Raw genomic sequence first — 53,224 nt, 5'->3', positions numbered from 1 at the left:
TGCCGACGAGCTTCCGATCTGGCTGCACCAATACAACTGGCATCGGCCTCACGGCGGTATAAAATCTCAAACGCCGATCAGCAGACTCGGTCTCACCGAGGACAACCTCTTGAGGCTCCACATCTAGAGCGTGATGACTTTTCTTCGAATCGTCATCCCACTCTAGCTCTTTGTTTGAGCATGATCTTTTTCGGAAAACCGGTCTCCACTTTTCCGGATCATGCTCTAGTGGCGTCCAGCGGCGGTGGCCTTGCGCGGCGTTGCGGGCTTGCCGTGTGGGTTGTGATTGGGGCCGTGCCGGCCGTTCGCCGCCGTCGGCAACTCGACAGGCGTGTGGCGCTGCTCCTTGGCGTCGAACACGGTTACATGAAGCTTCGGATGTCGCTTCTTGATCTCGATCGCGGCTTTCTCGGCGGCCTCGTAGCTTTCGTGCTCGGACTTCAATTGCCGATCGACGGCGACATGAAAAGGCTTCGTGAGCGATGGCTTGACTGACTTTCGAGCCGAACCCGCGACGTTATTGGCCATCGACGTTCTTACCGGCCCGATTCGGGTCGAGAAACCTGCTTTCCGTGAGGGACCGCGTTGCTTGCTCCTGGGCATTGGTCGACCCTTCTCAAGAACATGCCGGCATCTACGGACGGACACCTTCGTTCAGCCCATTTTCCGCTGCCGGAGCGTTGAGCTTGGTCAATAACAACGCAAATCAGCTTCGGCGGTGCCTATCGGTCTGTCGGCATCAGGCGGACGGAACGTTTCGTTCCAGATCCTCCAACCATGCCGCAGCGCTGGCGTCGGAGGGAGCGCGCCAATCGCCGCGGGGCGACAGGGACCCTCCCGACGAAACCTTGGGGCCGTTTGGCATCGCGGAACGCTTGAACTGGCTGAACGCGAAAAACCGCCGCAGGAAGACCTCGAGCCAGCGCCTGATATCGGCAAGCTGATAGGCCTTGCGCCGGTCGGTTGGAAACGCAGCCGGCCATTCGCCCTTGGCGACGTCGTTCCAGGCATGCCAGGCGAGGAACGCGATCTTCGACGGCCGGAAGCCGAATCGAAGCGTATAGAACAGATTGAAGTCCTGTAGCTCATAGGGTCCGACGGCCGCTTCCGTGCTCTGCGGGGTCTCGCCGGCCTGAACAGGCACCAGTTCAGGCGAAATCTCTGAGGCCAGAATGGCGCGCAACGTCTTTGCGACTTCATCGTCGAATTGTCCTGTCGCGATGACCCAGCGGATCAAATGCTGGATCAACGTCTTCGGCACGCCGGCGTTGACGTTATAGTGCGCCATCTGGTCGCCGACGCCATAGGTGCACCATCCGAGCGCCAGTTCGGAGAGGTCGCCCGTGCCGATGACGATCCCTCCGCGATAATTGGCGAGGCGGAAGAGATAGTCGGTCCGGAGCCCCGCCTGCACATTCTCGAAGGTGATGTCATAGACCGGCTCGCCGCGCCCCGCGGGATGATCGATGTCGCGGAGCATCTGCGTGGCAGCCGGGCGGATATCGAGCTCGCCGGCGCTCACCTGCAGCGCCTGCATCAAGGCCAGGGCATTGGCCTTGCTTTCGCTGCCGGTCGCAAAGCCCGGCAGCGTGTAGGCGAGAATGTTCGATCGCGGCAATCCGAGAAGATCGATCGCCTTGGCGGCAACGATCAAAGCGTGCGTGGAATCGAGCCCGCCCGACACGCCGATTACCACGCGCTTCGTGCCGATGGCCCGCAGCCGCTGCACCAGGCCCGCGACCTGAATGTTGTAGGCCTCGTAGCAATCCTGATTCAGGCGGCTCTGGTCGCTGGGCACGAATGGGAAGCGTTCGACCTTCCTCGCAAATCCGATGTCCGTCATCGGAGGCCGTAGCGAGTAGCCGATCTTCCGATAGGCGCCGGCACTCTTCTGCCTTCGATTGTCGTCGAAGGTGCTCATCAGGGAGCGTTCCTGACGCAGCAGGTCCAGATCGATGTCGGCGATCGTGATCTGTCCGTCCTGGCGGAAGCGCTCACCCTCCGCCAAAAGCACGCCGTTCTCGAAAATGGAGGTCTGGCCATCCCAGGCCAGATCGGTGGTCGATTCCCCGATTCCCGCCGCAGCATAGACATAGGCGGCAAGGCAGCGCGCGGAGCAGGATCGCGACAGAAGATCACGCGACAGCGCCCGGCCGATCGTGATCGGACTGCCCGAGAGATTTGCAAGCACGGTCGCCCCGGCCAACGCGAGTTCCGATCCCGGCGTCACCGGGATCCACATGTCCTCGCAGATCTCCACGCCGATGGTCAGTCCCGGAACATCGTCCGCCGCAAAGAGCAGGTCGACGCCGAAGGGTGCGCGAACGTCGCCAATCGTGATCTCCAACCCGGTCAGTCCCGCGCCGGAGGCAAAGTGACGGGTTTCGTAAAACTCCCGGTAGGTCGGCAGGTACGTCTTGGGAACGACGCCGAGAATGCGGCCACGATGAATGACAACAGCGCAATTGTAGATCCGTGCCCCATGACGCAGCGGCGCGCCGACGATCAGGACCGTCATCAGCTCGGTCGATGCGGCCCGAATCCGCTCCAGCCCCCGCTCCACCGCATCCAGGAGCGGATCCTGCATGACCAGATCTTCGATCGCATAGCCGCACAGACACAGTTCGGGAAATACCGCTGTTGCCACCGACTGCCTGTGGCAGGCGTCGGCGGCCTCGATGATCGCGGTCGCGTTGGCAGCCGGATCGGCCACGCGGGACACCGTGACGCAGGCGGCGGCCCGGGCGAAGCCGTGGCGGTAGATCGAATGGAAACTCATGTGGCTCGGCTCCGTCCAGCAAGATCCGGTTGCAAGACAACTCCCCGGTCGATGCCGCGCCGTCAAGTCATCTCAATTGGGTCCAGTCTATTCGAACACGGGGCGGTGCCAAGCAGGTCTACCGATCGCCGCGAAACGTCGATTTGCCGTTTGGGTCAAGCCTCTCGGTAATCGAGCAGGATCAGCCCGACGAGGATGAATGCCACGGGCCAGATCCAGGAGGCGATCCGGCTTGCCCTGCCGTCGAGCCGCAGCTCCAGCCAGCGGGCCCATCCGGCGGCGATGCCGCACAGCGCCAGCGGCGTGTGGCTCATCTCGATCAGGAGCTGGTCCTTGATGTTGGCAATGGCGTGAGAATGGGTGAGCAGCAGTGCGCCGCCGATCGCGGTGGTCAGCGGAAACACCAGCGCCGCTTTGCTCTTCCTGAGCCCGCCGACCTGCACGCGCCACTCGAACAGACCAAACACGACGATCAGCAGCACGAAGATGCGATGCTGTGCGATCTCCGGATCGCGCAGCGATTCGAAAAAGCCGAACTGTCCGAGCGGCCACGCCGCTTCGTCGGCACGGAAGAACAGAAACATGGCCATGGCAAGAAACAGCAGCGGCCAGTGCCTCGCCCACCGGCCCCAGCGAAAATGCTGGATCAGGGCGAGAAGGCCGATGAGGATGACGAAGATCCCCGCCCAATGGTGGTTGAATTCCGACCAGGCGACATCCGCCGCGTTGCGGGGCAGGATCGTGCCCTCGCCTGGGACATAGGCCAGCGGTGCCGTTGTCCGCTGCGCATCGGCCGCAGCAATTTTTCTCTGCAATTCCGCGACGGTGAGCTTGTCATAATCAGGGCTTGATAGGCGGATCGGGAATTGCGGCGTGAACCGCTCGACGATTTCGGACCAGCTCACCCGGTCCTGGGCCAGATCGACGCCCGGCGGCAGCGACGTCAGCGAGGCGGCGGCAAAGATCACAGCCGCGCCGATCCCGATCTCCACTTCGGCGAACCGCTTCAGCCGGATGATCGGCGTTGAAGCGTCGCGGCGCAACCGGTCGACGGTAAAGAAGTTCAAGGCGCCCAGGGCGAGCAGCATCAGCAGCAGGCAGACCTTCGCGCTTGTCATGACGCCATAGGCAGTGCCGTAGATCGCTTCGAAGGAGCCGATATAGCCGATCGACATCACGATGCCGCCAACGAGGATGACGCCCACCGAAGCCATCGACATCAGAGAATAGCGCCGCCCGATCAGCTTCCAGTCAACCGGATCTTGACAGAGGTTGAGCGCAATCAGGAAGCACGGCAGGCCTCCGATCCAGACCGCGGCACCGAGCATGTGCAGCCCCCCTGAGACGAGGTAGGGCCATCGCAGGTCGAGACGACTGGCTGCGTGAGTGACCGAAAGCTGCGCGATCAAGATCACGGCGGCGAGGCCGACAAGAAAGAGAAGCCGTGATGTTTTCCACGACGCTCTTGCGAGAAGAGCAATGAGGAAGGCGCAAGCGGCGATCACGAGGTCCGCTCGTACGAAACCGGCCCCGGCGGCCTCCGCCCACGAAAGCTCGAGCGTGCCGACAAGCGCGAGCGCGTTAAGTACGAGCGAGCAAAGCGTGAAGATGCCCAAGAGGAACGAGCTGATAAGAAGAAATGTCCGGCAACGGCTGCCAGTCTTGGCGCTCTCGACGGAAAGCCAGGGCTCGAGCGGTTGCAGCAGCACAAGCAGGAACGCAAGCGTGCCGAGCGTGAAAGTCTGGCTCGTGAGAATCAGCCCCCGCAGAACGACGGACAGGAAGCCGAAAATGTCGAGAAAGAGCGACACGGCTATCGCACGGTGAACGGAATATCGCCGCGCGTGATGTGCCCGTCGACGCTCAGCACCTGCCAGCGCAGACGCCAAGCACCAGGGCTGAGACCTTTTGCCTCGGCATCCAGGGCATCGGGCGGCGAGTCGGCCGCCGGTGTGAGCCGCTGCTCTGTCCCACCAGCGCCGATCAGCGTCACTTTTGAACGATCGTGATCGATCCGACTGTTGAACTGCAGATGGATCGGCACGTTGCCGGCAGGCATGACTGCGTCAGCCGCGGGCGACGACTTGATCACGATGGCGTGCGCCGTAGCCTCTTGGAAAGAAAGCAAGAGAAGGAGCAGTGCCGAAAACGGTAATGGAATTCTGGGTCTCATGCGCGGCGGACTATTCGTGTGGAGAAGGCATGTAGTCTTTTCGGCGGTTCTCATGACCAAGCTTACTGACGTGGCTGTACGAACCAGTCCCATATCGCGATTGACATGCGTTCGTTGAATTCGGCGTCAACTATCCACTGGATATCGGGTAAAGACCGCGTGAACTCAGCGAAGGAGCGCCGAGCCGATTGGGCGGGAAACTCCGCTCACCGCATCGAAATGCGAAAAAATGATACGACATCGTTTTGTTAAGTCAAGCGCATTCCAACCGCCGCGGCCTTGAAGCAGCTAGCGTGACGCTGCCGGCACACAGGATATATGGCGCACCGTTTGACGGCTCAAACAACGGTACGCCAAACCACACTTCGGTTACGGATGTAGCCGCTCAGTCCGCGCGCGTCATGATCCGGTAGCAGAGCTAGCCAACATTTGACAGCACAGGGATCGACGAGCGGCGCACCGCAAAGCTGACGGAGCGCCTCATGAAGAGCTCTATCTGAGATCGGACGAAAGCCGGGTGCACGGATGATGTTTTCGGATCTAGCGTACTACCTGTTCACGGTCTTCAACGCTCTGCGGGTCATTTCCTATCTGCCGCAGATCTACAGGATCGCGCACGATACCAATGGTGCCTCAGCCATTTCCTATTCGACCTGGTTTCTCTGGACTGCCGCGAACGGATCAACGGCCGTCTACTCCTTCTCCAATCTCGGCGACATCACGCTGGGCTTGACCAACGGGTTCAACGCGCTGTGCTGTGTGATCGTCGTCGCGCTGACAGCGTTCAAGCACCGCCAGTTTCAATCGCAGGTCAGGTAGGACTGCGAGAGTCGACCACACTTGGCGTCCGCGAGTCCCAATGCGCGGTTCGATGTCGGACAGCTTGAGCGCCGAGCGGCAATCCATTCCGACAAGCGAGCCATTCAACCTGCATCACTCCGATCGCGTTTGTCTTTGTCGGGAGCTGGTTCCGTCGACCGCTGCAGCTAGCGAGGCAACAGACCCTATGGCGCGCCACGACGAAAGCATTCGGTACATATTTTCTTTGAATCTCATCTCCTGACGTTACCATCCGTAAGTTGTGCAGCCCGATTGTCCGCGCGACTACCCGAAAGGGTAGTGGTATTGAATCAGCGATGATCTAAAGTTGTTCGCTGAATAGCGCCAACCGAAGCACTCAAGCGCAAAGACCTTACAAAGTTTTCCGGCTACCGGCGACGCAAGTCGCCGAACAGAAGGATTGTGCCGATGGCCTTCCGGTTTCTCGCAAGTGGCGTCACGGCGTCGGAGGCACTCGCGGCGGCGGCGTTTCCTTAAACTGCAACAGATACGTCGCCTCAGCGTCTGAGGCTGGCACGCGACTGGAAAACTGCGATGCAGAACGCGAACGGAATCAGCGCAATAGTCGATCGCCTCTTTTCACCTCTTGTCGCACCTCTCGGGATCCCCGAGCCGAAGAAGTCCGTCGGAATCCTGGTCGGCGCGACGGTCGCCGGCCAGCGCTATTATTTCCGGTTCGGACAAGTCGACCTGCATGAGGGCGGCACCGGTTCGATTGAGGACACCGTGGTCTTCATCGGCTCGAACACCAAGGTGTTCACGGCAACGCTTCTGGCGCTCGCGGCGTCGCAGACCTCGGCGACGCAGGACACCCGCGTCACCGATCTGCTGCCGTCCGACATCATCCTGAAACAGCCCCACGGCGACATCCTGCTCTGGCACCTCGCCACCCACAGCGCCGGATTCCCGACTCCAGTATGCGGGCAGCGGCCGGCGTTCGGCGACTATCCGCTCTCGTCGCTGGGCGCATTCCTGAACGACTTCACGCCGCCTTATGCGCCCGGCAGACACTGGGTCTACAGCAATCCGGGCTTCGCGCTTCTCGGCGTGCTGCTGTCGCATGCCTATGCTGGCGGCAATAGCGCGTTCAACTGGGACGCGACGTACCAGAACTGGCCGGCGATTGTGGTCGACCGCGTGACGGCGCCGCTCGGGATGACGTCGACGCAAGTCAATTACAGCGCCGTGAAGGCGAAGGTCGCGCAAGGCTACAATTACGTCCCGCCCACGAGCCTGCCGCCGTCCTACAAGACGGTCGAGCCGCCGGACTGGGTGCTGACTTCAGCGGGGCTCGGCGCCGGCGCGCTGTCGTCGACGCTCGCCGACATGCTGACGTTCCTGGAGGCCGAAATCAGTCCGCCGGAGGGACATCTTGGCCTGGCGATGAGACAGACCCAGAAGGTCCACCCGCCGTCCAACGTGCTGTCCATGGGGCTCGGCTGGCAACTGTCCAACGACTACTTCGACAAGAACGGCGGCTTTGACGGCTACGAGACCTACATGGCCTTCGATGCCACGCACAAGGTCGGCGTACTCGTGTTCGGCAACACCAGCGGCGGCGCGGGCGACACGATCACGACCAGCGGGCGCATCCTGCTCGGCGAGCTGCGCAGCATCCCGGCGATGCCGTCGACATTTCCGACTCCGCACACAGTCCCGCAATGCCCGTGAGGCCGGAGATCGCACCATCGCGATCCCGACACGGTTTCTCATCGAAACGGAGCCTGACACCATGACGGATCATCGAGACCAATCGCTTCTTCAAGACAGCGCGTTGCCGAAGCATCTGCTGCAGGCCCGCGAAGCTGCAGCCGATCCCAATCAGGTGCAGCGCGCCACGCTGCGGCTCGTGCCGCGCTGCGGCGACGAGGCTCTACTGGCGCGAGCGAGCGCGGCGACGAGCCAAAGCCGGTCCCGGCGCAAGACAGCGGAAGCCGTATCACCATGACCGGTTCGCCGGCTGCAAGACCCCGCCGGGCGGCATGACCGCCCGGTCTCGTCCCGATCATTCCACATCACACAACGGAGGCTCTCATGTCGACGCAGGAAGCTGCTCTCAACGTCATCTTCAATCCAGGGTACGATCCGACAACCGCCGAGACCGGGCGCTCGATCCGGCCAGTGTTCGCCGGAGCGCTCCCCACATCTGCGACCGTCAATCCCGACTATCTGCCGCCACCGCAGGCGCAGGGCACGGCGCAGCACCAGGGCAGTCCGGGCAGTTGCGCCGCGTGGGCCTCGACCTATGGTCTTGCCACCTTCACCGCCGCTGCCGTGTCGAAGCAATCGCCGTCGACCGCGTCGCTGCAGGCGAGCCCGGCCCACATTTATATCCAAGTCATGAAGAGCTACGGCGTCAGCACCTGCAACGGCTCGCGGCTAGACTCCTATCTCGACCTTCTGACCCAGGCAGGAACGCCAAACTGGGCAACGGCGCCGTATTATCCGAGCTGCCCCGAGCTCTGGTCGAGCTATGATGCGAACGCGACCGTCGACGCGAGTTTCCAGATTCCCGGCTGGGCGATGGTGGACACGTCGGATCTCGATTCGATCAAGGCGGTGATCGCCAATGGCGGCGCGCTCTGCTACGGCACCGCGCTGAACGAGGGCTTCGGGAGCTACAACAGCACCTCGCCGAGTCCGATGACCGGCCCTTTCAACAAGGACAAGAGTCCGGACGGCAAGCTCGTCGGCCACTGCATGCTCATCATCGGCTACGACGACGACCAGCAAGCCATCCTGATCCAGAACAGCTTCGGCCCGGATTGGGGTCACCAGTGGAACGGCAGCGACGGCTATATCTGGATGAGCTACAAGCTCTTCCAGTATCTGGCGCAAGGGAAGGCAATGTACGTCACGCCCTGATCGCCGGACGGGCGCTGGATCGCGACGGAGGAAGTGCTGGCACAGTGCCCGCCGGGCCTCCAAGCAGTAGCTCGACGCGGCCGTAGCCGCAGCGAAGGCCGCCTACCCGGCTTGGGCGGCCAACGGCGCGCACGCCCCCGCGTTCTATCCACGAACATCAAGGTACAACGGTGTCCTTCGCAGGCCTTGACGTATTGGAAATCCTCCTCGCACACAAGCTGCGCCATCGCTTGCGCGATTGGAAGCAGCAAGGCATCAGGCGATCGCCAGCGGCGCTGACGGCTCCATGCCAACCCCGAAACTGGCGCTTGATCCCCATCTCCCTTCGTCGGCCTCTTCCGAACGGTCTCACGAGCAACGATCCGGCCAAATTCCTCGTCCCTGATGAGTACGCGGTTTAGCGGCTCCAGTTCCTGGAGAACTCTCGGCTTGAGAGGCTTGCCCTTATACGCCTTGACGAATCCGCGAAACCACTCGCGCAGTTTGCGCGCTTGAGCCGCAACTGCATCAAACTCCCCCGCTACCGCCCTTCTGCGCAGATCAGCGACGACCTCGGGCGGCACCAAATCGGCTTGCAGAAGCCATAAAATCAGGCCCTCGCCCGATCCGAGCCACTCAACCTCAATATCCAAAGGAGTTGCGAGCGTGTTCAGAAAATCCAAACCCACGGAATCCGCAACGAAGATCGGAGCAGGACGTTGATCAGCCATGAGAGTCACCCTTGGACCGCAACCAACAGAGTAACCATCGAAGTCGGTGTCGACAAGTTACCAATATGACTGGCTGTCCAGACGAGTGGCAGCTTCCAGGAATCGAAAGGGTGGCCGATGTGCAAGCCTCAAAGGGGCTAGCGGACACAGCCAGATCTGCGGCCTAGTGCCCGCAGCCGATTAGCAAGAACCAGCCTGCCGAGCCGCCGTCGATGATCACACCGTCAAAATGCAGTTCGTCGATCGCTAGACAGTGCCGCAGTTCTGATAGATGTGCTTGATCTCAAGGAAGTCGATCAGCGCATCGTAACCGTGCAGCCGGCCCAGTCCGCTGCGGCGGTATCCACCGGTTTCCGCTTCGGCGAACAGCCTGTTATGGTCGTTAATCCACACCGTGCCATTGCGCAAAGCGCGTGCGACGCGCATCGCGCGCGCGCCATCGTGGGTCCAGACGCTGGCAGAGAGGCCGTACTCGCTGTGATTGGCGCGGACAACCGCCTCCTGCTCGTCATCAAATTTCTCGATAACGACGAAGGGACCGAATATTTCTTCCTGCACGAAGAACGCCGACGTGTCGCGGTGAGCGACCAGCGTCGGAGCCAGAAAGAATCCTTTGGCCAAATCGCCGTTCGGCCGTGCGCCGCGCAGCACAACCTCGTCGGCTGCAGCCGTCGCATCGGCTATGCTACGCGAAACCGCGGCAAGTGCGCCGGCATCGATCAAGGGACCCATGTTCGTTTCCGCCGCCAGGCCGGAGCCCAGCTTCAGCCTCGCGAGCGCGGATCCCAACGCCGCTTTCATCGCGTCATATCGCGACGCGTGAACGAGAATACGTCGCGCCGCCGTGCATTGCTGTCCGGCAATAATGGTTGCAGCGGCAGCGAGCTTTGGGGCGACTGCTTCGACGTCTGCATCTTCGAAGACGAGGCAGGCCGACTTCCCGCCCAGTTCGAGCGACAGCTTTTTCATGGTGGGCGCAGCCGCAGCCATGATGCGCTGCCCAGTCGCATTCGAGCCGGTAAAGCTGAGCACGTCGACCTCGGGCGAAGTGACGAGATATTCCGCCACGTCGTGACCCTGCTCGTTGACGAGATTAACGACGCCGGCAGGAAGCTGCTCGACTTCGCTAAGGCACTTGATGATCTCGGCAGTAACGAGAGCTGTCTGCGGCGCTGGCTTGATCACCGCCGTGCACCCGGCGGCAAGGGCCGGCGTCAACGCGCGGATAAGCAACACCGCGGGCGCGTTCCACGGAATGATCAGGCCGGCGACGCCTGCGGGCTCTCTCAGCATCGTCGAGAACGTCCCCGGCTCGACCTCGAGAACGTGGCCGGGGATGTGACGTGTCAATCCCGCGTAGTAACGAATCTCAGAGACGCTGCCCTCGATCTCGCCGCGGGATTGCGCGAGTGGCTTCCCGTTCTCCAGCGTGAGAAGGCGCGCCAGTTCGGCACCGCGCCGCTCCATCCGGTCCGCCCATCTCAGCATGACCAGCTGGCGAAGCCGCGGATTCTGCGACCAATCCGCGCGCCCGAAAGCGCGGCGTGCGGCCGATACCGCCGCTTCCGCATCTTGCTTTCCGCCGGCCTCGACGCGGCCGATCACGGCCTGATTGGAGGGATCGATGCTCGGCATCGTTTCACCGGAGGATGCCGGTTGCCAGACGCCGTCGATCAGATTGAGAGCATGAAAAGACATGATATCCGAACCTAACTTTCGATCGTGGCGGCGCGGCCCGACCGCGCGGCCACTAGTCCTCACTTGAAGTCGCCCTTGGTCTCTGGGATCACGATTGCTCCGATCAGGTAGATCGCGAACACCGCAACCGAGAAGATGGCGAGCGATGTCGGAATCTGCGCGGTGCCGGCACTCACCAGCGAAACGAAGGTCGGCATCATACCGCCGAGCGCAAAGCCAATGTTCCAGGACAGCCCTGTACCGCTTGCACGCACCGCCGTCGGAAAGCGCTCGTTCAGGAAGATCAGCACCGGTGCATAGCCGGCATTGCCGATGAAGGCGATCGCAAGCGCATAGAGCGTGATCTGCGTGATGTCCTTCGTCGCAGCAAGGCCCAGATAGCACAGCGGAAGCAGCACGATGGCACCTGCTCCGACCAGGAGAAAGGTTTTCTTCCGCCCTATCCTGTCGCTTAGCGATCCGATCAGAACAGCCGAGAAGAACGACGAGACGCTGGCGCCCATCAGAATCAGCGACGAGGTCTGGTTCGGGATCGCGTTGATGATCTTCAGGAAGCTCGGAAGATATCCGGAGGTCAGATAGTAGCCCGCTCCGCCGCCGAACGTGATCAGGAGATTGAGCAGCAAGATCCTGCGATACTCCCCTGAAAAGATTTCCTTGACCGGAGCCTTGGGCACCTCTGCCTTACGTGTCGCCTGTTGCCGCTTTAGCTCCTTGAAATAAGGCGACTCCTCAAGGTTCTTGAAGATGAACCAGCCGAGCAAAGAGCTCAGCAGGCCGGAGAAGAACATGACGCGCCAGCCCCACTCCGCGAAGGCTTCACCGGGAAAGATCGAGGACGTGATCAGGAACACGAACGACGCCAGCAGCGCGCCGATCCCGGCGCCACCACCACCCACCAGACCAGACATCGCCCCGCGCCAACTTGCTGGCACGGATTCCGTGCCGATCGTATGGGTCGAGGCCACCACCCCGCCGACGAAGACGCCCTGCACCAGGCGCAGGATCAGGAAGATGATTGGCGCGATCACGCCGACCTGGGCGATCGTCGGCAGCACGCCGAACGCAGCCGTGCTGATGCCGACACCGAAAATTGCGACCAGCATGGCGCGCTTGCGTCCGTGCACATCGGCATAATGGCCGAATACGGCCGAGCCAAGCGGCCGCATCAAGAGCGTGACGGCGAACGATCCATACACTGCGGCGAGCGACAGCGCGGCGTTGCTCGACGGAAAGAACAATGCGCCGACGACCGGCGCGACGTAGAGCAGAATGAACAAATCAAAAAGATCGAGCGCCCAGCCGAGCACCGAGGCGATGATCGCGTTGACCATCTGTCGATTGTCTGCCGACGTCCGCACATTCGCGACCGACACGTCCATCTCAGCCATATTTTCTTCCCCGTTGAAGATTGCCGCGGCGGCTGACGGCCGTCCGCGGCGTTGTTAGCTGCGTTCTTTCGTCGTCAGCGCCCGACGAACTTGGGCGGACGCTTGGCGTTGAAGGCTTCGACGCCTTCCTTGAAATCCTCGGACTGACGCAGCCGGCTGTAGCAATGGCCCTCGAGCTCGATTGCGATCGTGAGCGTCGAGTCTTCGGTGTCGTTCAGGAGCTTCTTCGCGGTGCGCTGTGCCAACGGCGAGAAGGAGCGGAGTTCGTCAACCAGCCTGTCGGTTGCCTTCTCGAGTTCGGCGTCCGGCACGCATTCGGTTGCAATCCCCCATTCGAGTGCCTGTTTCGCCGAAATGCGCTTTGACCGCATCACGATGTCCTTCGTGCGCGTAATGCCGACCATTTTCTGCAGGCGTGCCGACCCGCCCGACCCCGGGATTTGCCCGAGCTTCTGTTCAGGCAGAGCGTATTGTGTGGTCTCGGAAGCGATGCGGAAGTCGCAGGCGAGCGACAACTCGAATCCGACGCCGAAGCAATAGCCGCGATTGGCGACAATCACCGGCTTGGCGCAACGCGCGGGCGCCGCGATATTCCAGGCCAGTTTTGATACATGCTCCGGGCTCGCTTCCATGAAGCCGCCGATATTGCCTCCACTAGAAAAATGGTCGCCCTCGCCCCGCAGCACGATGACGCGAACGCGCGGATCTTCATCGAGCGTCTCAAAGGTCAGCCGTAGCTGGTCGCGCTGCGGCATCGAGACGACGTTATAGGGCGGCCGGCCGAGGATGATGTCGGCGCGCTCATGCGCCTCGTCGATCTCGACCTTGAACCCATCGAGCTTGGCGAGACGGGGGTCGGTAAAGCTGTACGGTGACGGCATGTGGTTGTTTCCTTTCGTTGGTGTCGTGTGATCAGGCTGCATCCGAGGGCGGCAGGCGCTCGGCTTCATATTCTCCGGCTACGAGCAGACGCCGCAGCAGCTTGCCGACCGGCGATTTTGGAATGGCGTCAACAAACACGTAGCGCCGCGGACGCTTGAAATTGGCAAGACCTGAGGTGCGGCAAAACTGCTCGAGCTCCGCCTCGGACACTGGTCGGTTGCGCCTGACGAAGGCGGCGACGATCTTGCCCCACTTCTCGTCGGCGAGACCGACCACCGCCACTTCGGAGACCGCCGGATGCAGCGAGAGGCAGCTTTCGATCTCCACCGGCGAGACGTTCTCGCCGCCGGTGATGATCATGTCGTCGACACGGCCCGTGACGAACAGGTCACCATCGGAATCGACGAACCCGGTGTCTCCGGTAAAATACCAGCCCTCGCGCAGCGCCTTGGCGTCGGCCTCCGGCCGCCGCCAATAGCCCTCGAATGCCTCGTCGCCGGCGAGCAAGGCGATGATCTCGCCCTCTTCGCCCGGTGCGGCAAGTTCGACGGCCGAGCGGGCATTGATCCGCACCACCTTGATATGCTGGTTGATGCCGGCCTTGCCGGCCGAGCCGGGCTTGGCCGGTGCGTTCTGATCGATGGTGAACGTGTAGATCTCGGAGCTGCCGTAATGATTGACGAACAGGTCCGGCTTGAACAGCTCGCTCAACTTCTTGAGCAAACCGTCCGTCATCGAGGCGCCGGCAAAGCCGAGCTTTCGCACGGTCGATATGTCTATCGCCGGGAACGCCTCGTGGTGAACGAGGTCGTGATAAAGGGTCGGCACCAGATAGAGATTGGTGATCTGCTCGCTCTCGATCAGGGCCAGCGCCTGGCGGCTGTCGTAGCGCGGCAGGCAAATGAAGGTGCCGCCGATCAGCGACATCGCGAGCAGAGAGCGCACACCCATGGTGTGATAGAGCGGCATCACGCCGAGCGTGCGCTCGTTGCGACCATAGAGATTTTGCGCGACATGCGCGACTGCCGCCGCGCGCTCGGCGCGATGGCGGCGTGGCACGCCCTTTGGTCTCGATGTCGTGCCCGAAGTGTACAGCATGATCGACCATGCATCAGCACCGACCCGAGGCTCGGCACCGGCAGCGCCGCCTTCTACCATGTCGGCAAAGGTCAGATCTCCGTCGGCACTCATGCCGACCGCAATACGTTGCAGGCCGGCGGCGCGTGCGGAGTTTTTCACGGCGTTGGCGGAGACATCCTGATAGAAGACGGCGCAAGCTTCCGCATTCTCGATGCAGAAATCGAGCTCGTCGGCCTTGGCGCGCCAGTTGATCGGCGTGATGACCAGCCCGGCAAACTGGCAGGCCCAGTGCAGGGTTGCAGCCTCCCAGCGATTCTGCAGTAAGGTAACCACGTGATCGCCGGGCTTCAGCCCGATGCGGTCGAACGACCCGACGAGCGCCGAGATCCTGCCGTACCACTGGCGATAGGTAAGGCGGAGCGAACCATCAACCAGCGCAAGCGCATCGGGATCACGTGCAACGCTTGCAATGAAACTGCTGCCGAGATCAAGCATCTGATGTCTCTTCGATGGAGGTGCCAAGTTCGGCGGCCGCTTCCAGTGCCGCATTGACGATCGGGGTGTAGCCGGTGCAGCGACAGAGATGGCCGCTCAGGAGATCGCGGATATCGGCTTCGCTTGGCGCCGGATGCCGGCGCAGGTAATGGTCGAGCGACATCAGGATGCCGGCGGTGCAGAAGCCGCATTGCAAGGCGTGGTTGCGGCGGAACGCTTGTTGCAGGATGCCGAGCCGATCGGGCGACGGAGCAAGCCCCTCGACGGTCTGGACCTCGCAACCATCGGCCTGCACCGCCAGCGTCAGGCAGGAACGCGTGAGCATGCCGTCGACAATGACCGTGCAGGCACCGCAAACCCCGTGCTCGCAGCCCACATGGGTTCCGGTTGCACCAATCTGCTGGCGCAGGAAGTCGGACAGCAGCATGCGCGGCTCGGCTTCGGCTTCAACCGGCCTGCCGTTCAGCTTGAAGCGAACCGGATGACGGCCATCGGCGCTGAGACGGGTCATTGCAGCACCTCGCGCACCAGATCGCGACCGATGATCCGCACCAGATCGCGCCGATAGCGCGCGGTCGCGTGCACGTCGTCCCGCGCGTTGAGCTCGTAGGCAAAGCCGTTCAGCGCGTCATCGAGCGCGCTTCCGTCCAGGCGCGGCCAGTCCCGCGCCATCGGGACATCGGCGACGCCGCCGACCGCTAAGCGGACCCCCTTCGGAGTTGCAACCGCCGCACAGGCCACTATGGCGAAATCACCATGACGGCGGGCGACTTCGCGAAATGCGCATCCGCCGCCCGGACTTGGAAACGATACGGCTTCGATCAACTCGTCCTCGGCGCGGGCGGTCGCCATCATGCCAAGAAAGAACTCGCTTGCTGCAACCCGTCGGTGCCGCCGCGCATTGCGCAGATGCACCTCGCCGCCGAGGGCGATCAGCGCGAGCGGCATCTCGGCGCTCGGGTCGGCGTGTGCAAGCGAACCGCAAATAGTGCCGCGACTGCGCGTCTGGACGTGACCGACCCAGGGCAACGCCAGCGCAAGCAGGGGCAAAGTCCGCGCCAGCTCCGGCCATGCGAGCAAGGCGGCCTGGCGCACGCCGGCGCCGATCGTCACCACTCCCGCCTGCTCTTCGATGCGGTTGAGCTCCTTCAGCCGCATGATGTCGATCAGGAGTCTTGGCTTGGCGAGGCGCATATTGAGCATTGCCATCAGCGATTGGCCACCGGCCAATACGCGGGCATTGCCGCCCTCTTTGGAAAGTCCCTCAAGGACTTCGTTGACGGATTCGGCGCGGACATAGTCGAAGGCGGCTGGTTTCATCGTCGCCCTCCAAACAGGCTTGCGAGCTTGCTGAGCAGGGCAAACATCGAGAAGCCGCTTGCAGGCGCTCCACCGCCGGCGTGGCGCGCTAGTGCCGCAAAAAATTGTCCGATGATCACGCGCGTCGCGCCGTCGAGCAAGCGGCCGCCGATGCTGGCCACCTTACCGCCGATCGCTGCGTCATAGCTGTAGCGCAGCCGTGTACCGCCTCTGTCGTCGGGCTCGAGCGTGATCCGTCCCTCGGCGTGACCGAAGCCGAGCGCCCCCTCGGCTTTCCCGCGCAACGTCACCGCATGCGGCGGATCGAGATCAAACAATTGTACATCGGCGCGATAGCGTCCGCTGACCGGCCCGATACCGAGCGTCACGTCGGCGCGGAAATGCGTGTCGGAGACCTTGTGGACCTGCTCACATCCGGGGATCACAGCCTGCAATGTCTGGGGATCGAGCAGCATCGTCCATACCTGCTCCGGCGCCCTGTTGACGGACGCACTGCCCTCGCCGCGCAGCCGGCGGTCTCCTTCGCGTGTGAGCGCCGCCCTCGATTGTCCCGTCGGCGGTTCGGGCTCCGGACCACGCACCAAATCGGCAACCTTCGCCGGCACCAGCGGCAGCGTGACGTCGGGGAGCCCGAGCGCATCGGCCACGGCATTGGCGATGCACGCCGGCGTCGACATGCAGTTGCCTTCGCCGACGCCCTTTGCCCCGAGCGGGGTGAAGGGCGACGGTGTCTCTATATGGATGATCTGCGGCTCGGGGACTTCGGTCGTCGTCGGCAGCAAATAATCGGCAAACGTTCCGGTCAGAAAGCTGCCGTCGGCGGCATAAGCGTATTCTTCATAGAGCGCCGCGCCCAACGCCTGCGCAAAGCCACCGCGGATCTGCCCATTTACCATGCCCGGATGCAGGATGGTGCCGCAATCGTGCATGGTCACGTAGCGATCGATACGGGTCTCAAACGTCGTGCGGTCGATCTCGACGCCGCAGAAATCGAAGATGAAGCCGTGGCAGAGCGAGGAATTAATGCGATCCTGATCGTCCGGCGGGGTCAGCTCCGGCGGCGTCCAGAACACGGTTTCGCGGATGGTCTGGCCGGCATCATCAGGCAATGAGCCCGGCGACCAATGGCAGAGCGCCGCGACTCTGGAAAAAGCAACGCGGTTCTCCAGATTGTGCTTCGACGCGACGAAGCCGCCGGCGAACACGATATCTGCCGGCTCAACATTCAGTTGGCTCGCGGCGACGCGCGCAAGACGGGCCGCGGTTCGTTCAGCCGCCAGCTTGGCGGTCCCGGCTACGGCGGCCGCAAACCGGCTCGCATAGTTGCCGGAGGCGATCGACCAGGCATCCTTGCCGGTATCGATCTCGGTATTGACGCGAACGTCCTGCGGCTTGAGGCCGAACACATCGGCCACTACCTGCGACAGCACCGTACGATGACCCTGCCCTTGCGGCACGGATGCGACATGGACCGTGACGCCCCCGACGGGATCAAGCGCGACGGTTGCGGTTGCCTGCGCGCCATTCTTCGGTCCGGCCTTGCGACGCTCCGCCGCCGTAAGCACGGTCGTGATGTAACCCATGTTGGAGACGCTGGGCTCGACGACAGCGGCAAAACCGATGCCATAAAGGCGGCCTTGCGCTCGCGCCTCATCGCGTCGCGTCCTCAGTTCTGCGAGTTGTCCGTGCTCGACAGCCCTGGCGATCGCCTCCTGATAGTTGCCGGAGTCCAGCAGCGCGCCGGTCGCTGTGCGATAAGGGAAGGCGTCGGCCGGAACGAGATTGCGCTTGATGACATCGAGCGGATCAAGGCGCAGCCCGATCGCGATCCGCTGCACCAGGCGCTCGAGCGCGAAGTAGACTTGCGGTCCGCCAAAGCCTCGGTTGAGGCCGGTCGGCGTCTTGCTGGTGACGATGACGCGGTTGCGCACTTTCACGTGGCGGATGTCATAGGCGCCGGTGAGGTTGCCGTGCATGCGGTAGAGCGTAGCGGGTTCGGGCGCGCGCAGGTGGGCGCCGCAATCCTCGACCTGGTCCCAATCGAGCGCGAGGATCTTGCCATCAGCGGTGACCGCGGCTGAAAGCGTCGTGGCGCGGTTGGTCGCCGAGACCGAGGCCGTCAGATGCTCAAGCCGATCCTCGATCCACTTCACGGGGCGCCCGACGGCGCGAGAGGCCGCGCTGATCAAGACGATGTAGGGAAAGACACCCTGCTTGACACCGAAGCTGCCGCCGGAATCCGGCGGAGTGCGCAGCCGCAGCCGATTGCCCGGTACCTTCAGCGCACGCGAAATCACGGTGTGAATGCTGAAGGGGCCCTGGAAATTGGCGAGGATGTCAAAGGCATTCTCAGCCGCATCATAGGTGGCAATGACACCATAGGTTTCGATTGGCGTGCAGGAATTGCGCGGATAGCGGATGTCGATTGAAAAGCGATGCGTTGCTTCGGCAAACGCCTGCTCGGGATTGCCGTAGGAAAAACTGCGATCGCTGGCGAGATTGCCGGGAAAGCCATCGTGCAGGACAGGCGCATCGGCTGCGAGCGCCGCCAACGGATCGACCACCGCAGCGCGCGGCTGGTACTCGACATTGATCAGTTCGATCGCATCTTCCGCTCGGGCGCGATCGCTCGCGACGACCACGGCGACGGGCTCGCCGACATAGCGAACCCGCTCGATCGCGATCGGCCAGCATTCCACCGGCGCCTTCACGCCAACGACGAGGCTCGAAGTCAGCGCCTTGACCTGCTCGCCGGTGAGGACAGCGGCGACGCCCGGCGCATGCCGAGCCAGCTCCGCGTCAACAGAGACAATATCGGCATGGGCATGTGGGGAGCGCAGGATGGCAGCATGCAGTGTCCCCGGCGGAGTGCCGAGATCGTCGATGAAGCGCCCACGGCCGCTGAGCAGTGCGGCATCTTCGACGCGCTCGATCGAACGACCGACCCAAGGCCGGTCTTCAGCCGTGTTCTGATCGACAGATGATGCGGATTGAACCGCGGCCTCCGCCATTCCGACGCTCCTCTCCACCGCGCTCTCCGACGCGGCGTGGAGCAGTTGTCAGAATGTCAGCCATGCGGGCCATACCGCCCGATCTCACGACCTACCAAATCGTCTCATTTGAAAGTGTGCACCGCAATATCAACTTGCAAGGCGCGAGACGTTGCGAAATTCGCGCGGACTGACGCCGGCATGATCGCGAAAGAAGCGGGTAAAATGCGCAGGCTCCGGAAAGCCGAAGCGCTCACTGAGATCGGTGACCGACGTGTCCTGGTGGATCACGGCCTCGAGCGCCCGCTCCATGCGCACCACGTTCAGATAGATCTTCGGCGAAACCCCGAGCGACGATTCAAACAGGCGGAAGAATTGTGCGCGTGACAGCCCTGCTCCCTTCGCGTACTGATCGACATTGGCGCGGGCTCCCTCCTGCGCGCGAATGACCTCCGTAGCTCGCCGGATCCGCCAGTCGCAGGTCATCGCATTCATGCCGCGGATTGAATTGGGAAAGCTGCGCCACGGCGTAAAGCGCTCGATCACCGCGATCATCAGGTCCGAGAGGGTCTGCTCATGGTCGCGCACGCAACCCGGGTGCGCCATCATCTCGGTGGCAAGCTGCATCGTAAGCTGGCGGATCCGCGGCGAAACCTCACCAGAAGGCTGATCGAAGAAACCTGGCGCGCCGCTTGCGGCCCAGCCGGGCCGAAACTCCTTCAACCATTGAGGTTCGATATAAAGCGCCAGAATAAGGGCCCGCGGCCGCGCGGGATCGTGAACGTAGGCGTGCGGCTTCCAGCCGTCGACGAGCACAGCGCCGGTGTCCGTCAGCGGATAAACCCGATCTCCCACCAGGAACTGTGTATCGGCGCCTTCGACCTTCAGCAGGACATGGCAATGCGGATGCGCGTGACGCACCAGCGAACGATCCATATCCAGTAGCGCGACCCTTCCGAAGGCGCCATAAGCAATGCGCAGAGCTGTCGACATCCAGGCCTCCCTTCAGACGTAGTTGTTGCTTCCTTTCCCGTCAGCATAGGCCGGATGATCTGTCAATGCGAGAGGCACCCACGGCGAGCCATCGTCGTTACAGAGCAGCATCTCGTGCGGCCAGCGCACGCTCGCGCAATTGCGTGAGCGTTGCGGTGGGCGTGATCGCTTCGGGATCGATCCTGAGCTCCAATATGGCGGGCTTACGTTTTTCATCGGCGAAGGCCCTGGCCCGCGCAAACGCCGCGGCAAAGTCATTGGTCTTGAGGACCAGCTCACCATAACCGCCAAAGGCCCGCGCGAGCGCGACGAAATCCGGATTATCCAGCGCCGTCGCATGCACCCGTCCGGGATATTCCTTCTCCTGGTGCATGCGGATCGAGCCGTACATGCCATTGTTGACGACAATCGCGATGACGCCGAGCCCATACTGCGCCGCCGTGGCGAGCTCGTTCGCGCTCATCAGAAAGCAGCCGTCGCCCGCAAAGCAGACAGCCGTGCGCGCGGGATGAGCCAGCTTGGCGGCGATTGCCGCCGGCAGGCCATAACCCATCGATCCAGAGGTCGGCGCAAGCTGGGTCCTGAAGCCGCCATAGCGATGAAATTTGTGCACCCAGATGGCATAGTTGCCGGCACCATTCGAGATGATCGCGTCCGCCGGGAGCACCTCGCGCAAGTGCAGCATCACTGCGCCCAGATCAACCGGGCCCGGCATTGATCCCGGCGTCTGGTCGGAGATGAATTCGGCACGGCCTGCCGCAACCCAGGCCTTCCGCAGCCCGCCCCTGTTTGCCTGCGATCCGCCGGCCGGCCTTGTCTACTTAACGTGCTCGCAATAGCCATGACGTATCCCTGCGATTTGCCGTTAGTTCTCGACTGGCTTGTAGGAGCCAAGCTTCTGCACCGCCTTCTCGGCGAATGTGGAATCCACGACGTCTTCCACCTTGGCAGGCCGCTCAAGATAGCCGTTGTCGGCAAAGAACTTCAGATCATCGGCCATGCTCTTCACATTGACCTTGCCGTCGGGATCGATGCCATTTGGCACCATCTTCTGAAACAGACCGGGATCCTTGAGACCCGTGCTCTTCATAATGGTCTGGATCACCTTGTCCGCGCCCTTGCCCGTGAATTTTCCGCCAGCGGTGGCATCGTTATAGACGCGCGCCGCCTTGAGGTAGGCGATCATGAAGCGCTCGGCGACGGCCGGACGCTTGGCGATGAAGTCACCGCCATAGAGCAGCACGGCAACCTGCTGATCCGGATAGCCATCGGCCACGAACTTCACGGCGACGCCGCTATTGATGGCCTGCGTGACCGACGGCTCCGTCGTGATCGCCGCGTCGATTGCACCGGTGGTGAGGGCTGCGATCTGCTGGGGATAGTTGATATAGTTGTGCGTTACGTCCTTGTAAGCGAGCCCTGCGCTGCCCAGGATGTGGCTGAGCTTTGCGTTGGTCGCTGCACCCGGACCAACCTCGCCGAATTTCATTCCCTTCAAGTCCGCAACAGTCTTGACGCTGCCGTTGTCGACCAGCGCCTTGCGGACGAGCAGCGGCATGTAGTCGTAAGAGCGCGGCGTGGAGCCCTTGTCGGCAACGACCTTCACATTGATGCCGCGCGCCACCGCATTGTAGAGCCCTGCGGAAGACGCTCCTGCGCCAACGTCGATCTGCCCTGCGCCCAGCGGCGCAATCATCTTCGGTCCGGAATCGAAGCTGATCAGGGTGACGTTGAGATTCTGTTCGGCAAAAAACCCACGTTCCGCGGCAAGATGAAAGACAACATCGCTGACCACGTTGTTGATCGCGACCTTGACCTCGTCGGCTTTTTCTGCCCGCGCCGGCATCATGCCCGATGCCGCGACCGAAACGACAACCAAGCTCGCGCGAATTATCCTAGAGAACATCCACCACCTCCCAATGTTTATCTGCTACCGTCCGTTCTGCGGACGCTTCGTTGTCAATGTGCTCGGATCAACCTTTTGCCTATCGCGCCCGTGCAAGAACGCGGGAGAGCGCGGCATTGGGATCCTTTTGCAGGACCTCGGCGAGGTTGACCTCCTCCTCGCCCTTGACATGGATCCGCTTGAAATCGAACTCGGGCGCGCCGACCGGCACCGTCGCGTCGAACCCCATCTTGGCGCTGATCCCGTTGCTCGTGGTCGGATCTAGCTTGGAGCCGAGCGCACCGGAAACCACCAGAAGATCGCGGTCAGCCTGGAAACGTGTCGCCACCGCCCACTCGATCTCCTCGGGATCACCGATGTTGACATCCCTGTCGACGACGACGACCTGCTTGACGTCATAGTGGGCGCCGAAAGCAGACATGATGATGTTCTTCGGCTCGCCGTCGGTGATCTTGTCGATCTTGACGGCAAGGTGATAACGACAGGTGCCGCCGCGGGTAAGGCGTACATCGAGCACGTTCGGAAAACTGCGCCGCAGATGCTGCAGCAGCGTCGCCTCGCGCGGAACGCCGCCGAGAACGAGATGCTCGTAGCCACCGCCGACGATGGTGTGGTAGATCGGCTCAGCACGGTGAGTGACCATATCGACCTCGATCACTTCGCGATCGGCGCGCGGTCCGTAGTATTGGGGAAATTCGCCGAATGGCCCTTCCGGCTCACGAACCCCGGGGAGAATTCGACCTTCGATCACGATCTCGGCGTGGGCGGGAACCCGGACGGAGTTGGTCTTGCACTTCACAACGTCGACGGGACGACCGAGCAGCGCCCCGGCAATCCCCATCTCGTCCTCGTCCAGCGCAGCAATCGCCTGCGATGCCAGAATCAAGGCCGGATGAACCCCGATGACGATGGCGATCTCCAGCGCCTCGCCTGCTTCCTCGGCCGTGCGGAAGTAGGAAAGTGTATGCCGGGGCAACAGCAGAATGCCGATGCGGTTCGGACCGCTGATCTGGCAGCGATGAATCGATACGTTCTGAATGCCGTTGCGCGGATTGCGCGCGATCAACAGTCCCGCCGTGATATAGGGGCCGCTATCGCGCTCGTTGTGTTTCGGGATCGGCAACTGCCGGATCAGGTCGACCTCGTTATGGACGACCTCCTGCACCGGCCCGCTTGTCACTTCCAGGCTCGGAAGTGGCGCACGCGCCGCCGCAAGAAAATGCGTCAACAACTGCTCCTCGCTGACACCGATGGAATCGGCCACCCAGTCACGGCCCGCGAACAGATTGGCAACCACCGGGATGTCGTGTCCGCCGGGTTTTGGAAACAAGACGGCGCGGTCGCGCTCAAGCCGCTTCGACACGGCAGCAAGCTCATCGACTAGCCCTACTCCCTCGCGGGCGACGGCGAGCTTGCCGCGCTTGGCGAGGTGAGCGAGCCACGCGCGCAAATCACTCGGCGCCTCCGCCGCAGCGGTTCTGGCCAGGTTCTCGGTCCGCATGTTGCGATCCTTTCCGTGGTCTTCTTCAAGCATAGGGAGCAATTTTTCGTGGCGAACGACGCTTCAATGCCTCATCCTCGCCCCAGCGGCGCACCACGCCGATGTCGATGTCGAACAGGTCGAGCACACGCCCGACCGTATGCTCGACCATGTCGTCCAGGCTGTCGGGCTTGGCATAGAACGCCGGCACCGGCGGCGCGATGATCGCTCCCATCTCTGAAAGCGCGGTCATGGTGCGCAGGTGGCCGGTGTGCAGCGGCGTCTCGCGCACCATCAACACCAGCCGGCGACGCTCCTTGAGCACGACGTCGGCGGCCCTGGTCAGGAGCGTCGTGGTGACGCCCGACGCAATCTCCGACATTGATCGCATCGAACACGGCGCGACGATCATGCCTGCCGTGCGAAACGAGCCGCTGGAGATCGAGGCTGCCATATCATCGATGGGGTGACTGAAATTGGCGAGCGCCCTCACCTCGGCAATCTTCAGGTCGGTTTCATAGGCGAAGGTCTGTTCCGCCGCCTTCGACATCACCAGGTGCGTTTCGATACCGGCGTTGCGGAGCAATTGCAGCAAGCGCACGCCGTAGACGACGCCGGAGGCACCGGAAATGCCGATAATCAGCCGTGAGGGCGTCCGATGCTGCATGATGCTTCGCTTCTGCTCCCTGGTGCCGCGACGCAAGTGACGCCAGGCGTCGCGGCCATCGAAATGAATGTTGTTTGCCTGGGCGGCGCCGATCTCGGGCTGCTGGCGCGTCAAGCTGTTTGAACGGACAGTAGAGGCAAGCTAAGATCAGTACAAATAATGATTGATGATTAACTCGATCATCCAAAATGATGCCTAACGGCAACCGGCAACACCGGCGCGGACAGGAAGGAAACACCAATGGAACTCAGGCAGATGCAATACTTCCTTTGCCTGGCGGAAGAGAGGAACGTGACCCGCGCAGCCCGCCAGCTCAACATCGTACAGCCGGCACTCAGCATGCAGATCGCCAAACTTGAGGCCGAGCTTGGCCAAAAGCTGTTCGAGCGGAGCATCAACGGAATGACGCTGACGGTCGCCGGCGAAGCGTTCTCGCGGCTCGTGTTTCCTATCGTGCGCGACGTCGAATATGCCAAGCAGGAAATGGCGCGGCTCAACGGCCGTATTTCCGGCCGGGTGTCGGTCGGACTGATTACTTCGGTGGCACAGAGCACGATGGCGAGTTCGTCCGCAACCGTTGCTCATCTCTATCCGGAAATCACGCTCTCGGCCTGCGAGGGATACACGGAAACCTTGACCGACTGGGTGAATTCCGGGCAACTCGACTTTGCGCTGATCAACGTGCCACGCCGGCGCGTTTCGCTCGCCACGCACCATGTGATGGACGAAGAGATGGTGTTCGCCTGTCGAAAGGATGCGCCGATCAAGCCACCGACGAACCTGCGTTTCGGGCATCTCTCCGAGTTCGACCTGGTCATGCCATCGAAACGGCACGGCCTGCGCATGATCCTTGAGGAGCACGCCACCACAGCCGGCATCGAATTGAAGCCGAGACTGGAGCTCGACACCCTGCCCGCGGTTTGCGACGTGATCGCCACCACCAATCTCGTGACCGTGCTGCCCACGATTGCACTTCAACAGTCCCTGGCGGACGGCAGGGTGAGGGCGCACCGCTTCGCCGAACCGCGCATCGTCCGATCGATCGCCTGGGTTCATCATCCGCGCCGAATGGTGTCCGCCGCCGCCAGAGCCGTGCTGGACATCATTCGCCACGACCTGCTCGAGGCCGCAACATCGGCAAGCAACTATGTGCAGCCGGCTTCCGGAGATACCGCGAGGCGCCGAGCTATACGGCGCGCCAAGTCGCGGTAGCGATCCTGCCGGCAATCATCAGAAGCTATCGCGGTCATCATCCCTAATTATTTGCGGTGATGACGAAACGCGTCCTATGAGAGGTGCGGTCACGCAACCAAGGACGCTTTCTCATGGCCGGCGATCTTCGCCGCTCCTCACCGCGCGCGCAAGCCTGGGGTGCCGGCAGCGGAACAAGCCCCGAGGCTCGCTTGCGTCAGCGTTTGCCCACGCTGGATGACATCGAGCGCCGCGCCCGCCGCCGTATCCCGCGCTTCGCCTTCGATTTTCTCGAGGGCGGAACGGGTGACGATCTGAACACGCGGCGCAATCGACTGGCGCTGGATGCGGTGGAGTTGGTCCCCCGCTACGGCAAGCCTGGTCCCGTTAGCACTGAGGTTGAGCTGTTCGGCGTCCGTTGCGCCGCGCCGATCGGCATCTCTCCTGTGGGAATCGACGGCATCATCTGGCCCGGCGCCACGCGGATTTTCGCAAGTGCAGCCGGCAAGGCAAGGATTCCTTATATTGCCGGCACGCTCGCCACCGCCACGATCGAAGACGTCGCCGAGCTTGCGGGTCCTTATGCCTGGTTTCAGCTCTACGGACTGCCCGCCGACGACCACGCCGTCACCTTCGATCTGATCAAGCGGGCGGACGCAGCTGGCGTGCGAGTGCTGGCGGCGACGCTGGATGCGCCGGTTCGCTCCAAGCGTCCTCGTGATCTGCGCAACGGCCTGGTGGTCCCATTTCGTCCCACGCCAAGAACCATCTTGGACGTGGCTCTGTCGCCGCCGTGGCTGCTTGCGCTCGCCACAGCGGGCACGCCGACCTTTCGCAACATGGAGCGTTACGTCGAAAAGCCGCCGACGCTGGCGAAAACCGGCGGCTTTGTACAGAGCCAGATCAAGGGCACGTTCTCCTGGGATGTCATGAAGCTGATGCGGGATGCCTGGTCAGGCGCGCTGGTCGTAAAAGGTGTCATGCATCCCGATGATGCCGAACAGGCGCTTGCAGTGGGAGTGGATGGCATCATGGTCTCCAATCATGGTGGTCGCCAGTTCGATGCTGCGCCTGCTGCGATCGACGTCCTGCCCGCTATCGTTGCAAGAGTCGGGACGAGAGCCACCGTCCTGTTCGACAGCGGCATACGATCGGGCCTTGACGTCGCGCGCGCTATCGCACTCGGCGCCAGCGGCACATTTGCGGGGCGCGCATTCCTTCTCGGGCTCGGCGCACTCGGTGGAAGAGGCGCAGCCTATGTCGCTGGACTCTTGAAGGAAGAGCTGGAGACCGCGATGGGACAGTTGGGCGCGCCATCGCTCGACGCGCTCGCGCAACTCACGCGCCGCCACCGCGGCGCCTTTGACTTTACCTGACTGAAGGGGAGACAGCGTTGTGCACATCATCGCGACGGGAGACATGCTGACGAACGACCTTGGCGACCGTCTGCGCGCAATCTTGGGCTCCCAAGGCCTGGTCGAGCCGAATGCTGAGTTCGAGCGCTATTGTATTTCTTTCGACGGCGCGTTCCGGGGACCCGCGCAATATGTCGCGCTCCCCTCCTCCACTGCCCAAGTTTCTGCAGTCGTGACCGCATGCCGAAAGGCAGGCATTTCGATGGTACCTCAGGGCGGCAACACCGGCCTGGCGGGCGGTGCTCAGCCAGTCGACCCCCGCAGCGTGATCATTTCGCTGGAGCGGATGCGCGCCCTACGCGCGGTCGACCCCCAGAACGACACCATTACGGTCGAGGCAGGGATGACGCTCGCAGAGGTGCAGGCGCATGCAGTCGATGTCAACCGGTTGTTTCCGCTCAGCCTCGCCTCCGAAGGATCCTGCCAGATCGGCGGCAACCTTTCGACCAACGCGGGAGGAACGCAGGTCCTGCGCTACGGCAATATGCGCGCTCTGGCGCTCGGGCTCGAAGTCGTTCTTCCCGACGGCAGCATGTGGAGCGGGCTGCGGGGCTTGCGCAAAGACTCGACCGGCTATGATCTCAAACAACTCTTTATCGGAGCCGAGGGCACGCTCGGCATCATCACCGCCGCCACGCTGCGGCTATTTCCGAGACCACGAGACATCGTCACGGCTTTCGTTGCTGCCCCAACGCCGGTGGCGGCACTTGATCTCCTCCACATCGCCCGCAGCCACGTCGGGGAGAGCCTCAGCGCGTTTGAGCTGATGCGGCGCGAATGCATGAAGTGGGTCTTGGTGGCGCTGCCGGAAGCGATCTCACCGTTTGCCGAGGAGCACCCGTGGTATGTGCTCATCGAGGCGGCGGGCCATGGCGAACCGGGTACGCTGCGCAGTCCGATCGAGCAATTGCTGTCCGAAGCATTGGAAAAAGGCCTGGTGATCGACGGCGTGCTCGCGGATTCTGAGGCGAAGCGTCTCCGTCTCTGGGCGCTTCGCGAAGGTCAGGCCGAAGCACAGAAAGCGGGTGGTGCCGGCATTAAGCACGACGTCTCGGTCCCGGTGTCGCAGGTGCCTGAGTTCATCGAGCGTGCCGACGCTGCCCTGGCGCACGCAGTCCCGGGCATCCGTCCCTTTGCGTTCGGCCATCTCGGCGACGGCAATATTCATTATAATCCGATGCCGCCGCTGGGCATTAGCTCCGGTCAGTTCATTGAACGTCGGAGCGAAATCAACCGGATTGTGCACGACATCGTCGCCGATCTCGGCGGTTCGATCAGCGCAGAACACGGCGTTGGCCAACTCCGTCGATCGGAGATGCTCCGCTACAAGTCACGAGCAGAGCTGAACGCGCTGAAGCTCCTGAAGCAAGCCTTCGATCCCCACAATCTCATGAACCCTGGCAAAGTCATCGCGTAAGCCTGCCGAAGCGACATTTGGCTTTGCGTTTTGCTCGATCCGAGGAGGACTCCTAAGGCTTCAGATCCATATCGATGCGAATGAAGTCGCCGCGATAGGTCACTTCTCCGAGGTAGATGACGCGATCGCTAGCGGTGTTGAAGACACGCCGCACCTCCGCGACCGGAGAACCAAGCGGAATTTCAAGAAGCTTGGATGCTTCGAGATCGGCTGTACCGATCGTAAGTGTCTGGCGAGCGCGGGTTATCTTGGGACTGCGCATGGAAGCCAAAATCGGAATCACGACTTCCCGCCGGAAACGAGTCGGGTGCTTCTGAAAAACCGCCTCATCGAGAAAAATCGAGATGACGCAGTAAGGCTGCTTCTCGCGATAATGCACGCGCTTCATGTGAACGTAGCGTTCAGCCGGCGTTCCATCACTTGCGTTCAGGGCCGGCTTGATATTCGAGGGCTCCGATACATTGATGATCTTTGGCGAAGTGTCCTTATACATCTCCACGAGCTGCGAGAGGCTGGTCTCGACCGGGAGCCAGCGATCCTGCACCGGAGTTTGCGCGACGTAGGTACCGCTGCCCTGTCTTGCTTCGAGAAGATGTTCATTGACCAAGATGTCGATCGCCTGGCGAATGGTGATTCGCGACACGCCGAACTCTTCAGCCAGCGCCTCATTTGGCGGAAGGCGAGCCTGCTTAGGCCAATAATTGCGAGCGATCCGCTGTCGCAGAATGTCTGCAATCTGCGCGTATTTAGGGGCGTACGTATCCGCGGAAAGCACCATCTTGGCATCCTAGAGCTATAGTTGCATTGTCCTCCAGCGTAGCCAAAAAAACAACAGCAGACCGCAAACTATCCCGCCTGGCTCCGGGAAAGTATGTGGTGCGCCCCCTTCTCGCCGATCATGATCGAAGCAGCGTTGGTATTTGCAGAGGTCACGACCGGCATCACCGAAGCGTCCGCCACCCGCAAACGATCGATTCCTCTTACGCGCAGTTCGGGATCGACCACCGCATCCGCTCCGCCCATGCGGCAAGTCCCAACGCAGTGGAACACCGTGCCGCCATGCATCTGCGCGAACCGCCAGAGCCCCTCTTCGCCCGCGAACTCCGGCCCCGGAAGAACCTCCGATTCCACCAGCCCCCGAAACGACTTCTGGTCAAAAATTTCCCGCAGCATCTGCAAACCCGCCACGACGGTCTTGCGGTCGATGGCTTCTGCAAAATAGTTGGGAACAATGCGGGGCTGATCGAGCGGATCCGCCGACCGACACTGGACGGTTCCTCGCGACTTGGCGTGAGACTGCCAGACCGATGCCGTGAAGCCGGAATAGCGATGCAAGGGCTCTCCCGGCTTGTCGACCGAGAGAGGCATAACGTTGAACTGGACGTCCGGACGGCCGCCGATCGCGTGCTGCGTGCATGCAGCTCCCCCAACTTGCCCCGCACCGACGGTAAGGGCACCGCCCTTGTTGAGGGCCCAGCGCGCGCCCATGGCGGCGAGCTTCACGGGATTGCGTACTTCATCATTCAGAGAAATTGGCCGTCTCAGCCGGACTATGGCTCTCGCCTGATAATGATCCTGAAGATTGGCTCCAACTTCCGGCTGATCCACGACAACCGGAATCTTCAACGAACGAAGCAGATCCGCAGGGCCAATACCCGACAATTGAAGAAGATGCGGGGATTGAATTGCCCCGGCGCACAGGATGACCTCGCGGTCGGCATGGGCAACCTCGACGCGACCGTCGCGGATATATTCGACGCCGGTTGCGACCTGTGCGCGCACGATTATCTTGCTGACGTGAGCATGAGCGACCAGCGTGAGATTCTGCCGCTTCAGGGCAGGATACAGGAAGGCGCTCGCCGAACTGGTTCTCCAGTGAGAGCCAATGCTCAATTGATACCGCCCGACGCCGTAAGTCGTCACGGCGTTGAAATCAGCATTGAAGGGCAAACCGAATTCAGATCCCGCCGCCAACCAGGAATCACAGGCGACATTCCGGTTGCGCAGATTGGAAACCTCGAACTCGCCGCCCCCTCCGCGATACTCGCTGTCTCCGCCTTCGTAGCGTTCATACCGTTTGAAGAACGGAAGCACCTCCTTGTAGCTCCATCCTGAAGCGCCAAGCTTTGACCAATCGTCAAAATCCTCGTGCTGCCCCCTGATGAAGATCAGTCCGTTGATGGAGGATGAACCGCCGATGACCCGACCGCGCGGCCACACAATGGCTCGCCCTCCCGTTCCCTCGCAAGGCTCCGTATCAAACTGCCGAGAAAAACGCTTGTCGTAGATCGTCCTGTAATAGCCTACCGGGAGCTTCAGCCAAAAGTTCCGGTCGCTGCCGCCGGTCTCGAGGAGGAGGACGCGCCGCGCCGGATCGGCAGATAGCCTGTTTGCAAGAACGCACCCGGCCGAACCGGCACCAACGATGATATAGTCGTATCCAGAGCTCATTAGATTCGAATTTTCCTGCGCGAGAGACGAACCAACGTGGGTGAGACAGACCTAGCCGATCGCCATTGCGGGCTGCGGCTTTTCCCTGGTCTGTTCGCGATTCTCGATCGCACCGCGGATGAGCCAATCCTGGATGTGCTGGACAAACTCGTTCCGGATCTGCACGTGCTGCTTCGAGTCCCAGAGATTCTGCAGCTCGTCCGGGTCCGCTTCCAGATCATAGAGTTCACCGCAGCTCTCGCCCAAATACCAAACGGCTTTCCAGCGCGCATCGCGACGCATGACGATGCACTCCGATCCGCTCTGGATGTGATCCCGATAGAGTTCGGAATAGACGCTGTCGCGGACGGTTGTAGTGCCATCCTCCAGAACGGGCCGCAGCGATACCGCTTCCCAGCCCGCAGGAATGCCCACACCGGCATAGTCGAGAATGGTGGGGGCAATATCCATCAGTTGGACCAACGAATCCGTCCGGACATCGCGCGTCTTGAGATCTGAACTCCACACGACCAGCGGAACCTTGGTCGCGGTATCGTACATGTTCCATTTCTGGATATGCCCATGATCCCCGAGGTTCTCGCCGTGATCAGAGGTGAAAATCACGATGGCGTTCTTCAGATAGCCCTTCCGCTCGAGCACGCTCATGATATTGCCGACCTGCTCATCGATCAGCGTGACGTTCGCTGCGTAGTAGCGCCGCATCCGGCGGATCGCCTCGGTGCTCGGATCGTTCTTCCACGCAACGCAATCGAAATTCTTGTCGATCATGTTCTGTCGCAGTGCCCGATGCGCCGGCGGTTGGGCAGCCAACTCGGCCGCCGTCGTCCTGGGCATGGGAACGTCGACGTCGTCATACATGTCAATATAGCGCCGCGGCGGGTCGAACGGAGGATGCGGCCCCGGAAAGCCGATCTCGAGGAAGAGCGGCGCGTCCGCCTGCCGCTCCTCAAGCCACCAGCATGCGGTGCGTCCCACGAACGTGTCCGGATGCATCGACTCGTCGTATTCCCAGGGATACGCGCCCAACGCTTCCTTGAAGTAATCCGGATCGCGCTTGTATCTGGCGTAGCGAGTCGGACGGGTCAGCCCCTGCGCCCGCAGCGCGATATCCCAGTGATCATAATAGGCCCGCTCCGGTTCATCGAGGAACATCGGCCGGTCCTTGTTTTCCACGACGATACGCTGGTGAAACCCTCCAGGAGCGTCGTAAGGATTCGTATGCATCTTCCCGATATTGACGCAGTGGTATCCGGCCTCGGCCAGCAACCGGACCCAGGTCGGCTCCCACTTGTAGAAATTCATCGTGACGTGATGACTGTGGGGGTACATCCCGGTGAAGAGGCTGGCGCGCGCCGGAACGCACAGCGGCGACGGCGTATAGCAATTTCTGAACGATACCCCCGAGGCGACAAGGCGATCCAGATTTGGCGTCTTCATCCAATGCGCGCCCAACCCGGCCACAGTGTCATGGCGCTGCTGGTCGGTAATGATGAGAATGATGTTCGGACGATCGACCATCGATCATGCTCCTTGCTGCGATAACGATCGTCGTTTCCGATCAGGCCGCAGGTGTACCTGGCCGGAAACGAAATATGCAGAAGCCGGCAACATCCCATTCCGTCCAGCGACGTCAGGATGCCTTGACCGCCGGCAGCAATCGCGCCGGAAAGCCCACGAGCAGCACGACAACTCCGAGCGCCGCCAACGCAGCGATCCCATAGAACCCGGCACTGAAGCTACCCGTGGCATCTTTGATCATGCCCATGAGGTTCGACGCGAAAATGCCGCCCAGAGCTCCGATGCTCGCCACGAGCGCGATGCCTCCCGGCGCCGAGCGGGCACGGAAGTAGCTTGGAGGAATCGTCCAGAAGACGGACCAAAACGCATAATGGCCGGATGCGACAAGGGCGAGCGAGACTACCGCGAGAAAGGGATCATGCACGCCGGCCGGCAGCAGCACGAGACCGACGACTGAGAGCGCCTGTCCGAACGCCGCGTGCCATCGACGCTCCATCTTCTTGTCGGATCGCCAGGCCACAGTCGTCATCATCACCACGCCGGCCACGAACGGAACCGCGTTCAGCAGGCCAAGATACCAGACATTGGCAACCCCGGATCCCTTGAGGATCGACGGACCCCAGAACGCAAACGTATTTGCGACCGCGTACTGGGTGAAAACCGCAAAAGCGAACACGTAGATACGGGGATCGGAGAGCAGGCCCCCAAACCCATGATGCGTCGCAGCTTGCTTGCCTTGCTCCTCGCGCTCGACGCTTGACGCAATCGCATCCTTCTCGGGATCGGACAACCATTTCGCCGCCTTCGGCCGATCGGCGAGGTACCATAACGCCACGACGCCGACGACGATCGAGGGCAGCCCTTCGAGAAGAAACAACCACTGCCAGCTCGCGAGACCAAAGGCGCCTCCGAGATTATCCATGATCAGGCCCGAAATCGGATTACTGATGATCCCCGAGATCGGCAACGCCGCCATGAACAGCGAGGTGATGCGCGCGCGGAGCGTCGAGGGGAACCAGAAGCTGAGGTAAAGGACAACGCCTGGCACGAACCCGGCTTCCGCCGCCCCAAGCAGGAAGCGCCCCAGATAGAAATGCGTCGGCGTCTTGATAAACATCATGGCGACCGACACGATTCCCCAGAGGATCATGATGCGCGCGAGGGTCTTGCGCGCTCCGATCCGGGCGAGGAGAAGATTGCTCGGCACCTCAAACAGCAGGAAACCGGCGAAGAAGAGCGATACGCCAAAACCATATACCGCGTCGGTAAATCCAAGGTCCTTCTGAAAGTGGAGCTTGGCAAAGGCGACATTGGTTCGGTCGATATAGTTCAGGATAAAGCACAGAAAGAGAAATGGGACGATTCTCCATTTCGCCAACTCAATCCCCGACCGCACATAATCGGCTTCCGCGTTTACCGACGCGCGCGGCGCCACTTCCACCAGCGAACTCATGAACCCTCCCCTTGTATTGAGAACCGCAGCGCCAATCATGCGCCCGTTCTTTGTTGTCGTTCTTCCCAGACCTGAACCTTCAATGCTCCTTCTTGTTTGATATGTCAATATGTCATCATACTTATATGATGACTTTTAGTTGGTCCGCGAAACCAGTTTCGAAACGAGATAGCCTTCGAGGGCCTCGCTGCCACCCTCGCTGCCGTAGCCCGAGTCCTTGACGCCGCCGAACGGATTTTCGGGGAGACCAAGACCGTGGTGATTGATCGATATCATTCCACATTCGACACTGGCGGCGAGCTTGTCGGCGACGCTCATCGAGCGGGTATACGCATAGGCCGCAAGGCCGAACGGGAGTCGGTTCGCCTCGCCGATCGCCTCGTCCACGTCGTAGAATGGACGTATCACGGCGATCGGGCCGAACGGCTCTTCATTCATCACGCGCACGTCGAGAGAAGCGTTGGCGATGACGGTCGGCTCGAAGAAATATCCGCGATTGCCGAACCGTCCGCCACCGAGGCGAATTTCCGCGCCCTGCTCGCGAGCATCGCTCACCAATTGCTCCATGGCGAGAAGTCGCCGCTCATGCGCGAGTGGCCCCATCGTTGTCTGTGGATCAAGGCCATCGCCGACCCTCACCTGCCTGGCTGTCGCCACGAACTTCTCGATGAACTGATCCATGACGGAAGCCTGGACCAGGAAACGACTGGGGGAAATGCAAACCTGCCCGGCGTTTCGGAACTTGTTCGCCGCAAGGGTCGTCACCGCCCTGTCCAGATCGGCATCCGCGAAAATCAAAGCCGGCGCATGTCCGCCGAGCTCCATCGTGGCCCGTTTCATGTGCTGGCCCGCCAGCGCCGCAAGAGTCTTGCCGACCACGGTCGAACCGGTGAACGAGATCTTTCTGATCACTGGATGCGCGATCAGATAGGATGAAATCTCGGCCGGAGATCCAAGCACAAACGACAGCGCATCGGCTGGAACACCGGCATCCAGGAATGCCCTTACCATCTCGGCACAACTGGCTGGCGCCTCCTCCGGACCTTTCAGGATTACCGAGCATCCCGTGGACAGCGCGCTCGCAACCTTGCGTGCCGCCTGGACGATCGGAAAATTCCACGGCGTAAAGGCGGCGACGGGACCGACCGGCTCGCGAACGACCAGTTGCGCCACGCCAGGCCCGCGAGCCGGTATGACACGGCCATAGACGCGCCGCCCTTCCTCTGCTGCCCAATCGATGAAGTCGGCACCCGCTGCAATCTCGAGCCGCGCCTCGGCGAGAGGCTTGCCTTGCTCAATCGTCATGATGCGCGCGATAGTTTCGGCCCGCTCCCGTAACAGGCTTGCCGATTTTCGGAGGATCTGGCCCCGCTCATACGGCGACACTGCGCGCCACTGCTTGAAACCGCGATCTGCCGCCAGCAGGGTTTCGTCCAAATCGGCCTGCGCCGCGACGGGGTACCTCCCGATTTCCTCTCCCGTGGCCGGATTGAGGATTGGATGCGCGATCCCGCCGCAGGCCTCACGCCACACGCCGGCAACTTGAAGAAGAACGCTTGGATACATCATGCCTTCCTTTGGAGTATCGGGATCGAGCCCGCCGACGAATGCCGATCAAAGATCGTAAGCGACACGAAACCCGATATGGGAGGTGCTCGTGTCGGGTGGATTTCCGGTGCGCGCAGCGATGCGATAGCGGTAGCAGTATGAGCGATGACAGAGAAACGAACCGCCTTTCAGCACGCGCCATCCGTCACGTAGCGCGGTGGCGTTGGTCATTTGCGCCGCACGTTTGAGCGAAGAAACGCGATAGGCGTTTGCGCACCATTCCCAGACATTGCCGCTGCAATTATAGAGTCCATAGCCGTTGGGCGCGAACGACCGCGCCGGCGCCGTAGAGAAGTAACCGTCCGCAAGGGTATTTCTGGATGGGAAGTCTCCTTGCCAGATGTTGCATGGAAAGTATGACCGGTCGTCAGGCTCCCGATTGCCCCAGGGAAATAGCGCACCTTCAAGGCCGCCACGCGCCGCATGCTCCCACTCAGCCTCGCTGGGAAGACGACCACCACTCCACGACGCAAAGCGCTGGGCATCCACATGCGAAACATGAACGACCGGATGATCCAGCCGCTCCGAAATGTTCGAAGCCCCGCCCTCCGGCGCCGCCCAAAACGCACCGTCCACGCGACACCACCAGTCGGCGCCCTGAACGCGCGGATATTGATCGGCTCCGCCAGCAAGATGTTGATAGAAGACGAAGGACCAACCAAGCCGTTCGGCGTCGGTGACATAGCCCGTCTCCCGAACGAACGCGGCGAAGCGTTCGTTCGTAACGGTCACGGCATCGAGGGCAAACGGCTTGAGGGTCAGGCGCCTTCGCGGGGCTTCGCCATCAGCCTCAAAGACAGGGGCGTCCGTCCCCATCTCGGCGCGACCTACCGGGATAGAGACAGCTTCACTTCGGCGGGGCATGAATCCACTGACGCTTAGCCATCGCTCCTCCAGGGTGGCGCATCCCTGTCGGGAAGATCTTGGCGCGCAGCAGCCGTCCACGCGACCATCATTGCGCACGCTTTCCCCTTGGCCTGGTGCAATCATCGGCTTCGACTCGTCAATGGCGTGGATGGCCGCACTCGCGCGCTGTCGCAACGAGCGCCACGCGGCGCCATTTGTCATCTTGTCTACATATCATATTACTATTAGGATGACATTCGTCAATCCAGATTTGCCGAATTTCCGGTGCGGAGTTCGAATGCCTCCAGCCCCTGCCAATTGCAGCAACTACCCAAGACCGTCGACCAGGGAGCGCGAATTAGCGCCCCCGAAAGCTCGCCATCGTGAATGTCAGCCTCTCGGCTGCGACGTCGACGCGAGTTTTCAATGACCACTTTGGCAGCACCCGAGCTCGGCGCGAAACAAAGCGCCGCAACTGGCCGTCGTCTTCCGTCAGGCTTGCGCAATTTTGTCCGCAACCGCGAGACCGGTCTGGTTGCAGTCGCCATCGTCGTCGGGCTTCTGAGCGGACTTCTCGTCGTATCCATATCGAAACTGAGCCAGGCTGCGCACGCGCTCTTGTTCGATATCCCGTTCGATGAACATCTCAGTTCGGCAAAGTTCATCTTGTGGCAGCGCGCGTTGCTTGTCCCCATTATCGGCGGCGCCATCCTTGCGCTCATTGCGGTTTTCTTTTCACGCAAACTCAGGGGACAGCAGCTTGCCGATGCGATAGAGGCAAATGCACTCTATGGCGGCCACCTGTCGATGCGCGGCAGTCTGCTGATTTCTATCCAGACACTGCTTTCGAACGGCTTCGGCGGATCGGTGGGGCTGGAAGCGGGATACACCCAAATATGCGCAGCCTTTGGGTCGTTGTTCGGACAGCGGCTCGCGGCACGACGGAGCGATATGCGGCTTCTGGTCGCTTGTGGGGCGGCAGGCGCAATCAGCGCCGCATTTTCCGCGCCGCTGGCCGGCGCTTTCTACGCGTTCGAAGTCATTCTCGGCGCATATACCTCGGCCAGCCTCGTGCCCGTTATCGCGAGCGCAGTTGCTTCATGGCTTGTCGCAAGACACCTCACCCATCAATCCTTCCTGATGGTTCCCGGTTTTCCCTCTCCGGTTTCAGCCGAGATGGTCGGGCAGACGATGATGATCGGTCTGCTCTGTGCCTTTGCCAGCGTCATCACGATGTTGGCCGTCGCGTTCTCCGAGCGTTGCTTTCAACGCCTGTCCGCTTTCAATGGCTTTCTCAGGCCGATCGCCGGCGGAGCGCTGCTCGGCTCGTTGGCGCTGCTGACGCCTGCGGTGCTGGGGGCGGGACATGGTGCGATGCAGATCCAGCTCTTGAGCAATCCAACGTGGACGCTATTGGCCTCGATCATCCTGCTCAAGACGCTGGCGTCCGCAATCTCTCTCGGGTCTGGTTTCCGCGGCGGCTTGTTCTTCGCCTCGCTGTTGCTGGGCGCGCTGATTGGTCAGTTTTACAGCACGCTAATGAGCAGCCTGCTGCCGGCGTTTGCCCTGCAACCGGGAACGGCCGCTATTGCCGCGCTTGCGGCTTTCGGAACGGGAGTGCTCGGCGCACCGATCAGCATGATTTGCCTGGCGCTGGAGATCACCGGCGATTTTTCGGTGACCGTTGGTGCCGTCATTGCCTCCTCTGTCTGCGCGCTGACGGTACGCGAATTGTTCGGCTACAATTTCGCGACGTGGCGCTTTCATCTCCGAGGCGAGGTCATCCGCGGCCCTCAGGACGTTGGCTGGGTCCGCCAATTGAACGCCAGCTCCCTGATGCGAGCCGATTTCGACAGTGCGCCGAGCAGCATGTCAATCGCGGAAGCTCAGAGGATCTTCTCTCCGGTGCAAGTCAGGCAGATCGTGCTGCGCGACGCAAAGGGAACCTATGCCGGCATCGTCTCGTCGGCAGACCTGCACCTGACCGAGGCTGCAGAGGATTCGCCGCTCGGCGCAATCGCCCGGCAAAATGACGAATTCGTGCTGCCCAATACTTCGATTCGCGAGATTCTCAAGACCTTCGAACAAAGCGAGGCCGACGTGCTCGCCGTCGTCGATCGCGTCAACCATCGCGCGGCAATTGGAACGGTGAGCGAAGCGCACGTCCTGCGGACCTACGGAGAGGAGCTTGAGCGGCGCAATCAGGAGCTGTTCTCGCGCTAGACGCGCACTTCAAGGCCGCAGATCGATATCAAGCCGGACAAAGTCGCCGCGGTAGGTTACTTCGCCCAGATAGATCACACGACGATCGGCGCTCGCAAACACACGCCGAACCTCGGCCACAGGTGAGTTCAAGGGAATTCGCAACAGTTTCGCGGCGTCGAGATCGGCCATTCCGATCGTCAGGGTTTGTCGCGCTGTCTCGATCGCAGGAGATTTCAGCTCCTTGAGCAGCGGAATCACCGTCTCGGTTCGGAAGCGGTCCGGACTTCTGCGGAAGAGCTTCTCGTCGAGATATATCGAGATCACGCAGTAAGGCTGCTTGTTGTGTGAATGCACCCGTCGCATGAACACGTAGCGTTCCGCCGGCCGGCCGTCCTCCGGGAGCAACGGTGCATCAGTGTGGCTCTCTGAAATGTTGATGATCTCGGGGGACGTGTCGCGATAGACCTCGGCGAGATCGGCAAGACTCGTCTCGACCTTCAACCAGCGGTCCTGCTTGAGCATACCGGTTACGAAGGTGCCACGGCCTTGCCGTGCCTGGATCACGCCGTCGCGGGCAAGAAGTTCGACCGCTTGTCTGATGGTCACTCGCGAAACACCGAACTCGGCTGCAAGCATCTCGTTTGCCGGCAGGCGCGAGCCTTGCGCCCAGACTCCCCGGGCAATTCGCTGCCGGAAGATATCGGCAATCTGCGCATATTTCGGAATGTGGCTATCGGAAATCAAATCCATCCTGCCCGCCGCTCCCTGGCTCTCATAGGAAGAACGTGTCGCCAGCCTGCCCGATCGGCGATCGCCGAAACGGTCTCACGTCCTTTCGGACGAATACGCTGCAGAACGAACCGCCCGCCAGATCAAGCTGTCCGATACTCTTCGATCCACGAGAGGTCCGGTTCTATTCCCAGGCCCGGCTCCTCACTCAACGTTACGGCGCCGTTCTTCACATCGGCGACCGGCCCGCAAAGCCGGTCGCGCAGCGGATTATCGTTGGAATCGACTTCCAGCATGCCCGCGCCACCGACCCCGGCAAGCAGATGCGCCGACGCCAAGAGGCCAATCCCGCCGCCCAGATAATGCGGACAGAAAATCTTGTCGGCCGCCAGGATGGAGCGCGCGATCTTCGAGCCCACGGTCAATCCGCCCCATTTGGCTATATCGGGCTGCACGACTCGCAACACGCGATCGTGGAGCGCCTGATCGAACCCCGCAGAACTCGCAATGTTCTCTCCTGCGGCCAACGGCACGCCAGCTTGCTCGCTCAAGGTTTGCCACTCGTGCCATGGTCGGTCGGCGCGGATCGGCTCTTCGAGCCAGGCAAGGCCAAACTCTCCGTAAGAGGGCGCCAGTTCGAGCGCGCGCGCGAGAGACCAGGCCTGATTGGCGTCCGCAGCCAATACACCTGCGCCTACAATGTCGCGAAGCGCAGCAAGGTTGGAACGATCCGTTGCCGGATCAAATCCGACCTTCAGCTTGAGGGCGAGGTGTCCGCGCCGCAGCGCCGCTTCTGCCGTCTGCCGCGAGCCGATCGGATTGATCCCGCTGGCGTAGACTTTAATTCTGTTACCGGTCCCGCCGAGTAATTTCCACAGCGGGACCTTGCGGCGTCGCGCGTGAATATCCCAAAACGCAAGATCGATGCCGGCAATCGCCTGGGCAAAGGGACCTGGTTCGCCCGATTGCAGCGCCAGTACCGCGGTTCCCTCGGTCATCGCCGCAAACAGCTCCGCTGGCTCGCTGACGCCACGACCGTGGATGGCGGGCGCGAGAATCTCGTTGACGAGCCGCGTCCGGTGCTCGGCTCCAGTCGACGGGAAGTTCGACCAGACCTCGCCCCAGCCGACGTAACCGTCCTCATCTTCGACACGAACGAACACCGCCGGCCGGTTGAGCATCCGACCGAACGACGTCACGACCGGCGTCGCCAACGGATAGCGGTAGCAGAAGGCCTGGACGTTGCGGACGGTGAATTTCGGCGATGTCATCGGCAGCATCCCGCGGAAATAGCCCTCTTGTATAGTCATCCTATTTATCGTATGATAGCACATCAATCAATCACAAACACAGTTGGAAACGCTTGATAAAGGGCAGCACCGCAATGCGCTTGTTGTTGGGGTCCATCCCGTGGATCGGCGCAGTCGTGCTTTGGTACGCAGTGCGCTGGAGCGGATTGGTCAACGAAGCGCTGATACCCTCGCCGCACCAGGTTGCGGCCAAGTTCGTTGATCTCCTGCTGCACGACAATCTGCTGCTCGACATTTGGTCGTCGACGCGGCGTGTCTTTCTGGGGGTGATCCTCGGCATCATGGTCGCGGTCCCCGTCGGCTTCCTGCTCGGCTGGTATCGGCCGGCGCGCATCCTCGCCGACCCGATGATCAATTTTTTTCGCGCCCTGCCGCCGATCGCCCTGATCCCACTCGTGATCGTCTATTTCGGTGTCGACGAGCCGGCGAAGCTCGTCATTCTGTTCTACGCCGCGTTCTTCTCGGGAGTTATCGTGATGTATGAAGGCGTCTCGCAGATCACGCCTCTCTATATCCGCGTCGCGAAGACGCTGGGCGCCGGCGAGATCGAGATATTTCGCAAAGTCATCATCCCCTTGACGGTGCCACATATCCTCACCGCGTTGCGGGTCGCGCTGGGCGTGGCGTGGGCAACGCTGGTTGCATCAGAGCTTGTCGCCGCGCAGCGTGGACTTGGTGCCATGATCCAGAACGCGTCCACCTATTTCCTGCTCGACGTGATCTATGTCGGAATTATCTGCATCGGCTGCATCGCCCTGATCATGGATCTGATCCTGCGCCGGATCAGCGCCAGATTGCTGGTGTGGCAGGAGCGAGCGATCGCATGAACGGCATCGTGAAGTCCGCCAAGCGCGCACAGTTCGACCACGTCTCGCTCGCCTTCGATACGCCGAAAGGCAGGCTCTCGGTCGTCGATAACGTCACCTGCGACATTCATGAAGGCGACTTCATTGCGGTGATCGGACCTTCCGGTTGCGGCAAAACCACCATGATGAGCATGCTGGCCGGCTTTCAGAAGCCGACCACAGGCCGGGTGCTGTTCGAAGGCGAGCCGGTCCGGGGTCCCGGCCCGGAACGCGGCGTGATTTTTCAGGAGTACGGCGTCTTCCCCTGGCTCACCGTCAAACAGAACATCGCCTTCGGTCTGCAGCTCAAGGCCAATCGTGTTCCGGTCGCGGAACGCGACGCGATCTGCGACCACTATATCGATCTCATGGGTCTTGGGGATTTTGCGAATTCCTACCCCAAGCATCTCTCTGGCGGCATGCGACAGCGGCGGGCTATTGCCCGCGCTTATGCGGTGAAGCCGCAATTTCTCCTGATGGACGAGCCGTTCGGGGCTCTCGACGCGCAGACCCGCGCCAACATGCAGAACCTGCTGCTCAAGGTGCTCGCGACCGAGGGCAAGACCGTCATGCTCATCACCCACTCCGTCGAAGAGGCGATTTTCCTCGCCTCTCGGATAGTCGTGGTGACGGCGCGTCCCGCGCGGATCAAGAAGATCATCGACGTGCCCTTTGCCTATCCGCGCGACGAAACGATTCAGGAAAGGCCGGAGTTCGGCGAGCTGAGGAGTTACATCAGAGAGCTCGTGATGAGCGAATACCGGGCACAGCAGGCGCAAATGCGACCGGTTTCATTTTCGGAATAGATAACAAGATGGCGGGAGGGAAACACATGGATCGACGGCAATTCCTGACGGCGGCAGCCGGCATCGGGCTCGGCAGCTTTGCGGCGTGTGCTCCCGCGATCGCGCAGGCAAAAACCAAGATTCGGGTGGGCTATCTGCACACCGTTGCCGTTGACGGACAGATATGGACCGGCATGGATCGCGGCACCTTCGATAAGCAGGGGCTCGATCTTGAATTGCGCCAGTTCAACACCGGCCTCGAGATCTTTCAGGCGCTGATCGGCGGCAGTCTCGACCTGCTGGCAACCGGCGCCGTGCTGTCGAACTTCCCGGCGCGCGGGCAAGGCAAGGTATTCCTGATCAACGATATCGAGGTGGCTACCGCTCAACTTTGGGTGCGTTCCGACCAGGGCATCAAATCCTTCGCAGACTTGAAGGGAAAACGCATCGCGACGGCAACCGGCACGACCGCGCATGTGTTTCTCGACAAGGCGCTCCGCGCCAACAATGTCGACCCGAAAGAGATAGAACTCATGAACCAGACGATGCCCGCGGCGGTAACGGCGTTCATCTCCGGCGCCGTACCAGCCGTAGCGCTCTGGGTTCCGTTCAATGTGACCGTGCGCGACAAGGTTCCGGGCGCGGTGAAATTGGCGGACGCCTCAGCTTACTATCCGCAGGCTGCCATCATCGGCGGCTGGGCCGCCCGCAACGACTACTACGAACCCAACAAGGAAACGCTTGCCAAGCTCATCAAGGGATGGGCTGAAGCCAACGACCACATCATCGCGAACAGCAAGGAAGCGATGGAAGCACTGCAGAAGAACCACTATAGCCAGACGCCACTCGCCGATATCAACGAATCGTTCAAGGCGCAGAAGATGTTCACGTCGCACGATTGGAAGCGGCTATACTCCGACAACACGATTACAAACTGGCTGCAGCAGTCCACCGATTTCTTCATGGCGAACGCTGGCATCAAGGATTTCACCCCAGCCAACAAATATTTCGACCCGAGCCTCTATCTCAAGACGATTGCCTAGATGGCCATTAGGTTATTGGCTCAAGCCCGCTCGAGGCCGGTGGTCGCGGCGGAGCGGGCGATCAATAACGACCGCCATTGCGCTTTTGTTGCGTGAGCCATTCCGACAACGTTCTTGGTGTTGATCCTGAAGTCCTGCGATCTAATTGGATTCGCGATGCCTTGGGAACGTTCCGGATACCCTTCTCCGAAGGTTTTCGCAAAAGCTCCGCCGATTGCGTCTCCATGACGGCCTCTGAAGCAGCGGCTGATCGCGCGGCAGCCTCCTTTTCGAGGCGCAGTCTTTTCAATCGCGCCATCTTGTCGCGCTCTGCTTCTGCTTCAGCGCTGTCTGACAAAAGCGTCTTTTGATGCATGATCTCAGCCGAGACCAAGACCCCGATGATAGTTCTTTCGCCAAGAGCCTTGCAGGCTTCGAACCGATGCAGTCCCTCGACCAGAACGAACCGGCCTTCGTCGGGCCGAACGAGAATGGGGGCTTGTTGTCCGATTTCTAAAATACTTTCCGCGATTTCTTGAACGAGCTCAGGCTTGACAGCCTTCTTCCTCTTCACGGGAACATAAATCTTGTCGATTGGGAAGCTTTCCGGCTTGGGCATAGCTTCTACTCCTAGTGACTGAGCTCGATTTCCGAAGCACCTGGCGGTGGTGGCTGGATTTTAGGGATGAAGCGCTCTACCGCCAAGGCAATTTCCTCGCGTCTCTCACGCGACGCTGGTCAGACGACCGAGCCTTTTTGAGTCCAGTTTCCTATCGGCTGAGGAATCAAAACTGGTAATGCTACGATCGAGAAGGCCCTGCTTCCCGTTTAACTAGCCGATCGCATCCTTACGCAATGCGGAATAATTGTTGCAGCCGTCAGTAGAGTCATGGAACCGGACGACCGGGGGTCGAAGAGGCGAAAGAAAACGGATCGCACCATGGATGCGGACATGATGACGCGGGCAGGCAAGGCTAGGCGCGAGACCTCGGCACCATCGTCATCACTACGGTGTTTCCTGGCGCGCAAGGAGGCGGCTGCCGTGTTGCGGATATCGCGCTTGCGAAACTCGACCGCATGGTCGCACGCGGCGATCTCAGAGCCAATAAACACGGCCACTCGGTAGTGGTGATGAGAAACGAGATCGCGCGCTACATCGAGCAATAGCCCGACGCGAAACCGCGCGCCGAACGGGTACGCGGTGATTGAGGTTTCAGGCGACTTAAACAGCGAGGTCGAGCGCTTTTCGCGTTTTTGAGGTTCGATTTTCGTCAACGCAATCGATCTGCTCAACGCAATCGATCTTCGGATATTTCGAACATATAAGCCATTGATTTTACTGATCTTTTTAGGATTGGCGGGGGCGGGAGGGATCGAACCTCCGAATGGCGGAATCAAAATCCGCTTGATTATTCAACGATTTCAAAGCGCATTTGGAAAAATGCCCCAAAAAGCCCTCTAACGATTTCAATAGCTTGGCGGACGTTTCCAAATAAAGCAGCCAGCGCCCCGAGGATCAGTCCCAATCGTGGCGGGTTGTCGACGATCCGATAGCTGAAGCAATCCGACCACCCGCGATACTTGAGGTTCTCGTCTTAGAGCCCAACGACCTCGCTCAGCAGATAGAGGTCGTGGCCCACTGCCGCGGTTCGTCAGCGTGCTTAAAGGTCTCACTTCCGAGTGAACGGGACGACACCTGGCCATCATGCCAGATCACCTTCAGCAGATTGCCGCGACAACCACGGAAGCAAAACAGGTGGCCGCTGAGCGGGTCGCGATGCAATATCTCCCGAACCTGCAGGGTCAACGACGGAAAACCCTTCCGCATGTCGGTATAGCCAGTCGCGAGCCATACCCGCACGCACGCCGGCAGCGGTATCATCGCGGCGGTCCATCCACCAATACCAACACTGCTGCCTTCAGCGTCGCCGCGTCAACCGCGCCTGCGATCTGCATCCGAGCTCGGCTGCGAACTCGATCTCGATCGCACCGCAGACCCCGGTGGGCGCCGTCAACGGCTGCCGGTTCGGCGTAACCGAGACCGCCACAAAGCGGACTTCATCATCCTGCCGCGACGGCGGCTCAGGCTCGCAGGCGAGGACCCCGAGCGCGCCTGCCGCCGCCAAGCTGTAAGCAGATTAGGGTGAAGATCATGTCGGCGGCGCGCAACCCCAACAACGCTTGCCGCGGGCGCCCAACTCTCCTCCACGATCCGATGCTTCTCGGCAGTGGTCCACCGTCGCCGCTCCGGACGGAACCATAACTGTTGTGACGTTCACTCATTTGCTGGCAGATTAATCAGCAAATAAAATCGATCGCAGGTGGACCACGCGTCCGCAGTCCAAGATCGAGATGGCGTGCCGGGCGCGATTAAGCAGTGCCCGAAACCGCATGCATTTCCACGAACCTCAACCAAATCACCTCCGGCATTCCCAGCTTTATTCGCTGGAAACGGCAACCGCTTGTTTGCGATCATTTCCCCCAAGGGTCGTGGCTGGCCTTCACCCACACATAATCAGAGTGCGGGGCGAACTCCGTCATATATGCGAAGTCTAAGGGAGACGAAACATAGACTCCGCCATCCGGTTCAATCTTTGGCAGCAGTTGTCGTGGCCGAAAGCCCAGGTCAGCCGCCTGATTCCAGAACGAGCGAAATGCCTCTTGTGAGGTCTGCGACGCTTGCGCAAAATGATTCGCGCACCATTCAGTAATGAGGCGCAGGTTCGGTGAACGGGATATGGTCTCGCGAGCTCCAGCCAGCGCCAAGGGCTCGGCGCCCTCGATGTCCAAGTGGATCAGATCCAGCGGTGGCCCGCCATCGCAAATTGCGTCGATCGTACGCGTCTTGGTCTCGAAATGAAGCATCAGCCCTTTGCCCAAGATGAGACGGTCATTCTCATCGAACAGCGGCGAAATCGATTCCGCGGACCAACGAGCATCCTCGAAACTGTCAACCACAAACGTCTGGCCGCTCTCACGGCTGGCACCACCACCACCGAGATATTGCGGATCAAAGGCAAACGTGATGGTCTCACCCGTTGTATTGCCAAGGGCGCATTTATACACGTGCGTGCGATCAGGTATGCCGCCGTAGAACACGTTCATCATCAGGTACGGAACGATGTAAGGGTTTGGCTCAACGACCTTCACCGATCCGGACGGCCCCACCCGCTGCCCGCCTAGAACCATATAGTAGCCAAAATTTCCGCCGGCATTTAAATAATGCTGCCCCTCGCCGAGCAATTCTTGAACCAGCCTGGTTGTCCAGGGCTCGATAACACCATCGCGGATCACGCCGAGAGCCACGTCGATATTAAAGGAGGGGACTACCAACTTGGCCCCCCAATTTGTGTGGACCAGCAGGCGGTCACGTCCGAGATATACGCCGTTCATGGTAGCTTTCGCCCGTCGGGGATCGTTTATTGAAGGTGGTGAGGCTTCATAATCGTTCGCGGACGAAAAAGACAGTATCGATGGCGCGCGGGCGGCTTTTTCACTCCGCCGCTCTCAGCGTAATAGGTTCCGGGTTCGTGAGGCTCTGATGACCTCCCTGGGCACCTGCACAACGACTGAACAGGTCCCCGTAGAAGTTTGCCAATGTTTCGGAATTGTAGCCGGGCTGTGGCCTTGTGTTCTTGGTTTGACTCAACTTCCCAATCGTTTGAGCGAGCTCGATATAATTGCCGACGTCTATCATCTCGAACTGTGCAGGGAAATATTTCTCCAGCTCGACGAAGGCACGTGTGCGCGTGAGAATGGTGGGTTTGCCAAGTTCGATTGCATGTGAGGCCGGGCCGGATCCGCTCTGCCCTACCTCGAGATATGGAAAGAGGCAGATGTCAACGGCCTTCACAGCCAATGCAAAATCATAGTCGGCTCTCGGGGCGCCCAAGAAACTGATCCTGCCGAGCAGATCAGAATTAGCCTTAGGATTACCCCGAGTCCCAGACTCCCCCCGCTCGATCTCCTCCAGGATTTGCTTGATGTAAGGATCAATCGAGGCCTTGGGCTTGATCGTCTCGGGGTGCACGCCTCCGTATATCAAGAGCTGATACTCCGGTCCGAGGTGCCTCATGGCCTTAATGGCAGTCATAATGCCTTTGTATTCCGACAAAAATCCGAAAACGCCAATGAACGTATTTTTGCCAGGGAAACGCTTGCCAAGCTCCTCACGCACGGCTGGCCCTTCCTTTTCCAGTTGAGAAGGCCAGCGGGCGCGGAGGTGGCATAACGGATGATCAAAAACATGAGGTACCCGCGCCACCTGCTTGAAGAAGTCACGCTCACGCTGGGTGTGAGTAGCGACAAAGAAAGGTCGCGGCGATCGCGCGCGTTTTTCAATCGCCTTGTAAGTTAGTCTTTCGAAACGCTGATGAAACGGAAATCTGGCAGCCCGCCGCCAACCGCGATTCCGAACAAATCGAGCAAAGTCAATAGGACCACGGCCCTCGGGGTATGGGACTGCAGTGTGCACAGTCAGCACCAACCGGTCCGCTGCATCGACTATCATCTCGAAGCGGCGAGCCATATCGAGATCCCGGCCGCCCAAAAGCCCCGGCTCCCATTGGAGATTGACGACGTCGTATTTCTCAAAGCTGTCGCAAATAGCCCTGATTTGCTGATCACCCGCGGTAACGACGTGCGGTTCCGTGCGCTTTAAGATCGTTTGATCCAGAGGAGCAATGGTTACCTCAAAACGCGTTTCGAGTAGCGTCTTGAGCACCTCGCTATAGGCGGCGATGCCGCAATTCGTGCGATGCGACGAGATTATGAGAACCTTTAAAGTCACCACCGCCCCCAACGAGTGCCCGACAACACGTTCGAACATCCCAGATTACAGTGCCTCCTGCGACAGAGGCGTCACTTCGCGCATCGGGTAATCACCCGAACCGAATACCACATCGCGCAATTGATGGCGTTGCGCTCCTTCAGGAAACGTCCGAAAAGCGCTCCCGTGATGTGCATGGCATCGCTAGCCGAACCGCCGTTGCCGCACACCATGGGCTTGCCTTGAGCGAGTGCCGCAACGATGATGGCAACGGCGCGATCTACTTTGGAACCGCAGTCGTCCTCTATAGCTCTGTCAACCGCCTGCCGCGAATCGATCAGATATTCCATTAGTGACCGTGCGGGAATCGGTATCTCCTTCCAGCTACAGCTTACGACCTGCAGAAATTCTTATACGGCATGAGAAACGATATGGCCACTCGGCTGTCGAGCGAAGCAGTCCCGCCGGGATGGCAGCTTCGGCTGGCGGAAATCAAATCGGACCTGCTACGTCGCCTCATGCCAACGGCCGGCGAGGCAGTCCCCGAGCTCGACAACATCGTTGTAGCCGGCCTGCTCAAGAGCCCGACAGGGCTCGGTCAATCGGCACGACTGTGCATCTCCGCCCTGCAACAAGCAGGATACCGGGTTGGCACGATAGATCTGAGTAAGCACTTCAAAGTCAACGCAGATGTTCCTTTTGAAAACTTCGGGTCCGATCCGAGGGATGGCCGCGGCATTCTTATTTTGCACATCAATGGGCCACAGGTGACACGGGCCCTCTGGCGCATAGGTCAGGCTCGCGTTCGCAAGAAGCTGATGATCGGATATTGGGCTTGGGAACTGGAGACAGTGCCTGCTGGCTGGATCGACGGAGCGCGCTTCCTTCACGAGATTTGGGCACCGTCCAGCTTCTCCGCCGACGCTATCTCCCGCGCCATCGACCGGCCGGTGCGCGTGGTGCCTCACGTCGCTTCCCCGAGGTCAAGGGATGGTCAAACTGCTGACGCCAGGAGGGCCGCCCGGCTGATGTTGGATCTGCCGGAATCCGCATTTGTCGTTGCCTTTGGCTTCGCCATGCAGTCGAATTTCGAGCGCAAGAATCCTATAGCGGCGCTTGCCGCTTTCAAAGAGGCGTTCGGGAACGACCCTTCAGCCCGTCTTGTGCTGCGCTGTCTTGATCTCCACGCCTATCCGCGCGGTGCCGAGGCATTGCAGCGCCAAATCGCTGTGCACGATAACGTTCACCTGATCTCAGATGTTTCGATTCCGATGAACCTGACGATCGACGCTGCGGACGTCTACGTTTCCCTGCATCGATCTGAAGGCTTCGGTCTCACGATTCTCGAAGCGATGGCCGCGGGCAAGCCGGTGATCGCTACAAAGTGGTCAGGCAACATAGATTTCATGTCGTCGCACGATAGCATCCTGATCGACAGCCACCAGGTCTTGGTTGACGATCCCCAAGGCGTCTATGATCGATCCCTTGGCTGCTGGGCAGAGCCAAGTATCACGGAAGCCGCGAGCGCATTGCGGAGGCTCTACCACGACGTCGAATTTCGAAATACAATGGGAGTCCGAGCCTTGGCCGCGGCGGAAAACTTCGTGCTGAAAAGTCGAAGCACGATACTGGCGGCGCTGCGCGCGGCCGCGAGCGAGCCGCACGGGTCTGCTATCCGAAACGCTCGGTGAAAAGCTCTCGCCGAACCGTCAGGAATCGTCTTTGTTGGGAATCGTCTTTTTCCCTCGCTCGACCCGTAGCCTGCCAATTCCGAGTTGGTCCCTACAGCTCAAAAAATCCGGCGGATCATCAGCTTATCCGCGGTTGCTTTACGCCAAGAATAATCCTAATGGGTGGCGCGATCCGCTCCACTGACCATTGGGCGCCGCTGATTGACCGTGACATCTGCCGATTTTGACCTCGGGAAACCCGTCGTCCGCATCACGGCGGAGGCTGTGCCGCGGCAGGCCATGGCGGACCTGATGGATGGCGCGCGGCGCTATCCGCTGTGGGGCCATCTCGCGTACCACGACATCCGCCAGCGCTTCCGCCGCTCAATGCTCGGCCCGTTCTGGCTGACGCTGACCATGGGCATCATGATCGGAGCCATGGGCCTGGTGTTCTCCACCCTGTTCCGCCAGGACGTCGGCGACACCTTGCCCTATATCGCCATCGGTATCATCTTCTGGGGCTTGCTGACGAGTTGCATCAACGAGGGCGCGCTGGCCTTCATCTCCGCAGAGAGCTTCATCCGCAACGTGCCTGTGCCGGTGAGCGTCCACTTCTACCGCATGATGGCGCGCAACGTGTTCATTTGGCTGTTCAACATGGCCATTTATGTCTTCATCGTCGCCGTGTTCCGGATCTCGCTGGGCTGGAGCGTGATCCTGTTCCTGCCTGGCTTCACTCTGTTTCTGATCAACACCGCCTGGATCGCCCTTGCCTCGGCCATTCTGTCGACCCGCTATCGCGACATGCCACCGGTAATCACCAATGTCATCCAGGTGGTGTTCTTCGTGACACCGGTCTTCTGGTCACCCTCGGTGATGTCGCATCGGCCCGCGTTCGTGGCGTTGAATCCGTTCTACCACCTGCTCGCAATTGTTCGCGAACCACTCCTCGGCGCACAGCCTCCGGTGCAAAGTTGGCTGTTCTGCATCGGGCTGGCGCTCGTGGGGCTCACCTTCACCACCTGGCTCTATCGCCGCGCCCACGCGCGCATCTCCTACTGGGTCTGAGGCGTGACGCGCATTTGCATCGCTAACCTTTCGGTCGAATTCGCCATCTTCGGTGCCAGTGCGCGATCGCTGCGCAACCGGATCCTTGCACAGGCGACCGGCGGCCGGGTGATGACCAGCGCCCGCGACATTGTTTCGGTGCGCGCGATTGACGGCCTCACTCTCGAAATCCGGGAGGGCGAGCGCGTCGCCCTGTCCGGACACAACGGCTCGGGCAAGACGACCCTGCTCCGCGTCCTCTCCGGCATCTACAAGCCGCGAGCGGGCTCCATCCTTATCGAGGGCAAGGTCGGCGCGCTCCTCGATTCCACTGCTGGAATGGACTTCGAGGCGACCGGTATCGAGAATATCTACCTGCGCGGCTACATGCTCGGCATGAGCCGGCGCGAGATCGCATCGAAGGTCGAGGAAATCGCCGATTTCACTGAGCTGGGTGAGTTCCTGGAACTGCCGGTGCGCACCTATTCCGCCGGTATGTTCACGCGTCTCGCGTTCGCAGTTTCCACCGCCGTGGAATCGGATATCCTCCTGATCGACGAAGGCATCGGCGCCGGTGACGCCAATTTCCAGCACAAGGTGCAGCAGCGGATTGAGAGCCTGTTCAGGCGTACCCCCATTGTGCTGCTGGCGAGTCATGCCGAGGGGATGGTGCGGCAATTCTGCACCCGCCGGCTGATCATGGAACACGGGAAGCTGATCGGAGATGAAGCGCTGGCTGCTGACGAAGTGAAAATGCAGCCACACGCAACGACATCCGAGCTGCGATAGCGAGCCCTCGTCTTGACACAATCGGACTCGGTATCCGGCGGACGGTTTCGCCAGAGAAGAGTTTTGGTGTCGCGTAGCTTCTTTCGCCGCTGCCTGCGATCGGCAGGATGGTGGCGCCGCCAGGCGCATCGGCGAGAGCGAAGAAATCCGCAAGCTCGCGAGCGAACTGGTCCCCAGCGACTGGAACGCGCAGCATCTCGAGAGTATTCGGGTCCACACTTGGCTCTCGAAGGAATTCGAGGCAATCGATTTCGAGGACCACCTGCTGGAGCGCCAGCTTCGCAAATGCGGCCCCCGGTTCGCGGCCAAGTACAACGCGCACATATTTTCGCAGTCCTGCGAGGACGCAACAATCGCCGAAATCTTTTCGAGGATCGGCACTACGTCAAACAGATTCATCGAGATCGGCGTCGAAGATGGATCGGAGAACACCACCCGATTACCGCTCATGCTTGGCTGGAAGGGACTGTGAATCGAAGGAAATGCCGCGCATTGCAAGACGGCCCGGCGCAACTTAAAAAACCGGATCGCCACAGGACAAATGCAGCAGCCTCGCCCGTACGGTTCGCGAAATGATCAATCAACGCAGCTTTACGTCTGCTGCCGTCTTCCACGACTATTTCGCAATCCGCGGCGGCGGCGAGCGGCTGGTGCTCGAGCTGGCGCAGGCGCTTGGTGCCTCTATCACCTATGGCTACACCACGCCGGAAAGCTATGAGCGGACGCTGTTCCTCGCCGAGAGCCTCGATTTGAACCTTTCGCCGCTCCTGCGCCGCTACGGCCTGCACGCGCCAGCGCTGGCCTTCGCCTTCGCGCGCCAGCGCGCGCGCGCAGAAAGCATCGACACTCGTATCTTCTCAGGGGTTTGCGCCCCCTTCGCCGCCCCGGCAGCGGACCGCCCGGGCAGGAACATCTATTACTGCCACACACCCCCGCGCTTCCTCTACGATCAACGCGAGTCGTTCGCCGACGGAATCTCGCCGGTGAAGAAGCTCGGCCTTGCGAGCATAGGCGCTGCCTTCCAGCGCGCCTATGAGCGCGCGGTCGGCCGCATGCACCTGATCGTCGCCAATTCCGAAAACGTCCGCGGCCGGATTGAGCGCTTTCTCGGCCGAGACAGCATCGTGGTCTATCCGCCCTGCGACACCGAGGGCTTCGCCTTCGCTGAGCCGCAGGGCTACTATCTCTCGACCGCGCGGCTGGTGGCGCTGAAGCGCGTCGACAGGATCATTGATGCCTTCCGCGCGCTGCCCGGCAAGCAGCTGGTCGTCGCCTCGGGCGGCGACGACGCCGAGGCGTTGCGGCGTCGAGCGGCCGAAGCGCCAAACATCCGCTTCGTCGGCTGGACCGGCGAACGCGAATTGCGCTCGCTAGTGGCGGGTGCCGTCGCTACGATCTACGTGCCCAAGGACGAAGATTTCGGCATGTCACCCGTGGAATCCATGGCTGCAGGCAAGCCAGTGATCGGTGTCGCCGAGGGCGGCCTGCTGGAGACTGTGCTCGATGGGGAGACTGGGCTGCTGCTGCCGGCAGGCTTCACGGCGGAGGACATCGCGGCGGCAGTGGACTGGCTGACGGCGCCGCGGGCGCTTTCGATGCGGCGGGCCTGCGAAGCGCGCGCGGCGCAGTTCACCCGCGCACGCTTCATCAATGGCATGCGCGCGGCCATCGCGTCCGCCGGGGGGATCGAGGTCGGCGTTGCGGGCGCAGGCGTACGCGAAGGTGCCGCGTGAGAGAAAAGGCGGCGTTGCCACGACCTGAGGGTGTCAGAAAGAATGTGTAAGCAGGTTTCTGTGAGTTTACCTTACCGAGGAGACTCACATGACGACCGACACGACGATTACACCTGAACTGCTGGATCAACTGCTTGCTAACTATGAGAAGCC

45 protein-coding genes and 3 pseudogenes are annotated in these 53,224 nt (G+C 61.0%); 16 read left to right on the top strand and 32 right to left on the bottom strand.

Features of this window, described 5'->3' with window-relative positions; genetic code table 11:
• Positions 1–127, top strand: a pseudogene (locus ACZYOF_RS18445) (IS481 family transposase); the annotation flags it as partial.
• Between the two features lie 98 nt (positions 128–225).
• Here the strand turns inward: ACZYOF_RS18445 and ACZYOF_RS18440 are convergent.
• The 4 genes from ACZYOF_RS18440 to ACZYOF_RS18425 form a co-directional block, all read right to left on the bottom strand.
• The gene (locus ACZYOF_RS18440) at positions 226–528 is read right to left on the bottom strand and encodes a hypothetical protein (protein WP_130583942.1); all 303 of its coding nucleotides are present in this window, start codon (positions 526–528) and stop codon (positions 226–228) included.
• Positions 529–739: 211 nt separating this feature from the next.
• Positions 740–2,779 carry an NAD(+) synthase gene (locus ACZYOF_RS18435; RefSeq protein WP_463716626.1) on the bottom strand — a complete coding sequence of 680 codons (2,040 nt, stop codon included), beginning with the start codon at positions 2,777–2,779 and terminating at the stop codon, positions 740–742.
• A 155-nt stretch (positions 2,780–2,934) separates the two neighbouring features.
• Positions 2,935–4,590 (bottom strand): copper resistance D family protein, encoded by a 1,656-nt coding sequence (locus tag ACZYOF_RS18430; protein WP_463716625.1) that lies wholly within the window; start codon positions 4,588–4,590, stop codon positions 2,935–2,937.
• Between the two features lie 2 nt (positions 4,591–4,592).
• Positions 4,593–4,952 carry a copper resistance CopC family protein gene (locus ACZYOF_RS18425; RefSeq protein ID WP_282527380.1) on the bottom strand — a complete coding sequence of 120 codons (360 nt, stop codon included), beginning with the start codon at positions 4,950–4,952 and terminating at the stop codon, positions 4,593–4,595.
• A gap of 528 nt (positions 4,953–5,480) precedes the next feature.
• On the opposite strand from ACZYOF_RS18425, the gene ACZYOF_RS18420 reads away from it, so the two are divergent.
• From ACZYOF_RS18420 to ACZYOF_RS18405, 4 genes are all read left to right on the top strand, one after another.
• Positions 5,481–5,771 (top strand): hypothetical protein, encoded by a 291-nt coding sequence (locus ACZYOF_RS18420; protein ID WP_130579905.1) that lies wholly within the window; start codon positions 5,481–5,483, stop codon positions 5,769–5,771.
• A 555-nt stretch (positions 5,772–6,326) separates the two neighbouring features.
• Entirely contained in the window at positions 6,327–7,463 is a 1,137-nt protein-coding gene (locus tag ACZYOF_RS18415; RefSeq protein WP_463716624.1) for a serine hydrolase domain-containing protein, read from the top strand.
• Between the two features lie 61 nt (positions 7,464–7,524).
• On the top strand, positions 7,525–7,740 hold the full coding sequence (locus ACZYOF_RS18410; protein ID WP_463716623.1) for a hypothetical protein: 216 nt from the start codon (positions 7,525–7,527) through the stop codon (positions 7,738–7,740).
• 86 nt (positions 7,741–7,826) lie between these two features.
• A complete protein-coding gene (locus ACZYOF_RS18405) occupies positions 7,827–8,657 on the top strand; it encodes a C1 family peptidase (RefSeq protein WP_463716622.1) in 831 nt (276 codons plus the stop codon).
• On the opposite strand, the gene ACZYOF_RS18400 is transcribed toward ACZYOF_RS18405, so the two are convergent.
• The 13 genes and pseudogenes from ACZYOF_RS18400 to ACZYOF_RS18340 all read right to left on the bottom strand — a co-directional run bounded on the left by ACZYOF_RS18400 (position 8,603) and on the right by ACZYOF_RS18340 (position 24,269).
• Positions 8,603–9,367: a CGNR zinc finger domain-containing protein gene (locus ACZYOF_RS18400; protein ID WP_463716621.1), complete on the bottom strand. Its 765-nt coding sequence runs from the start codon at positions 9,365–9,367 to the stop codon at positions 8,603–8,605. The genes ACZYOF_RS18405 and ACZYOF_RS18400 overlap by 55 nt on opposite strands.
• A 246-nt stretch (positions 9,368–9,613) precedes the next feature.
• The gene (locus ACZYOF_RS18395; protein ID WP_282527375.1) at positions 9,614–11,065 is read right to left on the bottom strand and encodes an aldehyde dehydrogenase family protein; all 1,452 of its coding nucleotides are present in this window, start codon (positions 11,063–11,065) and stop codon (positions 9,614–9,616) included.
• A 59-nt stretch (positions 11,066–11,124) separates the two neighbouring features.
• A complete protein-coding gene (locus ACZYOF_RS18390) occupies positions 11,125–12,456 on the bottom strand; it encodes an MFS transporter (protein ID WP_463716620.1) in 1,332 nt (443 codons plus the stop codon).
• A gap of 74 nt (positions 12,457–12,530) precedes the next feature.
• Entirely contained in the window at positions 12,531–13,337 is an 807-nt protein-coding gene (locus ACZYOF_RS18385; protein WP_130579898.1) for an enoyl-CoA hydratase/isomerase family protein, read from the bottom strand.
• Positions 13,338–13,368: 31 nt separating this feature from the next.
• Positions 13,369–14,913 carry an AMP-binding protein gene (locus ACZYOF_RS18380; protein WP_463716619.1) on the bottom strand — a complete coding sequence of 515 codons (1,545 nt, stop codon included), beginning with the start codon at positions 14,911–14,913 and terminating at the stop codon, positions 13,369–13,371.
• On the bottom strand, positions 14,906–15,424 hold the full coding sequence (locus ACZYOF_RS18375; RefSeq protein ID WP_463716618.1) for a (2Fe-2S)-binding protein: 519 nt from the start codon (positions 15,422–15,424) through the stop codon (positions 14,906–14,908). The genes ACZYOF_RS18380 and ACZYOF_RS18375 overlap by 8 nt, the downstream gene beginning before the upstream one ends.
• Entirely contained in the window at positions 15,421–16,233 is an 813-nt protein-coding gene (locus ACZYOF_RS18370) for an FAD binding domain-containing protein (protein ID WP_282527370.1), read from the bottom strand. Before ACZYOF_RS18370 ends, ACZYOF_RS18375 begins: the two co-directional genes overlap by 4 nt.
• Positions 16,230–19,244: a xanthine dehydrogenase family protein molybdopterin-binding subunit gene (locus ACZYOF_RS18365; protein WP_463716617.1), complete on the bottom strand. Its 3,015-nt coding sequence runs from the start codon at positions 19,242–19,244 to the stop codon at positions 16,230–16,232. Before ACZYOF_RS18365 ends, ACZYOF_RS18370 begins: the two co-directional genes overlap by 4 nt.
• Positions 19,245–19,373: 129 nt before the next feature.
• On the bottom strand, positions 19,374–20,216 hold the full coding sequence (locus tag ACZYOF_RS18360) for an AraC family transcriptional regulator (RefSeq protein ID WP_282527368.1): 843 nt from the start codon (positions 20,214–20,216) through the stop codon (positions 19,374–19,376).
• 97 nt (positions 20,217–20,313) lie between these two features.
• Positions 20,314–20,988, bottom strand: a pseudogene (locus tag ACZYOF_RS18355) (thiamine pyrophosphate-dependent enzyme); the annotation flags it as partial.
• Positions 20,989–21,081: 93 nt separating this feature from the next.
• Positions 21,082–22,095, bottom strand: a complete 1,014-nt coding sequence (locus ACZYOF_RS18350) for an ABC transporter substrate-binding protein (RefSeq protein WP_463716616.1) — start codon at positions 22,093–22,095, stop codon at positions 21,082–21,084.
• 106 nt (positions 22,096–22,201) lie between these two features.
• Complete coding sequence (locus ACZYOF_RS18345) at positions 22,202–23,623, bottom strand: UbiD family decarboxylase (RefSeq protein ID WP_463716615.1); 1,422 nt, start codon at positions 23,621–23,623, stop codon at positions 22,202–22,204.
• Positions 23,624–23,648: 25 nt separating this feature from the next.
• Positions 23,649–24,269, bottom strand: coding sequence for a UbiX family flavin prenyltransferase (locus tag ACZYOF_RS18340; RefSeq protein ID WP_463716630.1), 621 nt, complete (start codon positions 24,267–24,269; stop codon positions 23,649–23,651).
• Positions 24,270–24,509: 240 nt separating this feature from the next.
• Between ACZYOF_RS18340 and ACZYOF_RS18335 the strand changes: the two genes are divergently transcribed.
• The 3 genes from ACZYOF_RS18335 (at position 24,510) to ACZYOF_RS18325 (ending at position 28,292) form a co-directional block, all read left to right on the top strand.
• Positions 24,510–25,481 carry a LysR family transcriptional regulator gene (locus ACZYOF_RS18335; protein WP_130579887.1) on the top strand — a complete coding sequence of 324 codons (972 nt, stop codon included), beginning with the start codon at positions 24,510–24,512 and terminating at the stop codon, positions 25,479–25,481.
• Between the two features lie 113 nt (positions 25,482–25,594).
• Complete coding sequence (locus tag ACZYOF_RS18330) at positions 25,595–26,836, top strand: alpha-hydroxy acid oxidase (protein WP_463716614.1); 1,242 nt, start codon at positions 25,595–25,597, stop codon at positions 26,834–26,836.
• Positions 26,837–26,855: 19 nt separating this feature from the next.
• Positions 26,856–28,292, top strand: coding sequence for an FAD-binding oxidoreductase (locus ACZYOF_RS18325; protein ID WP_463716613.1), 1,437 nt, complete (start codon positions 26,856–26,858; stop codon positions 28,290–28,292).
• A gap of 52 nt (positions 28,293–28,344) precedes the next feature.
• Here ACZYOF_RS18325 and ACZYOF_RS18320 read toward each other — a convergent pair whose 3' ends face one another.
• The 6 genes from ACZYOF_RS18320 to ACZYOF_RS18295 all read right to left on the bottom strand — a co-directional run bounded on the left by ACZYOF_RS18320 (position 28,345) and on the right by ACZYOF_RS18295 (position 36,186).
• Positions 28,345–29,070 carry a GntR family transcriptional regulator gene (locus ACZYOF_RS18320; RefSeq protein ID WP_130579885.1) on the bottom strand — a complete coding sequence of 242 codons (726 nt, stop codon included), beginning with the start codon at positions 29,068–29,070 and terminating at the stop codon, positions 28,345–28,347.
• 68 nt (positions 29,071–29,138) lie between these two features.
• Positions 29,139–30,743: a GMC family oxidoreductase gene (locus ACZYOF_RS18315; protein WP_463716612.1), complete on the bottom strand. Its 1,605-nt coding sequence runs from the start codon at positions 30,741–30,743 to the stop codon at positions 29,139–29,141.
• A gap of 51 nt (positions 30,744–30,794) precedes the next feature.
• Positions 30,795–32,261 (bottom strand): sulfatase family protein, encoded by a 1,467-nt coding sequence (locus tag ACZYOF_RS18310; protein WP_463716611.1) that lies wholly within the window; start codon positions 32,259–32,261, stop codon positions 30,795–30,797.
• Positions 32,262–32,373: 112 nt separating this feature from the next.
• On the bottom strand, positions 32,374–33,714 hold the full coding sequence (locus ACZYOF_RS18305; RefSeq protein WP_463716610.1) for an MFS transporter: 1,341 nt from the start codon (positions 33,712–33,714) through the stop codon (positions 32,374–32,376).
• A 135-nt stretch (positions 33,715–33,849) separates the two neighbouring features.
• Complete coding sequence (locus tag ACZYOF_RS18300) at positions 33,850–35,280, bottom strand: NAD-dependent succinate-semialdehyde dehydrogenase (RefSeq protein ID WP_463716609.1); 1,431 nt, start codon at positions 35,278–35,280, stop codon at positions 33,850–33,852.
• Between the two features lie 48 nt (positions 35,281–35,328).
• Positions 35,329–36,186 (bottom strand): formylglycine-generating enzyme family protein, encoded by an 858-nt coding sequence (locus ACZYOF_RS18295; RefSeq protein ID WP_463716629.1) that lies wholly within the window; start codon positions 36,184–36,186, stop codon positions 35,329–35,331.
• Between the two features lie 408 nt (positions 36,187–36,594).
• Between ACZYOF_RS18295 and ACZYOF_RS18290 the strand changes: the two genes are divergently transcribed.
• The gene (locus tag ACZYOF_RS18290; protein ID WP_463716608.1) at positions 36,595–38,391 is read left to right on the top strand and encodes a chloride channel protein; all 1,797 of its coding nucleotides are present in this window, start codon (positions 36,595–36,597) and stop codon (positions 38,389–38,391) included.
• 9 nt (positions 38,392–38,400) lie between these two features.
• Here ACZYOF_RS18290 and ACZYOF_RS18285 read toward each other — a convergent pair whose 3' ends face one another.
• Positions 38,401–39,123 carry a GntR family transcriptional regulator gene (locus tag ACZYOF_RS18285; RefSeq protein WP_130578156.1) on the bottom strand — a complete coding sequence of 241 codons (723 nt, stop codon included), beginning with the start codon at positions 39,121–39,123 and terminating at the stop codon, positions 38,401–38,403.
• Between the two features lie 122 nt (positions 39,124–39,245).
• Positions 39,246–40,373, bottom strand: a complete 1,128-nt coding sequence (locus tag ACZYOF_RS18280) for a mandelate racemase/muconate lactonizing enzyme family protein (RefSeq protein WP_463716628.1) — start codon at positions 40,371–40,373, stop codon at positions 39,246–39,248.
• 113 nt (positions 40,374–40,486) lie between these two features.
• Here ACZYOF_RS18280 and ACZYOF_RS18275 point away from each other — a divergent pair, with 113 nt between their 5' ends.
• From ACZYOF_RS18275 to ACZYOF_RS18265, 3 genes are read left to right on the top strand one after another with little or no spacing between them, the layout of a single operon-like run.
• On the top strand, positions 40,487–41,239 hold the full coding sequence (locus tag ACZYOF_RS18275; protein WP_463716607.1) for an ABC transporter permease: 753 nt from the start codon (positions 40,487–40,489) through the stop codon (positions 41,237–41,239).
• Entirely contained in the window at positions 41,236–42,063 is an 828-nt protein-coding gene (locus ACZYOF_RS18270) for an ABC transporter ATP-binding protein (RefSeq protein ID WP_463716606.1), read from the top strand. Before ACZYOF_RS18275 ends, ACZYOF_RS18270 begins: the two co-directional genes overlap by 4 nt.
• Before the next feature lie 26 nt (positions 42,064–42,089).
• Entirely contained in the window at positions 42,090–43,085 is a 996-nt protein-coding gene (locus ACZYOF_RS18265; protein WP_463716605.1) for an ABC transporter substrate-binding protein, read from the top strand.
• 61 nt (positions 43,086–43,146) lie between these two features.
• Here ACZYOF_RS18265 and ACZYOF_RS18260 read toward each other — a convergent pair whose 3' ends face one another.
• The 7 genes and pseudogenes from ACZYOF_RS18260 to ACZYOF_RS18230 form a co-directional block, all read right to left on the bottom strand.
• On the bottom strand, positions 43,147–43,683 hold the full coding sequence (locus tag ACZYOF_RS18260; RefSeq protein WP_463716604.1) for a ParB N-terminal domain-containing protein: 537 nt from the start codon (positions 43,681–43,683) through the stop codon (positions 43,147–43,149).
• 209 nt (positions 43,684–43,892) lie between these two features.
• Entirely contained in the window at positions 43,893–44,339 is a 447-nt protein-coding gene (locus tag ACZYOF_RS18255) for a hypothetical protein (RefSeq protein ID WP_463716603.1), read from the bottom strand.
• 340 nt (positions 44,340–44,679) lie between these two features.
• Positions 44,680–44,946, bottom strand: a complete 267-nt coding sequence (gene tnpB / locus ACZYOF_RS18250) for an IS66 family insertion sequence element accessory protein TnpB (RefSeq protein ID WP_463716602.1) — start codon at positions 44,944–44,946, stop codon at positions 44,680–44,682.
• Between the two features lie 129 nt (positions 44,947–45,075).
• Positions 45,076–45,297 (bottom strand): annotated as a pseudogene (locus tag ACZYOF_RS18245) (transposase); the annotation flags it as partial.
• Between the two features lie 239 nt (positions 45,298–45,536).
• Positions 45,537–46,457, bottom strand: coding sequence for an FkbM family methyltransferase (locus tag ACZYOF_RS18240; RefSeq protein ID WP_394568197.1), 921 nt, complete (start codon positions 46,455–46,457; stop codon positions 45,537–45,539).
• A gap of 100 nt (positions 46,458–46,557) precedes the next feature.
• Positions 46,558–47,892, bottom strand: coding sequence for a glycosyltransferase family protein (locus tag ACZYOF_RS18235; RefSeq protein ID WP_463716601.1), 1,335 nt, complete (start codon positions 47,890–47,892; stop codon positions 46,558–46,560).
• Between the two features lie 32 nt (positions 47,893–47,924).
• Positions 47,925–48,182, bottom strand: coding sequence for an SIS domain-containing protein (locus ACZYOF_RS18230; RefSeq protein ID WP_130578147.1), 258 nt, complete (start codon positions 48,180–48,182; stop codon positions 47,925–47,927).
• Between the two features lie 81 nt (positions 48,183–48,263).
• Here ACZYOF_RS18230 and ACZYOF_RS18225 point away from each other — a divergent pair, with 81 nt between their 5' ends.
• The 4 genes from ACZYOF_RS18225 to ACZYOF_RS18210 all read left to right on the top strand — a co-directional run bounded on the left by ACZYOF_RS18225 (position 48,264) and on the right by ACZYOF_RS18210 (position 53,071).
• Positions 48,264–49,523 (top strand): glycosyltransferase family 4 protein, encoded by a 1,260-nt coding sequence (locus ACZYOF_RS18225; RefSeq protein ID WP_463716600.1) that lies wholly within the window; start codon positions 48,264–48,266, stop codon positions 49,521–49,523.
• Between the two features lie 207 nt (positions 49,524–49,730).
• Positions 49,731–50,570 carry an ABC transporter permease gene (locus ACZYOF_RS18220; RefSeq protein WP_463716627.1) on the top strand — a complete coding sequence of 280 codons (840 nt, stop codon included), beginning with the start codon at positions 49,731–49,733 and terminating at the stop codon, positions 50,568–50,570.
• Between the two features lie 3 nt (positions 50,571–50,573).
• Positions 50,574–51,338, top strand: a complete 765-nt coding sequence (locus ACZYOF_RS18215) for an ABC transporter ATP-binding protein (protein ID WP_463716599.1) — start codon at positions 50,574–50,576, stop codon at positions 51,336–51,338.
• A 572-nt stretch (positions 51,339–51,910) separates the two neighbouring features.
• On the top strand, positions 51,911–53,071 hold the full coding sequence (locus tag ACZYOF_RS18210) for a glycosyltransferase (RefSeq protein WP_463716598.1): 1,161 nt from the start codon (positions 51,911–51,913) through the stop codon (positions 53,069–53,071).
• Positions 53,072–53,224 lie beyond the last annotated feature (153 nt).

It is taken from the genome of Bradyrhizobium sp. LeoA1Lang (assembly GCF_055413685.1).
Note: the sequence above shows the minus strand (reverse complement) of the source record. Positions and strands in the feature narration are given on the sequence as shown.

Excerpts from the sequence above, each read along its gene's own strand:
- ACZYOF_RS18440 (WP_130583942.1), bottom strand. The coding sequence starts at position 528 with ATGGCCAATAACGTCGCGGGTTCGGCTCGAAAGTCAGTCAAGCCATCG.
- ACZYOF_RS18435 (WP_463716626.1), bottom strand. The coding sequence starts at position 2,779 with ATGAGTTTCCATTCGATCTACCGCCACGGCTTCGCCCGGGCCGCCGCC.
- ACZYOF_RS18425 (WP_282527380.1), bottom strand. The coding sequence starts at position 4,952 with ATGAGACCCAGAATTCCATTACCGTTTTCGGCACTGCTCCTTCTCTTG.
- ACZYOF_RS18420 (WP_130579905.1), top strand. The coding sequence starts at position 5,481 with ATGTTTTCGGATCTAGCGTACTACCTGTTCACGGTCTTCAACGCTCTG.
- ACZYOF_RS18415 (WP_463716624.1), top strand. The coding sequence starts at position 6,327 with ATGCAGAACGCGAACGGAATCAGCGCAATAGTCGATCGCCTCTTTTCA.
- ACZYOF_RS18410 (WP_463716623.1), top strand. The coding sequence starts at position 7,525 with ATGACGGATCATCGAGACCAATCGCTTCTTCAAGACAGCGCGTTGCCG.
- ACZYOF_RS18405 (WP_463716622.1), top strand. The coding sequence starts at position 7,827 with ATGTCGACGCAGGAAGCTGCTCTCAACGTCATCTTCAATCCAGGGTAC.
- ACZYOF_RS18400 (WP_463716621.1), bottom strand. The coding sequence starts at position 9,367 with ATGGCTGATCAACGTCCTGCTCCGATCTTCGTTGCGGATTCCGTGGGT.
- ACZYOF_RS18395 (WP_282527375.1), bottom strand. The coding sequence starts at position 11,065 with ATGTCTTTTCATGCTCTCAATCTGATCGACGGCGTCTGGCAACCGGCA.
- ACZYOF_RS18390 (WP_463716620.1), bottom strand. The coding sequence starts at position 12,456 with ATGGCTGAGATGGACGTGTCGGTCGCGAATGTGCGGACGTCGGCAGAC.
- ACZYOF_RS18385 (WP_130579898.1), bottom strand. The coding sequence starts at position 13,337 with ATGCCGTCACCGTACAGCTTTACCGACCCCCGTCTCGCCAAGCTCGAT.
- ACZYOF_RS18380 (WP_463716619.1), bottom strand. The coding sequence starts at position 14,913 with ATGCTTGATCTCGGCAGCAGTTTCATTGCAAGCGTTGCACGTGATCCC.
- ACZYOF_RS18375 (WP_463716618.1), bottom strand. The coding sequence starts at position 15,424 with ATGACCCGTCTCAGCGCCGATGGCCGTCATCCGGTTCGCTTCAAGCTG.
- ACZYOF_RS18370 (WP_282527370.1), bottom strand. The coding sequence starts at position 16,233 with ATGAAACCAGCCGCCTTCGACTATGTCCGCGCCGAATCCGTCAACGAA.
- ACZYOF_RS18365 (WP_463716617.1), bottom strand. The coding sequence starts at position 19,244 with ATGGCGGAGGCCGCGGTTCAATCCGCATCATCTGTCGATCAGAACACG.
- ACZYOF_RS18360 (WP_282527368.1), bottom strand. The coding sequence starts at position 20,216 with ATGTCGACAGCTCTGCGCATTGCTTATGGCGCCTTCGGAAGGGTCGCG.
- ACZYOF_RS18345 (WP_463716615.1), bottom strand. The coding sequence starts at position 23,623 with ATGCGGACCGAGAACCTGGCCAGAACCGCTGCGGCGGAGGCGCCGAGT.
- ACZYOF_RS18340 (WP_463716630.1), bottom strand. The coding sequence starts at position 24,269 with ATGCAGCATCGGACGCCCTCACGGCTGATTATCGGCATTTCCGGTGCC.
- ACZYOF_RS18335 (WP_130579887.1), top strand. The coding sequence starts at position 24,510 with ATGGAACTCAGGCAGATGCAATACTTCCTTTGCCTGGCGGAAGAGAGG.
- ACZYOF_RS18330 (WP_463716614.1), top strand. The coding sequence starts at position 25,595 with ATGGCCGGCGATCTTCGCCGCTCCTCACCGCGCGCGCAAGCCTGGGGT.
- ACZYOF_RS18320 (WP_130579885.1), bottom strand. The coding sequence starts at position 29,070 with ATGGTGCTTTCCGCGGATACGTACGCCCCTAAATACGCGCAGATTGCA.
- ACZYOF_RS18315 (WP_463716612.1), bottom strand. The coding sequence starts at position 30,743 with ATGAGCTCTGGATACGACTATATCATCGTTGGTGCCGGTTCGGCCGGG.
- ACZYOF_RS18310 (WP_463716611.1), bottom strand. The coding sequence starts at position 32,261 with ATGGTCGATCGTCCGAACATCATTCTCATCATTACCGACCAGCAGCGC.
- ACZYOF_RS18305 (WP_463716610.1), bottom strand. The coding sequence starts at position 33,714 with ATGAGTTCGCTGGTGGAAGTGGCGCCGCGCGCGTCGGTAAACGCGGAA.
- ACZYOF_RS18300 (WP_463716609.1), bottom strand. The coding sequence starts at position 35,280 with ATGTATCCAAGCGTTCTTCTTCAAGTTGCCGGCGTGTGGCGTGAGGCC.
- ACZYOF_RS18295 (WP_463716629.1), bottom strand. The coding sequence starts at position 36,186 with ATGCCCCGCCGAAGTGAAGCTGTCTCTATCCCGGTAGGTCGCGCCGAG.
- ACZYOF_RS18290 (WP_463716608.1), top strand. The coding sequence starts at position 36,595 with ATGACCACTTTGGCAGCACCCGAGCTCGGCGCGAAACAAAGCGCCGCA.
- ACZYOF_RS18285 (WP_130578156.1), bottom strand. The coding sequence starts at position 39,123 with ATGGATTTGATTTCCGATAGCCACATTCCGAAATATGCGCAGATTGCC.
- ACZYOF_RS18280 (WP_463716628.1), bottom strand. The coding sequence starts at position 40,373 with ATGACATCGCCGAAATTCACCGTCCGCAACGTCCAGGCCTTCTGCTAC.
- ACZYOF_RS18275 (WP_463716607.1), top strand. The coding sequence starts at position 40,487 with ATGCGCTTGTTGTTGGGGTCCATCCCGTGGATCGGCGCAGTCGTGCTT.
- ACZYOF_RS18270 (WP_463716606.1), top strand. The coding sequence starts at position 41,236 with ATGAACGGCATCGTGAAGTCCGCCAAGCGCGCACAGTTCGACCACGTC.
- ACZYOF_RS18265 (WP_463716605.1), top strand. The coding sequence starts at position 42,090 with ATGGATCGACGGCAATTCCTGACGGCGGCAGCCGGCATCGGGCTCGGC.
- ACZYOF_RS18260 (WP_463716604.1), bottom strand. The coding sequence starts at position 43,683 with ATGCCCAAGCCGGAAAGCTTCCCAATCGACAAGATTTATGTTCCCGTG.
- tnpB (WP_463716602.1), bottom strand. The coding sequence starts at position 44,946 with ATGATACCGCTGCCGGCGTGCGTGCGGGTATGGCTCGCGACTGGCTAT.
- ACZYOF_RS18240 (WP_394568197.1), bottom strand. The coding sequence starts at position 46,457 with ATGAACGGCGTATATCTCGGACGTGACCGCCTGCTGGTCCACACAAAT.
- ACZYOF_RS18235 (WP_463716601.1), bottom strand. The coding sequence starts at position 47,892 with ATGTTCGAACGTGTTGTCGGGCACTCGTTGGGGGCGGTGGTGACTTTA.
- ACZYOF_RS18230 (WP_130578147.1), bottom strand. The coding sequence starts at position 48,182 with ATGGAATATCTGATCGATTCGCGGCAGGCGGTTGACAGAGCTATAGAG.
- ACZYOF_RS18225 (WP_463716600.1), top strand. The coding sequence starts at position 48,264 with ATGGCCACTCGGCTGTCGAGCGAAGCAGTCCCGCCGGGATGGCAGCTT.
- ACZYOF_RS18210 (WP_463716598.1), top strand. The coding sequence starts at position 51,911 with ATGATCAATCAACGCAGCTTTACGTCTGCTGCCGTCTTCCACGACTAT.